Origin of the sequence: Halocalculus aciditolerans (assembly GCF_014647475.1) — an archaeon.
Classification (GTDB): Archaea; Halobacteriota; Halobacteria; order Halobacteriales; family Halobacteriaceae; genus Halocalculus; species Halocalculus aciditolerans.
In genome coordinates, this window is sequence record NZ_BMPG01000006.1 from 56084 (window position 1) to 110217 (window position 54134).

Annotated in this window: 65 protein-coding genes (2 of these 65 running past the window's edge); 36 read left to right on the forward strand and 29 right to left on the reverse strand. The window is 59.0% G+C overall.

Features of this window, described 5'->3' with window-relative positions:
• The 3 genes from IEY26_RS15885 to IEY26_RS15895 form a co-directional block, all read left to right on the forward strand.
• Window positions 1-1120, forward strand: partial view of an AAA family ATPase gene (locus IEY26_RS15885; protein ID WP_188980677.1) — the 3' portion only. It extends 881 nt beyond the left edge of the window; only the last 1120 of its 2001 coding nucleotides appear in the window; its start codon lies beyond the left edge, outside the window; it ends in the stop codon at window positions 1118-1120.
• Entirely contained in the window at window positions 1117-1575 is a 459-nt protein-coding gene (locus IEY26_RS15890) for a hypothetical protein (RefSeq protein WP_121513343.1), read from the forward strand. The genes IEY26_RS15885 and IEY26_RS15890 overlap by 4 nt, the downstream gene beginning before the upstream one ends.
• A gap of 96 nt (window positions 1576-1671) precedes the next feature.
• On the forward strand, window positions 1672-3036 hold the full coding sequence (locus IEY26_RS15895; protein WP_188980679.1) for a DNA-methyltransferase: 1365 nt from the start codon (window positions 1672-1674) through the stop codon (window positions 3034-3036).
• Window positions 3037-3083: 47 nt separating this feature from the next.
• Here the strand turns inward: IEY26_RS15895 and IEY26_RS17540 are convergent, their stop codons facing one another.
• Window positions 3084-3257 (reverse strand): hypothetical protein, encoded by a 174-nt coding sequence (locus IEY26_RS17540; protein ID WP_229774176.1) that lies wholly within the window; start codon window positions 3255-3257, stop codon window positions 3084-3086.
• Window positions 3258-3347: 90 nt separating this feature from the next.
• Between IEY26_RS17540 and IEY26_RS17545 the strand changes: the two genes are divergently transcribed.
• The 4 genes from IEY26_RS17545 to IEY26_RS17550 all read left to right on the forward strand — a co-directional run bounded on the left by IEY26_RS17545 (window position 3348) and on the right by IEY26_RS17550 (window position 5240).
• Window positions 3348-3641, forward strand: a complete 294-nt coding sequence (locus IEY26_RS17545; RefSeq protein ID WP_229774177.1) for a hypothetical protein — start codon at window positions 3348-3350, stop codon at window positions 3639-3641.
• Window positions 3634-4095 (forward strand): hypothetical protein, encoded by a 462-nt coding sequence (locus IEY26_RS15905; protein WP_188980683.1) that lies wholly within the window; start codon window positions 3634-3636, stop codon window positions 4093-4095. Before IEY26_RS17545 ends, IEY26_RS15905 begins: the two co-directional genes overlap by 8 nt.
• A 76-nt stretch (window positions 4096-4171) precedes the next feature.
• Window positions 4172-4606, forward strand: a complete 435-nt coding sequence (locus tag IEY26_RS15910; protein WP_188980685.1) for a TRAM domain-containing protein — start codon at window positions 4172-4174, stop codon at window positions 4604-4606.
• 292 nt (window positions 4607-4898) lie between these two features.
• The gene (locus IEY26_RS17550) at window positions 4899-5240 is read left to right on the forward strand and encodes a cytidine/deoxycytidylate deaminase family protein (RefSeq protein ID WP_229774178.1); all 342 of its coding nucleotides are present in this window, start codon (window positions 4899-4901) and stop codon (window positions 5238-5240) included.
• A 17-nt stretch (window positions 5241-5257) separates the two neighbouring features.
• On the opposite strand, the gene IEY26_RS15920 is transcribed toward IEY26_RS17550, so the two are convergent.
• Window positions 5258-6628: a hypothetical protein gene (locus tag IEY26_RS15920; protein WP_188980687.1), complete on the reverse strand. Its 1371-nt coding sequence runs from the start codon at window positions 6626-6628 to the stop codon at window positions 5258-5260.
• Complete coding sequence (locus IEY26_RS15925; RefSeq protein ID WP_188980689.1) at window positions 6615-7160, reverse strand: hypothetical protein; 546 nt, start codon at window positions 7158-7160, stop codon at window positions 6615-6617. The genes IEY26_RS15920 and IEY26_RS15925 overlap by 14 nt, the downstream gene beginning before the upstream one ends.
• 126 nt (window positions 7161-7286) lie before the next feature.
• On the opposite strand from IEY26_RS15925, the gene IEY26_RS15930 reads away from it, so the two are divergent.
• Window positions 7287-8471, forward strand: a complete 1185-nt coding sequence (locus IEY26_RS15930; RefSeq protein WP_188980692.1) for a restriction endonuclease — start codon at window positions 7287-7289, stop codon at window positions 8469-8471.
• 65 nt (window positions 8472-8536) lie between these two features.
• On the opposite strand, the gene IEY26_RS15935 is transcribed toward IEY26_RS15930, so the two are convergent.
• Entirely contained in the window at window positions 8537-9211 is a 675-nt protein-coding gene (locus tag IEY26_RS15935; protein WP_188980694.1) for a helix-turn-helix domain-containing protein, read from the reverse strand.
• Between the two features lie 406 nt (window positions 9212-9617).
• On the opposite strand from IEY26_RS15935, the gene IEY26_RS15940 reads away from it, so the two are divergent.
• Complete coding sequence (locus IEY26_RS15940) at window positions 9618-10436, forward strand: ParA family protein (RefSeq protein ID WP_188980696.1); 819 nt, start codon at window positions 9618-9620, stop codon at window positions 10434-10436.
• Window positions 10433-10831: a hypothetical protein gene (locus IEY26_RS15945; RefSeq protein WP_188980698.1), complete on the forward strand. Its 399-nt coding sequence runs from the start codon at window positions 10433-10435 to the stop codon at window positions 10829-10831. Before IEY26_RS15940 ends, IEY26_RS15945 begins: the two co-directional genes overlap by 4 nt.
• Window positions 10832-11235: 404 nt before the next feature.
• Here IEY26_RS15945 and IEY26_RS15950 read toward each other — a convergent pair whose 3' ends face one another.
• Window positions 11236-11523 (reverse strand): type II toxin-antitoxin system RelE family toxin, encoded by a 288-nt coding sequence (locus IEY26_RS15950; protein WP_394354836.1) that lies wholly within the window; start codon window positions 11521-11523, stop codon window positions 11236-11238.
• Window positions 11513-11809, reverse strand: coding sequence for a ribbon-helix-helix domain-containing protein (locus IEY26_RS15955; RefSeq protein ID WP_188980702.1), 297 nt, complete (start codon window positions 11807-11809; stop codon window positions 11513-11515). The genes IEY26_RS15950 and IEY26_RS15955 overlap by 11 nt, the downstream gene beginning before the upstream one ends.
• A 135-nt stretch (window positions 11810-11944) precedes the next feature.
• Here IEY26_RS15955 and IEY26_RS15960 point away from each other — a divergent pair, with 135 nt between their 5' ends.
• The gene (locus IEY26_RS15960; RefSeq protein ID WP_188980704.1) at window positions 11945-13558 is read left to right on the forward strand and encodes a transposase; all 1614 of its coding nucleotides are present in this window, start codon (window positions 11945-11947) and stop codon (window positions 13556-13558) included.
• Between the two features lie 264 nt (window positions 13559-13822).
• Here the strand turns inward: IEY26_RS15960 and IEY26_RS17850 are convergent, their stop codons facing one another.
• Window positions 13823-14035 (reverse strand): hypothetical protein, encoded by a 213-nt coding sequence (locus tag IEY26_RS17850; protein WP_449405271.1) that lies wholly within the window; start codon window positions 14033-14035, stop codon window positions 13823-13825.
• Between the two features lie 203 nt (window positions 14036-14238).
• Here IEY26_RS17850 and IEY26_RS15965 point away from each other — a divergent pair, with 203 nt between their 5' ends.
• The gene (locus tag IEY26_RS15965) at window positions 14239-15147 is read left to right on the forward strand and encodes a bile acid:sodium symporter family protein (protein WP_188980706.1); all 909 of its coding nucleotides are present in this window, start codon (window positions 14239-14241) and stop codon (window positions 15145-15147) included.
• 39 nt (window positions 15148-15186) lie between these two features.
• Here the strand turns inward: IEY26_RS15965 and IEY26_RS15970 are convergent, their stop codons facing one another.
• From IEY26_RS15970 to IEY26_RS15985, 4 genes are all read right to left on the reverse strand, one after another.
• Window positions 15187-15465, reverse strand: a complete 279-nt coding sequence (locus tag IEY26_RS15970) for a hypothetical protein (RefSeq protein WP_188980708.1) — start codon at window positions 15463-15465, stop codon at window positions 15187-15189.
• 127 nt (window positions 15466-15592) lie between these two features.
• A complete protein-coding gene (locus IEY26_RS15975) occupies window positions 15593-17833 on the reverse strand; it encodes a heavy metal translocating P-type ATPase (protein ID WP_188980709.1) in 2241 nt (746 codons plus the stop codon).
• A gap of 198 nt (window positions 17834-18031) precedes the next feature.
• Window positions 18032-18940, reverse strand: a complete 909-nt coding sequence (locus IEY26_RS15980) for a cation diffusion facilitator family transporter (RefSeq protein WP_188980710.1) — start codon at window positions 18938-18940, stop codon at window positions 18032-18034.
• Between the two features lie 270 nt (window positions 18941-19210).
• Window positions 19211-21826 (reverse strand): heavy metal translocating P-type ATPase, encoded by a 2616-nt coding sequence (locus tag IEY26_RS15985; RefSeq protein ID WP_188980711.1) that lies wholly within the window; start codon window positions 21824-21826, stop codon window positions 19211-19213.
• Window positions 21827-21985: 159 nt separating this feature from the next.
• On the opposite strand from IEY26_RS15985, the gene IEY26_RS15990 reads away from it, so the two are divergent.
• The 3 genes from IEY26_RS15990 (at window position 21986) to IEY26_RS16000 (ending at window position 23121) form a co-directional block, all read left to right on the forward strand.
• Complete coding sequence (locus IEY26_RS15990) at window positions 21986-22375, forward strand: DUF7541 family protein (protein ID WP_188980712.1); 390 nt, start codon at window positions 21986-21988, stop codon at window positions 22373-22375.
• Between the two features lie 180 nt (window positions 22376-22555).
• Window positions 22556-22861, forward strand: coding sequence for a DUF7520 family protein (locus IEY26_RS15995; protein WP_188980713.1), 306 nt, complete (start codon window positions 22556-22558; stop codon window positions 22859-22861).
• The gene (locus IEY26_RS16000; RefSeq protein WP_229774179.1) at window positions 22858-23121 is read left to right on the forward strand and encodes a hypothetical protein; all 264 of its coding nucleotides are present in this window, start codon (window positions 22858-22860) and stop codon (window positions 23119-23121) included. Before IEY26_RS15995 ends, IEY26_RS16000 begins: the two co-directional genes overlap by 4 nt.
• 124 nt (window positions 23122-23245) lie before the next feature.
• Here IEY26_RS16000 and IEY26_RS16005 read toward each other — a convergent pair whose 3' ends face one another.
• Complete coding sequence (locus IEY26_RS16005) at window positions 23246-24010, reverse strand: hypothetical protein (RefSeq protein WP_188980714.1); 765 nt, start codon at window positions 24008-24010, stop codon at window positions 23246-23248.
• Between the two features lie 98 nt (window positions 24011-24108).
• Between IEY26_RS16005 and IEY26_RS16010 the strand changes: the two genes are divergently transcribed.
• Window positions 24109-24498, forward strand: a complete 390-nt coding sequence (locus IEY26_RS16010; RefSeq protein WP_188980715.1) for a CopG family ribbon-helix-helix protein — start codon at window positions 24109-24111, stop codon at window positions 24496-24498.
• A 4-nt stretch (window positions 24499-24502) separates the two neighbouring features.
• Here the strand turns inward: IEY26_RS16010 and IEY26_RS16015 are convergent, their stop codons facing one another.
• On the reverse strand, window positions 24503-25489 hold the full coding sequence (locus IEY26_RS16015) for a sodium:calcium antiporter (protein WP_188980716.1): 987 nt from the start codon (window positions 25487-25489) through the stop codon (window positions 24503-24505).
• 57 nt (window positions 25490-25546) lie between these two features.
• Window positions 25547-25846, reverse strand: a complete 300-nt coding sequence (locus IEY26_RS16020; RefSeq protein ID WP_188980717.1) for an amphi-Trp domain-containing protein — start codon at window positions 25844-25846, stop codon at window positions 25547-25549.
• Between the two features lie 58 nt (window positions 25847-25904).
• On the opposite strand from IEY26_RS16020, the gene IEY26_RS16025 reads away from it, so the two are divergent.
• Both IEY26_RS16025 and IEY26_RS16030 read left to right on the forward strand, forming a co-directional pair.
• On the forward strand, window positions 25905-26204 hold the full coding sequence (locus IEY26_RS16025; protein ID WP_188980718.1) for an ArsR/SmtB family transcription factor: 300 nt from the start codon (window positions 25905-25907) through the stop codon (window positions 26202-26204).
• Between the two features lie 364 nt (window positions 26205-26568).
• On the forward strand, window positions 26569-27336 hold the full coding sequence (locus IEY26_RS16030; RefSeq protein ID WP_188980719.1) for a ZIP family metal transporter: 768 nt from the start codon (window positions 26569-26571) through the stop codon (window positions 27334-27336).
• A gap of 141 nt (window positions 27337-27477) precedes the next feature.
• On the opposite strand, the gene IEY26_RS16035 is transcribed toward IEY26_RS16030, so the two are convergent.
• The 3 genes from IEY26_RS16035 to IEY26_RS16045 all read right to left on the reverse strand — a co-directional run bounded on the left by IEY26_RS16035 (window position 27478) and on the right by IEY26_RS16045 (window position 29573).
• Window positions 27478-28434 (reverse strand): DedA family protein, encoded by a 957-nt coding sequence (locus tag IEY26_RS16035; protein WP_188980720.1) that lies wholly within the window; start codon window positions 28432-28434, stop codon window positions 27478-27480.
• Window positions 28427-29083 (reverse strand): phosphatase PAP2 family protein, encoded by a 657-nt coding sequence (locus IEY26_RS16040; protein ID WP_188980721.1) that lies wholly within the window; start codon window positions 29081-29083, stop codon window positions 28427-28429. Before IEY26_RS16040 ends, IEY26_RS16035 begins: the two co-directional genes overlap by 8 nt.
• A gap of 271 nt (window positions 29084-29354) precedes the next feature.
• Window positions 29355-29573 (reverse strand): hypothetical protein, encoded by a 219-nt coding sequence (locus IEY26_RS16045; protein ID WP_188980723.1) that lies wholly within the window; start codon window positions 29571-29573, stop codon window positions 29355-29357.
• A 92-nt stretch (window positions 29574-29665) separates the two neighbouring features.
• Here IEY26_RS16045 and IEY26_RS16050 point away from each other — a divergent pair, with 92 nt between their 5' ends.
• The 7 genes from IEY26_RS16050 (at window position 29666) to IEY26_RS16080 (ending at window position 35400) form a co-directional block, all read left to right on the forward strand.
• Window positions 29666-30214 carry a winged helix-turn-helix transcriptional regulator gene (locus IEY26_RS16050; RefSeq protein WP_188980725.1) on the forward strand — a complete coding sequence of 183 codons (549 nt, stop codon included), beginning with the start codon at window positions 29666-29668 and terminating at the stop codon, window positions 30212-30214.
• Window positions 30215-30260: 46 nt separating this feature from the next.
• Window positions 30261-30554, forward strand: a complete 294-nt coding sequence (locus tag IEY26_RS16055) for a hypothetical protein (protein ID WP_188980727.1) — start codon at window positions 30261-30263, stop codon at window positions 30552-30554.
• Window positions 30555-31145: 591 nt separating this feature from the next.
• Complete coding sequence (locus tag IEY26_RS16060) at window positions 31146-32144, forward strand: glycosyltransferase family 39 protein (protein WP_188980729.1); 999 nt, start codon at window positions 31146-31148, stop codon at window positions 32142-32144.
• Between the two features lie 358 nt (window positions 32145-32502).
• Entirely contained in the window at window positions 32503-33468 is a 966-nt protein-coding gene (locus tag IEY26_RS16065) for an ABC transporter ATP-binding protein (protein ID WP_188980731.1), read from the forward strand.
• 2 nt (window positions 33469-33470) lie between these two features.
• Window positions 33471-34304, forward strand: a complete 834-nt coding sequence (locus IEY26_RS16070; protein ID WP_188980733.1) for an ABC transporter permease — start codon at window positions 33471-33473, stop codon at window positions 34302-34304.
• Window positions 34301-34978 (forward strand): hypothetical protein, encoded by a 678-nt coding sequence (locus IEY26_RS16075; RefSeq protein ID WP_188980735.1) that lies wholly within the window; start codon window positions 34301-34303, stop codon window positions 34976-34978. Before IEY26_RS16070 ends, IEY26_RS16075 begins: the two co-directional genes overlap by 4 nt.
• Window positions 34975-35400 (forward strand): hypothetical protein, encoded by a 426-nt coding sequence (locus IEY26_RS16080; RefSeq protein ID WP_188980736.1) that lies wholly within the window; start codon window positions 34975-34977, stop codon window positions 35398-35400. The genes IEY26_RS16075 and IEY26_RS16080 overlap by 4 nt, the downstream gene beginning before the upstream one ends.
• Before the next feature lie 170 nt (window positions 35401-35570).
• On the opposite strand, the gene IEY26_RS16085 is transcribed toward IEY26_RS16080, so the two are convergent.
• The 5 genes from IEY26_RS16085 to IEY26_RS16105 form a co-directional block, all read right to left on the reverse strand.
• Complete coding sequence (locus tag IEY26_RS16085) at window positions 35571-36104, reverse strand: winged helix-turn-helix transcriptional regulator (RefSeq protein ID WP_188980738.1); 534 nt, start codon at window positions 36102-36104, stop codon at window positions 35571-35573.
• Between the two features lie 51 nt (window positions 36105-36155).
• Window positions 36156-36422, reverse strand: a complete 267-nt coding sequence (locus IEY26_RS16090) for a hypothetical protein (RefSeq protein WP_229774181.1) — start codon at window positions 36420-36422, stop codon at window positions 36156-36158.
• Between the two features lie 82 nt (window positions 36423-36504).
• Window positions 36505-36996 (reverse strand): PepSY domain-containing protein, encoded by a 492-nt coding sequence (locus IEY26_RS16095; RefSeq protein ID WP_188980743.1) that lies wholly within the window; start codon window positions 36994-36996, stop codon window positions 36505-36507.
• A gap of 192 nt (window positions 36997-37188) precedes the next feature.
• Window positions 37189-37476 (reverse strand): type II toxin-antitoxin system RelE family toxin, encoded by a 288-nt coding sequence (locus IEY26_RS16100; protein ID WP_188980745.1) that lies wholly within the window; start codon window positions 37474-37476, stop codon window positions 37189-37191.
• On the reverse strand, window positions 37466-37762 hold the full coding sequence (locus IEY26_RS16105) for a ribbon-helix-helix domain-containing protein (RefSeq protein WP_188980747.1): 297 nt from the start codon (window positions 37760-37762) through the stop codon (window positions 37466-37468). Before IEY26_RS16105 ends, IEY26_RS16100 begins: the two co-directional genes overlap by 11 nt.
• A gap of 135 nt (window positions 37763-37897) precedes the next feature.
• Here IEY26_RS16105 and IEY26_RS16110 point away from each other — a divergent pair, with 135 nt between their 5' ends.
• The 4 genes from IEY26_RS16110 to IEY26_RS16125 all read left to right on the forward strand — a co-directional run bounded on the left by IEY26_RS16110 (window position 37898) and on the right by IEY26_RS16125 (window position 43966).
• Complete coding sequence (locus IEY26_RS16110; RefSeq protein ID WP_188980749.1) at window positions 37898-39511, forward strand: transposase; 1614 nt, start codon at window positions 37898-37900, stop codon at window positions 39509-39511.
• A 457-nt stretch (window positions 39512-39968) separates the two neighbouring features.
• Window positions 39969-41195 (forward strand): tyrosine-type recombinase/integrase, encoded by a 1227-nt coding sequence (locus IEY26_RS16115; RefSeq protein WP_188980751.1) that lies wholly within the window; start codon window positions 39969-39971, stop codon window positions 41193-41195.
• Window positions 41196-41263: 68 nt separating this feature from the next.
• The gene (locus tag IEY26_RS16120) at window positions 41264-41692 is read left to right on the forward strand and encodes a universal stress protein (protein WP_188980754.1); all 429 of its coding nucleotides are present in this window, start codon (window positions 41264-41266) and stop codon (window positions 41690-41692) included.
• Window positions 41693-41785: 93 nt separating this feature from the next.
• Entirely contained in the window at window positions 41786-43966 is a 2181-nt protein-coding gene (locus IEY26_RS16125) for a heavy metal translocating P-type ATPase (protein WP_188980756.1), read from the forward strand.
• 28 nt (window positions 43967-43994) lie between these two features.
• Here IEY26_RS16125 and IEY26_RS16130 read toward each other — a convergent pair whose 3' ends face one another.
• The 3 genes from IEY26_RS16130 to IEY26_RS16140 form a co-directional block, all read right to left on the reverse strand.
• A complete protein-coding gene (locus tag IEY26_RS16130; RefSeq protein ID WP_137711720.1) occupies window positions 43995-44216 on the reverse strand; it encodes a hypothetical protein in 222 nt (73 codons plus the stop codon).
• 126 nt (window positions 44217-44342) lie between these two features.
• Window positions 44343-44984 carry a hypothetical protein gene (locus tag IEY26_RS16135; RefSeq protein WP_188980758.1) on the reverse strand — a complete coding sequence of 214 codons (642 nt, stop codon included), beginning with the start codon at window positions 44982-44984 and terminating at the stop codon, window positions 44343-44345.
• Between the two features lie 23 nt (window positions 44985-45007).
• On the reverse strand, window positions 45008-45379 hold the full coding sequence (locus IEY26_RS16140; RefSeq protein ID WP_188980760.1) for an SHOCT domain-containing protein: 372 nt from the start codon (window positions 45377-45379) through the stop codon (window positions 45008-45010).
• A 181-nt stretch (window positions 45380-45560) separates the two neighbouring features.
• Here IEY26_RS16140 and IEY26_RS16145 point away from each other — a divergent pair, with 181 nt between their 5' ends.
• Together IEY26_RS16145 and IEY26_RS16150 are read left to right on the forward strand one after the other, a co-directional pair.
• The gene (locus IEY26_RS16145; protein WP_059058845.1) at window positions 45561-46946 is read left to right on the forward strand and encodes a permease; all 1386 of its coding nucleotides are present in this window, start codon (window positions 45561-45563) and stop codon (window positions 46944-46946) included.
• A 155-nt stretch (window positions 46947-47101) separates the two neighbouring features.
• Window positions 47102-47551 carry a universal stress protein gene (locus IEY26_RS16150; RefSeq protein WP_188980762.1) on the forward strand — a complete coding sequence of 150 codons (450 nt, stop codon included), beginning with the start codon at window positions 47102-47104 and terminating at the stop codon, window positions 47549-47551.
• Window positions 47552-47565: 14 nt separating this feature from the next.
• Here the strand turns inward: IEY26_RS16150 and IEY26_RS16155 are convergent, their stop codons facing one another.
• Both IEY26_RS16155 and IEY26_RS16160 read right to left on the reverse strand, forming a co-directional pair.
• Entirely contained in the window at window positions 47566-47877 is a 312-nt protein-coding gene (locus IEY26_RS16155) for an SHOCT domain-containing protein (protein ID WP_229774182.1), read from the reverse strand.
• Window positions 47878-47989: 112 nt separating this feature from the next.
• Complete coding sequence (locus IEY26_RS16160; protein WP_058365957.1) at window positions 47990-48550, reverse strand: DoxX family protein; 561 nt, start codon at window positions 48548-48550, stop codon at window positions 47990-47992.
• A gap of 114 nt (window positions 48551-48664) precedes the next feature.
• Here IEY26_RS16160 and IEY26_RS16165 point away from each other — a divergent pair, with 114 nt between their 5' ends.
• The 5 genes from IEY26_RS16165 (at window position 48665) to IEY26_RS16185 (ending at window position 52586) form a co-directional block, all read left to right on the forward strand.
• Window positions 48665-49015, forward strand: coding sequence for an ArsR/SmtB family transcription factor (locus IEY26_RS16165; RefSeq protein WP_188980764.1), 351 nt, complete (start codon window positions 48665-48667; stop codon window positions 49013-49015).
• 3 nt (window positions 49016-49018) lie between these two features.
• Window positions 49019-49294, forward strand: a complete 276-nt coding sequence (locus IEY26_RS16170; protein ID WP_004515576.1) for a DUF7521 family protein — start codon at window positions 49019-49021, stop codon at window positions 49292-49294.
• A 137-nt stretch (window positions 49295-49431) separates the two neighbouring features.
• On the forward strand, window positions 49432-49827 hold the full coding sequence (locus tag IEY26_RS16175) for a hypothetical protein (protein ID WP_092664124.1): 396 nt from the start codon (window positions 49432-49434) through the stop codon (window positions 49825-49827).
• A gap of 146 nt (window positions 49828-49973) precedes the next feature.
• Entirely contained in the window at window positions 49974-50171 is a 198-nt protein-coding gene (locus IEY26_RS16180) for a heavy-metal-associated domain-containing protein (protein ID WP_092664122.1), read from the forward strand.
• Between the two features lie 132 nt (window positions 50172-50303).
• Window positions 50304-52586 carry a copper-translocating P-type ATPase gene (locus IEY26_RS16185; protein ID WP_188980796.1) on the forward strand — a complete coding sequence of 761 codons (2283 nt, stop codon included), beginning with the start codon at window positions 50304-50306 and terminating at the stop codon, window positions 52584-52586.
• Between the two features lie 320 nt (window positions 52587-52906).
• Here IEY26_RS16185 and IEY26_RS16190 read toward each other — a convergent pair whose 3' ends face one another.
• Together IEY26_RS16190 and IEY26_RS16195 are read right to left on the reverse strand one after the other, a co-directional pair.
• Entirely contained in the window at window positions 52907-53794 is an 888-nt protein-coding gene (locus IEY26_RS16190) for a hypothetical protein (RefSeq protein WP_188980766.1), read from the reverse strand.
• A gap of 53 nt (window positions 53795-53847) precedes the next feature.
• A protein-coding gene (locus tag IEY26_RS16195; RefSeq protein WP_188980768.1) for a PadR family transcriptional regulator crosses the window boundary here: on the reverse strand, window positions 53848-54134 show its 3' portion. It continues 10 nt past the right edge of the window; only the last 287 of its 297 coding nucleotides appear in the window; the start codon falls outside the window, past its right edge — the gene reads right to left on this strand; the stop codon is at window positions 53848-53850.

Below are 54134 nucleotides of genomic sequence, written 5' to 3' on the forward strand. Positions count from 1 at the left end.
AGAGGAGCTTGTAGAGGCGAAAGAGGCTGTAGGGGCATCACTCGCCCGAGCGGGCGGGATTGCATACAACGCTGATGCCCTCCGATATGCTGTTTCTGAATTGGAAGAGTACGAATCGTCACAAAATGGTGTCCCTGGGCTAACAGAGGAATTACTTCGAGGGATTCTTTCTCGGGATACGTGTGTTTGTGGGACTGACTTGGCCGAATGTGACTCTTCACGAGAACACATTGAGGACCTGTTGGAAGAGCAAACTAGTGAAAGTCAAGATGCAATTGAGGGGCGGCTCCGGATGGAGCGAGCACTCCGTGATGGCGAATCGCTTATTGAAGATCTCCTGGCTGACCTCAGCGAGCTAGAGGATACACGGACAGCTATCGACGAGAACGAGACAGAACTGGCCAACATCTCTGCTCAGCTTGAAGACGAAGATATCATCGATAATGAACGCGCCCAGGAACTAGAGCAACGCCGTCGGGATATCCAAGGTAGAATCAGTAAGATGGAACGTGAAGTTGGGGAACTGAACGGGAAAATTGAACAACAGGAAGATGTCGTTGATGAGCGTCGGGAGGAGTGGAAACAGGCAATGCGCGAGCAGGACGAACATGACCTCCTTGTGAGACAGAGTGAGTTCATCGACAGTGCGACTGACAAACTCACTGAGATTAAACGAGAGATTCTGGAGCAGGTTCGAACGGAAACTGAACAACGGCTCGAACGGTACTATAACGATCTAATTTGGAAAGATGAAGATTATGAGGTCGTCCTCACTGAAGAGTATGAGGTCCGTCTCTACGGTCCGGACGGTCGAAAGAATCTAGGTTCACTATCTGCTGGCGAACGACAAGTGCTTGCTCTCTCGTTTATGGCTGCACTTTCCAAAATCAGCGGATTCTCCGCCCCTGTTGTCATCGATACACCCTTGGGACGGATATCTAGCGAGCCGAAACAGCTTATCGCGCAGAACGTACCTGACTACCTGAATGATACCCAGGTCACGTTCCTCATGACTGACGTCGAGTATAGTGAAGACGTCAGGGCGTACATTTCCAACGAGGTTGCGAATGAGTACCATCTTGAATTCCAAAACGGTGTAACACAGGTGACCGACCGATGAGTCAAGATACCGAAGACAGCTACGAGGAACGTGAACCCCGGCGTGACGTCCATATAGATAGCGAACGGCGAGAAATGTTTGAGGCGTTGCAGGAATCTGAGGATTCTCCCTTCTATCAGGCTGAGAATCACGATCTGTTCATGTTCGCCCTTGGATATGGGAGAGAGAACACAATGCCTGAAACGATAAAGAATGAAAAAGGCGCGTTTTTCGGGCGTGCGAGTCTCTCGGAACGCCAGCAGGCTGTTATCGAGGCTGTGGCAGTGAGTGAAGAGAGAGATGTTCGCGTTCTTCGTGACCAGCGGATGGTCTATGAAATCGCAGAAGAGTACGCTAATGCGGGAATCGAATTGCTACACGGTCGAGTATTTGGTCCGGCAGATGACGAACCACGGCGGGAACTGGCTCTCGAGGTCAAAGAACAGTATCAGCCAGAGGAGGACGACGAACCGTGAGTCGTCGTCGAATATTATTGCGAAGTCCACTAGTAGTACCCCGAGAAACAAACGTAACAACGATGGAACCCCCACTCTGTCGGAGGGATCTGATTCATGGATGAGAATCTATCTGAGGTTGATGAGGAAGTTCGAGGTGTCATAGAAATTATAGCTCAGCACATCAGTCATCAAAACAATTCTACCTCTCTTACGGATTTCGTGGACGAAGTCGGGGAGGCTAGTAGTGTTGATGATCTGTATGATTATCTCCTTGACAACCCGAAAGCTGCGGTCAATCTAGTCGGTGATTTAGAGGAGTACTTCGATCACCCTGCTCCTGACTTGGAGAAACTGAAAGAAGGACAAGGCGAATTCCCTGCTGATACTGAGCCTTGGTGGAATGTCGTAGAGGCCGACGCAGCGAAAATCCATCCCAAAGATGGAGGAAGTGAAAACCAAGAGAATGCGATCGATCTCGGCAAGAATTCCGTCGATCTTATCGTCACTTCTCCCCCTTATTGGCAAAAGCGAGACTATGGGACCGAAGACCAGCTGGGACAGGAGCCTGACCCGGATACCTATATCGAGAACTTAATCGATGCACTAGAGCACTGGAAAGTGTTTCTTCGGCCTACTGGGTCTGTGTTCCTTAACATCGGCGACACATACCATAATAAAAGCCTTCAGGGAATCCCTGGTCGGTTTGCAAGGGCGGCTCAAGAGGCGGGATGGACTATTCGGAACGAAATTCAGTGGGCTAAGGATAATGGAATCCCGTCTTCAGCCCAGGATCGGCTTGTCCCACGGCATGAGCCAATATTCCATTTAGTCCAAGACAAAGATAATTATTTCTACGACTTGCACGGCTATTCAGAGCTATACGGAAATGGATCTAACCCGGGAGACGTATGGCGCATCTCTCATGATCGAAATACTGGAGATCACCTTGCTCCTTTCCCACGGGACCTAGTGCGGAGGGCAATCACGCTTGCATGTCCCCCTTCAATCTGTTCCGAGTGTAATGAGCCTCGACGTCGGGATACGAAGCGAGGATTAACAGAGCTCAATACGGATCGTCCGCAGGCAGAGCGGGCATTGGAAATTTACCATAATCACGACGAATTGACAGAGGACCATATCCGAGCCATTCAGGCCGTCGGGATTTCTGACGTGGGGAAAGCAGAGGAATTCCAAGTTGGTGCGGGAGCAAACGATGAAGATGTTCAGCGTCGTGCTAAGAAGGCAAAAGAAATTCTAGGTGGTTACTTCCGTGAGTTCACTTTCCCTGAGTGGACTACTGTCGGATGGACGAGCTGTGAGTGTGAGGATCCTGGTTGGACTAGGGGAACTGTCTTTGACCCATTTGCTGGCTCTGGAACCACCATCCAAGTTGCGAACAGTCTCGGATATAATGGATTTGGGACAGACTTAGATACTTCCAACTTCCAACAGGACCAAGCACTGTCCACATACAAATGACGAGATACGTCCTGAAACCTGAAGTCGTACGAGATTGTCTCCACCGGTTAATCGATGCCCCTATCCACCGGATGTTTCCTGGATATCTTTGTCTCCAGCAACAATCCGGGCTCGATAACCGGAACACTGGACTCTCCTTTCCCTATAACGAATTTTTCGACGATTACCTCCGTGTCGGGGAGGATGATTCGGATAAGCCCTATTTTGTCCCCTTCAATCAATCAACAAACCCGTCGATGAGTTCTCTCTGGTATAATAAGAACGTCGCCGGTACATATGCACCTTCCTCCCTTCGATCAACTGCCCCACTTATGCAAATCGCCGAAGTTGAGGAAGGAGGACATAATTCGAAATGGGGTATTGAAGATCGTCATTGGCAGCTTGCCCGCCACCACCTTTGTGATGACAATCAAATCCCCGCAGAATCTCTGTCTGCGTATCTGTTCCGCGACTATGGATTTGAGGTGGACGACCCTTCTGCTTATACTCTTGTTGAGACATTTATTGAGGAATTTGGCTACGAATTTGGTGGAGAAGCTTTCTCCCACTTGTACAGAACTAGTGATTCAGAAATAACGGAGGAGTCATTTGTCACCAATGACTGAGCACACCCAAACACAGCTGGGAATTAGAAACACCCACCGTACACCGACTAAAATACGACGACTAACCCCTGATCAGCTCGGTATTCCTTCAAGTGGGGATGAACAAGATGAAGAAACACGCTGGGAGTCTCTGCGGGAAAAAGCGTTTGAGGCCAAAGATGAGTCAGGTGTTGGGGTAGCAGTCCGAACTGAGGATGGCTCTGTCTGGGCTGGAACTCGACTAACGAAAGGGATGTCTCATGATGTACATCCTCTCGAACTTGCAGTCTGGAAAGGGTTTGACAGCACTAAGCAACCAATTGTAGGTGTTGCAGTCGCGGATGAAGAGATGTCATCCCCTTGTGGACGCTGTCTTCAGGTTCTCAAAGATTATTCGTCTGAAGACGAAGTGATCATCCACATTACTAACGGTGAGCAGGTCGAAGAGACCGCTCTCGCCGATTTACTTCCCTAATGTCTCCCGATCTGGACCAGGAGTCGGTGGTCATCACAGACACTAATTATCACCGTGGAGGCTCATATAAATAGAAATGGTCGAAATCCCCAGCTCCCTTTGTTCTCTGTTTAGTACTCAGATCGAAGAAGAGGATGGAACGTACTTAGTAGAAGTCCCCTCGAGTGAAGTGGATAATGAAGCGTTGTCAGCAAACGAAACGTATCGAGTGGCCATTCTAGAGTCCCAAGTCTCGACAGCGTCGTCGATGCAACCGGAGTCACAACAGCCTCCTTCTCGCGAGATTAAGAACCAATCCCCCTCGAAACCTCCTGTCGATGAGGGCGAGGTGCGCGACGTGACAATCGAAACCGTCGGGGATCAGGGAGACGGTATTGCGAAAGTCGAACGTGGGTACGTCGTGATCGTTCCCGGCGCTCAACCCGGCGACGAGCCAACAGTCGAAATAGAACAAGTTCAGGAGAACGTCGCGTTTGCGAGGATCGTCGATAGCGACCCGCGAGCGCTCTAACCCGCTGTACTTCTCTGGCTCGGTCTTCTCCTCGGTAAATCATCGGTGTGAGAAAGATCCATTCGAGTTGATCTGATGGAGGTGGTTCTGAAAGACAATTCACGGCTTTCTCCACCCGTTCGCGATGGCACAACCTTCCAAGGCCGAACTTCAATCTATGACAAAGGAACCGATCGAGGTGCTTGACGACCTGGCCGACCAGGTCGCCGATGAGTTTTAGGCGTACAGACAGCCGGACAAGTTCAAAGATGTCTCCCTCGTCATTGAAAATAGCGACGCGGAGCATCCGACATTGATCGTTCACGTCGATAGAGAGGATGCGGATTCCCTTACTGATCGTATTGATGAGTTCCTCCGCGAGCACGGTACCCGTACTGAACGGGAACGAAATTCAGCAACGGACGTCCGCGTGTTAGCGACGGTCGACTTGGTCGCGTTCATGGCGTTGTCGGACGGTGTGGACCAGGTCGTAGCCGCGACCGTGCACGCCGAAGAAGGAGAGATATCGGTGTGCGGCGCATACCGACAGTTACTGGCCGAGTACGGATCTGACGGCCTCGTGGTGCGCGGACCCGTCGACGATGAGCAAGCGTTCGAGGAGTCAATCACCGATCTCCTGCCGAACGAACTCTAGACCAGCGCTTTTCGTCGTCAGTCACTTTTCAGATACTCGACTTCCATGTACTCTGTGACATCGAACGTGTCCAGCTCCGCTTTCACCGACTCTCTGGTTTCTCCGTCGATCAATGCGTCACCCAGCGGAAGTCCTTGGTCAAGCAGTGACGTGTAGGTGTCGAGCCAGTAGAAGACGTATATCGCGGCGCGGAGAATCGCCCACAACCACGCCTCCAGTTCGCTTGGTTCACGGTCGGGCTTCCCGCCGTGAGCCCACTGGTTCCGGAGTTCGTAACCGCTGCTGATGTAGTCGGCGACGGTGATCGGGTCGAACATGTCTACGGCGTTCCCGATGAGAAAACCGGCGTACCGTGGTACGTCTCTGCTCGGGGTTTCGCCAGCGGTGAGCTGAATGAACAGTGATTCTAGGCCGAGAATCGTGAACGTGACCGTGTTATCCGGGATGCTCCACGTGTTGATCGCCCTGCCGTAGTGGCTGATAGCGAGGTTTCCTGGACCACTGAAATTGTAGAAGGCTGCGTACGGCGTCTCGTACGGTTCCGAGGATAATTCGAAGTACGGTTCCAGCAGGTCCAAGGTGGCCTGTATCTGCGGACCGTTCTTCTCGGTGATTTCAACTCCGAACCCGGTGGGCTGGCCGGATGACATCTTCCGCCCCCACTTGTGCATGCTGTACGTTACAGGACTGATGTAGGTACGAAGGTCGCGCACCAACCCGCCGAGCGATAGGCTGATCGCTAACGTGTATAGGTTGATCGCCTGCATCGGCACCTTTGCCAGTAAGTCATTCTCTGTGAACTCAATGCGGAGGTAGGAGTCGTTGTACACACGGTGCCGGCCGCCGAACGTATCGGACATAAGTGGGAGGGAGTCCTCGCCCAGGACCACGCCGTCCTCGTAGTCGCGGACCTCGACCCCGTCCCGGATGCGCACCCGGTCGGTTTCGATGTCCAATCCTTCCAAGGGGGCGATCAGCTCAGCCTTCCCCTGGCCGTGGACGTCTGCGATGATGTTCTTGGTTATCCGGTCTTCTTGTTCCTGGTACGAATCTATGTGCTGCCCGGCTCGGCCGAACGAGTCTTTGAAAAGGTTAGTCAGGTAGTGCTGGTCGATGGAATAGTCGTACTCCTCGCTAAGATGGTCCGCAAAGTCGATGGCTTCATCAACGTCGTCTAACCACTCAACGTCTCGAACAACCGGGCCGAGGCTGGGGCGTTCGATCCGGACGTGCTTGGCTTCGCCGCCCGTTCCCTGTAGTTCGGAAACCTGCGTGCGCGGCAGGTCGACGTCGACGAGGATGTCCGCAGCCGCGTCGAGCAGGTCGTGCACCAGTTCCTCAAGCTGGTCGTCAGAATCCGCCACATCGGCGAAGTCAGAGATATCCATTCAGTCCCTCATCGCCGTTCCCGATCACACTGAACATGGCCTTCAAAGCTGTCTGGGCCTCTTCCTTCATCAAGTCGAATGGCGCGGTATCTTGGTTGATTGCGCGAGCCTCCAGTGAATCATCGTCCACGCCCAGACGGAAATGGGCAGTCGGGTTCCGGACCTTCCGCACCCGATGTAGGACCTGTTTCTCTTCCGGTGTTATGAGGTGGCGCGATGCGGCTTCGTCGATCGCTGCGGCAGCACCCTTCTCCTTGATCTCGTCATCTCCCGCCCCATATAGGATGCCGATCAGTTCCTGTTCGACCACTGAGAGAGCGCTGATCATACTGGTTTGGAACAGGCCGAAGAGGTAGGCCTGCTGTGCTTCTTCGTAGAGATTGGAGGATGAGAAGCCGCCGTGAAAGGCCCGGTACCCATCCGTGTTTGGGTGGTGTTTATCGATCCACTCCATCCGCTCAATCTGATGTTCTCGGTCCTTCTCGTGGAACTCGTCAATCCACTCCGTGAACTTGTCGTCTTCCCCGGTCATCCGTTGAATGACCGAACCTCGGACCTCCTGCTAGTTAAGTGATAGCGAAGAATACAATCATCTTCCTCTAAAACAGCGGTGCTGGTTGAGCAAACGGTTATTTATCAACCGCAGTGAAAACAGGGCATGGATAAACTCGAGTGGGCCGTCGACACCGTCGACGGAACAACCTTCGAGAAGATCGCCGGCGAGGTACTGCGGAACGAAGGTTACGACGTTCACGAAAGCGGTGTGATCGGAACCGACGGCGGCTGGGATGCTCGCATCGAGATCAACGGCCGAAAGGGAATCGGCCATGCCAGCGTCGACAACAACTGGAGAGGGAAGCTCCGCGACGACGCCGAAAGCGTGGAGGAACTCGAGGAGGAGCAGAGCGAGTCCTTCGACCTCCTGGTGTTCGTGACGAACCAGCGCGTCACCGGACAGCAGGAACTGGATATGGAGGCAGAGATCGAAGAAGAGTATGGATGGGATCTGAAAATCCTGCACCGGCGGCATATCATCGGGATTACCGGTCATGAACGACCGGACCTCGCGGAGCGGCACTTCGGATTCAACCCGAAGCGGAACGACGACCATCTGGACCAGATCATCGATCTACGGGACGAACGCCTTGACCTGATTTCCAACCGGGAAGGCGTGGCCAGCGACTTGGAGGAAGGCCCGACAGCGGTCGTCCACCTGATTCCGAACGGCGTTTTCAGCGGGAACTACCTCCAACAATCCGACGATCTCCCCGGACTTCCCCGGATGGGCAAGCTGAACGTCCATCCCGGCACCGAGACCGTGGGGAAGGGGAAGCTGAACGCGGGCGGACGGATGGGACAGCCGTACAAGTCCTACACGTACCTGCAGAAAGACGGGTTGTACGAGGCGGTGGATACGTGGGTGTTCCGTGAGGACGAGCAGGACGGCCTCCTGTTGAATAACGCCCGGGACACCGACAAGTCGCTGGACTGCAAGGCGGGCATCGCGGTGCAGGACGGGATCCGCGCATTGAAGGAGATGGGTGTGACCGGAACCGTGTTCTGCTTTATCAGCCTGCTGGACGCCAAGGGCGTGACCATCGCATACGAAACCCGGATATCGGGACCGGCGGTGCAGCAGCCGTTGCGGACGGACCGGTACACGACCGACCTGGCTGAAATCCCGCTGGCCGAGGCCGACGTCACCGACTCGCTACGCAACCCGCTCACGGAGATCTGGCAGGAACTCGGCTGGAACGTCAACCTCCATTACGACGAAGACGGGAACTGGATGGGACCGACAGTCCGGTTCGGGGATATTGGTCAGTTCCCTTCTGGGGGCTGAACGGCCGACTTAGAAATCACTGTGAACCGTAGGAGTTCGATGGGTGCCACTCCGATTGCCGAAACTTATGACTGCACTCGCTCAGTCTTACTGTCGGTGATACCGAGATCGAGGTCTTCGTACATCCGGTTGAGCATTGCCAGCGCCGACTGGAATTGGGCGTAGTTCTCGCACATATACTCGATCGTCTCTGCTCTCGGTATCACCGGGTAGCCCTCGACGTGCTCGATGTCGAGGGACGGCCCTGGCTCGAGGACGATCTGTAGCGCTCCGTCCAGCTCGTGACGGGGCTGTCGTTCGAATGCGGTCGGGAGGTCGAACGACTCGAAAAACGCCTCCCAAGCGTCGACGTCCTCCTCACGGACGGCCAGAAACAGTGGATAGTCGTTGGGCTCGCGACCGACCTGATAGCCGCCCTGGGTCCACACGTAGACGGCGTCGATCCGTGTGAATGCGAACGGCCAGTCACCGAACTGCGGGATGACGTAGGCCTCCTCGATGGATGGTGGACTGACGCCGGCGCTGGCAGCGACGAGCTCGAGCGCTGCGTCGCGTACGCGCTCGTCGACGACAGTGAGGCCGTCGTCATAGCGGACGTAGCCTGCGTCTTCGAGTCGGTTGACGGCCTGTCTCACCGTCTCGTACGGCGTGTGGAGGTGTTGGGCGACACGACGGATGGAGTCACCACTCTCGATAGCAAGGATGACCTGCGCCGCGGTGTCGTCGAGAACCTCGTACATCTGGTGGTTACCAATAATCCGGTAACAGTTAAAAGTCTTACTCGAATGGCCATGAAGCCACTATCTTTCCATACTCTCGGAGGTAGTCCTGATTCCCGCTGATAACACGTGGAACGACTATAACGAATTCAACGAACAAAACGACCTGAACGAGAAAAACGAATGTATTGAACGCATTCTGAGGAACGAACTGGCACCCTCTACTCTATGAACAAAACGAGGGAAATGAACGTAACGAACAGAACGAATGAGTTGATGGCAACGAGTGCGTTTGCTTCAACGAGTGGAACGAACAGTTGGTTTTAACATCGTAGTAATCCTCTCACCGAGTGAAACACCCTCACCGAGCGCACCGAACTAAACGAGAAAAACGAACGAAACGAACACAACGAGAGAAACGAAGATAATGACCGGCACCAACACCGCACGAATCACGGTGGCGAATCAGAAGGGAGGCGCGGGGAAGACAACCGACGTCATTCATACTGGCGGCGCACTCGCTGCCCGAGGCCACGACGTCCTCCTGGTCGACATCGACTACCACGGAGGGCTCACCTGCTCGCTTGGCTACAACGATCTGTACTACGATACCGACCGTACGACGTTGTTCGACGTCCTCGACTTCGACCAGATGGAGTCGGTGAACGACATCATCGTCGAGCACGAGGAATTCGACATCCTTCCCGCCAGCGAGAAACTCGCGAACAACAAGAACATCCAGACGCTGCTTGAGGCGCCGAAGAGTCGCGAGCGGTTGGAGATGACTCTCGACGAGCTCGATAAGGACTACGACTACATCATTGTCGACACGCCGCCTTCCCTGAACGTCCTCACCGACAACGCCCTGGTCGCGACCGGCAACGTCGTCATCCCCGTCATTCCCGAGAAGCTCAACGCCAACAGCCTCCAGATTTTCGCGAAGCAGCTGAGTTCCCTTGAACAGGCGTACGGAGACATCAATCGGCTCGCCATCGTCTGTAACCGTGTCGAGCAGAACGCCGAACACCGCGACACCATCGAGGAGATCAAGTCGGCGTACTCCCTCCCGGTGTTCGAGATCCCGAAGCGGACCGACCTCTCCCAGTCGATCGGCGAGGGGGTGTCCGTCTTCGGCTTCGGCAAGGAGAACCAGCGCGTCGAGGATGCACGCGACTTGTTCAACGAGATCGCCGACCTGTTCGACGAGACGTTCGAGAAGACCGCGCCTGAGGAGGTGAAAGCATGAGCGACGGCTGGGGTGATGCTTCCGGCATCGAGGGCAACTACGAAGAGGAGGACGATGAGGTCGATTCCAGCGAAACGAGTGAAGTGAGTGAAACGGTGGAAACCAGTTCATCGACCGAATCGACTTCAACGAGTGAAACGAACGAAACGAGCAAAACGAAGACGAACATCAAGGACGAGTGGAACGGGCGAACGATCTACATTCCCGACGATGTCCTCGACGAGATGGAGGACACCTACCTCGAGTCCCAGCTGAAGCTCCGCAAGGCGGGGCAGGACGAGTTCAAGAAGAACCGCCACTTCTACCCGCTACTCGTCCAGTTCGGTATTGAGGCGCTCTCTGAGGCGGATGCCGAAGAAATCCAGACTCGGCTTTCGGAACTCGGCGACGAATGACCTCGCGCAGAACACAACCTCGGAGGATAGTTTTGTTGCGTGTCTTAGTTTCTCCGATTTCTCCGATGAAACCGCCGTTGGGTTGGTCTGCGAACAGACCGATCCGACACCTATCGGTGGATTAAAATGCCTTCATTTAGCAGAAGTATGTGGTTTCACAATGCCCTTCATCAACAATGCAAAAACCAGAAGAGACGTGTACTTGGTCGTCGCTTTCTTTTGTATTATTTCGGTGATCGCTCTCCCAGTAGGTGCATTTTTAGCCTATCGGGCATGGAAAATTCATCGAAGCGATCTCCAGTCGGAATAACGATGCTACCTGAGATTGCAGGACTTACCATTAATCCGTAGTATCACTGTATCTCTCATCTTTCGGCCCTTGGTGCGAAGACTAGGAGACAGATTCAGTCGTCTGCCGTGTAGGCTCCGCTACGATGTTCGATGCGGTGAACTTCGAGTACGAGCGCATCGTGATCGAGGACACATGCGAGCCGGTATTGCCCGACGCGGAGTTTCTCGAATGGGCCACCGGTAAGTGGTTCGAGATAATCGCCGGGGTCACGCCAGGGGTCATCGATGATCTCGTCGAGCTTCGAGACGATTCGATCCTGAACATGGTGTTCGAGATTCTCGAACTGTTTGGCAGCACGAGGAGCGAACTTCCACGTCCACTCGTCGTCCTCACTCACCATCCGTGTCGTCGTCCATTATCGCCATAACTTCCTCCCGGGAGACGAGTTCCTCCTCGCCGGTCCGAAGTCCGTGCTCGCTGGCGGCGATCTGCTTCCAACCTTCACGAGAGAACTCGGGATGCTTGACCGCGTCACGGGCTGCGTAGCGGAGGAACTCGCTGCGCGAGTTGAAGCCTTGCTCTTCCCAGGTTGCGTCGATGTCGTCAAGGAACGCCTGCGTGAGCCGAAGGTTGATCTGGACGGTCTCCGGCCCGTCGTCCTCGGTCGAGGTTTCGGCGTCGGACATAATATACGAGTGCTTTACGCACGCATAGCAGATAAGAATTCTCCCGCGGGCGGTGTGGCCCTATTCTCTGTCGTAGCAGGAGCGCCCCGTCCAGCGCGTGGTAACCATCAACAGCGTCGATATCGAAGGGTCGCTATGCCCGAGTCTCGCCGGAAGCCCCTCGAACGCGAACGACGGAAGACTGACGCCTATCGCGGCGGCATCGAGGTTGCAGACACGTATCGCCACGGAACGCCCCTCGTTACGGCGATTGGAGAGGCATCGATTAGGACGGAGACCCTGGAGGACCCCTACCCCGCGTGGCATCCTGCTCCCTACGACTTCGAGGGTATGCTCCGCATCCTCATCTATCACGAGATCACCGCCGAGAGCTACCAAAGCATCGCTCAGTATCCCGAGCTCGCAGACGAGTTCGATCTCGAAAAGACGCCTGGCCCGTCTGTCCTCTCACGAACGTGGCGTGAGCGATTCGATGACGACGCACGGAAATTCGTCGAGATAGCGGCGCACTTCGTCGTCAAACACAGCCATGACTTCGATTTCGCTGGCCCACAGATCAGACCGAAATCCGACGTCACCACCGAGAAAACACCTGAAGGCGATTCTGATGAGGATTCCGAGACGGAGTTCAGCGATGAGGAGATCGTTCGAACGACACGGTTGGCTCGTAATCACGCGTTCGGGTCGTTCGACTCTGGACGAGCACAGAACGCGACCTACGAGGACGTGCGGTTTTTCGAGTTACAGACGTTCATGGGGATGGTCGGCTGTGGAACGGCACAGGGTGCGGCTCGCTTCCAGTACCGACGTGGGACGGAGTACGGCCCACACGGCGATACGCATCTCCGAGCTGTCAAACAATTCACTCCCGAAAACGTCCTCGAGGGCTTCGATAGTGCCACGAACCAAGTGCTCTCGAGGATCGCATCTGAAGTGTCGTTCCGCCGGCCCGTAACGGTCGCAATCGACATCACGACCGTCCCCTACTACGGGGAGACGGCTGGGATGCCGATGGTAAGTGGGACAAAAGACGGTGAGGGCCGAGCGTTCAAGTTCGCGACCCTCTCGATCGTCGGGCGGAATATTCCGTTCATCCTCGCCGTTGAACCAGTACGTGAAAGTTCAGCCTGGGATGAAAACCCGCCAAATCGAATCCATCGCGTCGTCCGTCGGCTTCTCCTACGGGCGAAAGAACACGTCCCTATCGAGACGGTCCTCTGCGACCGCGAGTTCGACTCGATGCGCGTATTTCAGACCCTCTCAAACCTCGACGTGAACTACCTCATTCCAAAGCGCATCACCAGCTCCGAACGGAGCGTACTCGAGCGGATGGAAGAGGACGAGCAGGAGGTGGCTGTTGAATCGGCGTCCGTACACGTTGAGTCGGGATCGCACCCGCTGCGGTTTCTGTATGTGCCGTCGACGAGCGGCGAAGGGACGACGGTGTTCGCGACGGACCTCTGGGTCGGGCCGGATGAAGCCGAAACGTTCTGTCGCCGCTACAGTAGGCGCTGGCAGATCGAGAACGAGTACAAGAGCATCAAGGGAGACTTTCTCGCGAAGACCTCCTCAAAGGACTACCGCGTTCGCTTGTTCTACTTCGTGTTCGCGGTGTTGCTCTACAATATCTGGCGGCTCACGGATTTCCTGCTGAAAGCGGGTATCGATGGTGAGATGGACTACGCGCCTGTGTTAACCGCGGGTGAATGCGTCGAGATTGTCGTCTCGGCGTTGATCCCACCCGACTAACCGGCTGAGCCCTCGCTGAGTCCGCTGCTCGGGAGTGGCGACACTGCTCGGCAGCGTCAGAACCCACGCAATTTCTCACGTTCATCCGATAAGTTCCCCGAGAGAGTTCGAATTTGGTGCTCAACCGGAGAGAAGAACCACGAGTAGACGGTGAGACGGTCCAAAACTGGCCCATCCTCCGAACCTCTGGAACTCCACAACCTCGGAGGATGGAATTGTTGCGTGCCTTTATTTCACCCCTCCAGAACCATCCGAGCAATAGATCTACAGACTTCTCGATGGAGAGCGGGCTGGTTCGATATTTGACCGTCTGCACCGCTTTGAATGGGCCCCGGTCGCGTAGTCGACGCGCCAGAGGTGGTCGGGCGTGACGTGGCACGAGAGGAACCGAATCGTGGTGTCAGGGTGGACCGCGAGGACGTCGGCGACCGCACTGGTCCCGAGGACGTATCCGAGGGTGGAGACGAGTTCGCGCATACGAACCAGTACGAGTGACACCGCAAAGGGTGCCGTGGTGGACGGAACACAATCGAATCGGTAGATCTTCAACGGCAACGACTCGCTTTCGAGTGCTAATCCCAGAACGATATGAGAAGTCGAGGAACGTATGCTTCCAAACTCCCGCCCGGCAGGAAGTCGAGACCGGCGCGCTCAATGCGGTGGATTTCAATTCACCGCTCGTGAGTCTCTCACGGCTGATCGACGACTATCTCCTCGGGTGGGTCGTCCTCGCCGTCCTCCTCGGCGTATTCGTACCATCACTACGCGTGGTGACGCAGGCATCAACACCGATCCTCGTGGTGATGGTCGCCAGCACCTCACTCCTCCTCTCTGTCAAGGACATCCGCGCGGTCGACCGGCGCATCCTCGCTGGCGTCCTCCTCGCGCATCTCGCGATGCCCCTACTCGCGTTCGCTATCGCCACCTTCCTCGGCGTCTCGTCTGCACTCACGGCCGGGTTCGTCCTGCTCGGCGCGGTCACGCCAGAACTCGTCTCGCCGACGATGACCGCGCTCGCCGGTGGGGACGTCGCGCTCTCCTCGGTCTCGCTCGTCGCCATCGGTCTCCTGAGTGTCGTCTATACGCCTGTGTCTGTCACCGCACTCATCGGCAGCACGGTCCACGTCGACGTCTGGAGACTCGTCTCCGAACTCCTCGTCGCCGTCGTCCTCCCGATGGCTATCGCGATTCTCGCACGCTCCCGCTACGAACGAGTCGTCACCCGCTACGACGACTACTACACGAGCGTCGCGTCCGTGATGGTCGTCCTGATCATCGGTGGCGTCGCCGCCGCGAACGCCGCTCGCCTCCGTGACGTCAGCGTCCTCCTCCTCACCGTCGCGGCCGGCGCGCTCGCCTTGAATCTCCTCGGCTACGGTCTCGGGTGGAGCGCCGCACGCCTCACGGACGCGACGCCCGGTGAACGCCTCGCCGGGACGTTCGCGGTCGGGATGCGTGACTTCGCCGTCGCGGCCGCGCTCGTCGTCGCCGCCGGCTTCCCCGCGGCTGCCGCGCTCCCCGCGGTCTGCTTCGGCGTCGTCGAGATGGCGACGAGCGCGACCCTCGCCCGGCTGACCCGCGCACGCTGAAACGATCAGCGTCCTCCGGAGTGGCCGCGACTCGGGACGTCAGCCGTCTGCGTCGAGGAGTCGAACGAAGAACGCGACCTCGTGAAACAGGACCACCGGGAGGACGACTGCCCCGAGTACAAGCAACCGGTTCGAGAGACCGGCAGCGTCTCCGAGTCCGAGCACGACGAGGGAGACGCCGAGCGTCCAATTGAGACCGAGGAGTGACGTGACCGCTCGCTCAAGCGTACGTGTTCGTGGCCACGCCGGTATCACGGGAATCGACGGGGCGACGCGGCTGACCACGACGACGGCACCGAGTGCGAGGACGGAGAGCACCCACTACCAGCGGACGACGGTTGGAACGCTCCACGTACGGATCGCGAATTCGGCGACGACCCCGGTCGGGCTTCCGAGGACGACTACTTCGCCGACCGCGTGACCGGCCGTTCGGAGTCGCGTTCGCTCAGGCATCGGTCGCGACGTCGTCGAGGGTGAGCGAACGGCGACTGTTCACGAGCACGAGTACGATCCCGACCGCGGTGAGGCTCGTCGCGACGAGCGGCGTCACGTACCCGGTGACGGCGAGCGGGAGGCCGACCGCGGGCATCGCGAGCGCGAGTGCGAGATTCTCCCGAAGACGCCGCCGCGTCCCGCGCGCGATCGCGAAGAGAGAGCGGACGGGCGAGAGGTCGTCCGCGGTGACGAGGGCGGCCGCGACGGTCGCCGTGAAGTCGCTCCCGGAGACCATCGCGACGCCGAGGTCGGCGGCGGCGAGCGCGGGCGCGTCGTTCGTTCCGTCCCCGACCATCGCCACCGTCCCGTACTCGTCCCGGAGTTGACGCACGAGCCCCTCCTTGGCTTCCGGGGCGACGTCCGCGTGGACGGCGTCCACTGCGGGGTGGTCCTCGAAGTGGCGCGCCGCCGCGGAGTCGTCACCCGTGATCACGACGACGCGCCGCCCGGCCTCGGCGAACGCCGACACCATCGGCTCCCAGTCCGGCCGTGGTTCGTCCTCGATGGCGACGACGCCGCGCGCGACGCCACCCCGGCCGATGACTGTCGGGATCGCCCCCTTCTCGCGGATGGACTCGATGGCGTCCTGCACGTCCACGGGTGTCTTCCAGTCGAGCGCGTCGAAGAGCCACGGGTTCCCGACGGCCGTCACCTCACCATCGACGGTCGCGGTGACGCCGTAGCGGTGCCGTTCGAACGCCTCGACCGACGGGCTATCGGACGGTGCGCGTTCGCGGATGGCAGTCGCGATCGGGTGACTGGAGCGTGACTCGACGGCGCTCGCGCGACGGAGCAGTGCGTCGGCCTCGGTCTCGGTGGTGTGGACGGCCGCGACGCGCATCTCGCCGGTCGTGAGCGTGCCGGTCTTGTCGAAGGCGACGACGTCCGCGTCGGTGACGCGTTCGAGGATAGTCTGGTCGAGTACCGGGACGTCGCGGGCGGCGGCGGTGGCGAGTCCCCGTCCGATCGCGAGCGGTGTGACGAGCGTGAGCGCGACCGGGCACGCGACCACGAGGACGATGAGCGCGGTCCGAACGACGACCTGGGGCGTCGCCCCGAGCGCGGCCCACGCGCCGAGCGTCAGGACGGCGAGGACAACGACCAACGGCGTATACGTGGCGGCGACGCGGTCGGTGAGCCGGTCGATCGCGTGCCCCTCGGTCTGGCGGTCCCAGACGAGCCCTCGGAGGCGGTCGAGCGTGCTCGTCGCGCCGTCGCTGACCGCGACCTCGAACGCGCCGTCGGCGACGACAGACCCGCCGACGACGTCGTCTCCCGGAACCTTTCGCTGCGGACGCGCTTCGCCAGTGATGAGCGCCTCGTTGACCGTTCCGCGTCCTTCGACGATCGTGCCGTCGAGCGGGATTCGTTCACCCGGTCGGACGAGTACGTGGTCGCCGCCGACGCATTCCCCAATCGACACGGTCTCCGTCGTGCCGTCCTCGTGGAGGCGGCGCGCAGTCGTCTCCGCATCGTCGACGACATCTGTGAGATCCTGGACCGCGCGGCGCTTGTACCGGGCACGAGCGTGATTTGCAATCGTAGCGAGGACGATGATAGAGGTCGCAACGTCGAAGAAGAGGTAGAGCCGATCGAGGAAGAATAGGGAGACAATCGAGTACGCATAGGCGCTGAGCGCGGTGAGCGCGATAAGGACGTCGAGGGTGAGTTGGCGTTCACGGAGGCTGATGACGGCCGAGCGCAGTATCGGGAACCCCACACCGAGGACGGTGATCGTGGTGAACATCGCGACCGGCCCGTAGAGGCCGGTGAAGACCGCGTTGTTGTCCAGCGAGTCGCTCGGGAGGAAGCCGAGGTAGACCGGATAGAAGAACGCGGCGTAGATGATGTAGATGGGACTGACGGCGATGACGGAGAATATCGTCCGGAGATGGTCGAAGTCGAAGTCGTTGCGCTCGGCGGGTGTCTCCGCCGGCGTCGGGTCCGACGCCCGGTACCCCCACGCAGAGAGCGTCTCCTCGATCGCGTCACGCCCGACTCGGTCGGGGTCGTAGGTGACGCGGATCATCTCCGCCGTGTAGCTCGCGGCGGCGTCGCTCACGCCGTCGAGTCGCGTCGCGCGCCGTTCGAGGTAGGATTCACACGCCTGCGTGTGCATCCCGTTGATCGAGAAGTACGCGGTCTCGGTCGCCGTGTCCGTGTTTCGGTGAGACGATACTGAGTCGGTCATCGAGAGGGGGTATCAGGTCCGCTCACAGCGAGGGACGGAGGTGAGTAGTCGAGGGCGTGAAGGGAGGCACGTGTCAATTCCATTCTGGTGCTAGTTCGTCGGTCGTGTATTTCCGTCGTGTCGCTTGACTCACGATCGGGGCTGTGATTCGTTCCATGCGTTGAGTGTTTGTGCGGTGAGATAACCAATCACCTCGCGTTAGTGCGCGTGGTCGGTTGCATACTGCGTTGTTCTGTTCGTCGTAAGTTCGACGGTGGCGTGGTCGACGCCAGCGTCGCGGACTATTTCATGTACGCGCTCTCGAAGTTGTTCCTTCGAATCGAGCGACTCGACCGACACCGAGAGGGTAATTGTCGAGACGGTGAGCTGACTGCAGACCTGCCAGACGTGACAGTCCGTGATACTGTCCACGCCGTCGAGCGCGCCGAGGTCGCTTCGGAGTTCGTCGATCGGAGTCGGGCTGCGTTCGAGGATGAGGTCGAGGCTGTCCCGGAGGACGGTGTACGCCGACCAGATGATGACGAGCGCGATGAGCGCGGCCGTCACCGGGTCGACCCCGCGAATGTCGAAAACCGCGACGATTACCGTCGAGATAATGACGGCGACCGATGCACCCGTGTCACCGAGGAGGTGGTAGAACGCACCGCGCTCGTTCAGGCTGAGTTCGTCCCCTTGGAGATAGACGACAGATGCAACGTTCACCACGAGCCCACCCGTCGCGAGGACGATTGTCATCACGGGGTCAAGCTCGACTGGATTGAGAAAGCGCTGGTAGGACTCGTAGAGGATGACGAGCGCCATCGGGACGAGGAGCGTCCCGTTGAGGAGCGCGGCGAGCGGTTCGAGGCGATGCAGGCCGAACGTCCACTCGCCGGGCGTCTCGTATCGCTCCGCAGTGTAGGTCGCGGCGAACGCCATCAGGTAGGAAAGCGCGTCGAAGAGCATGTGGACGGCGTCGCTCAACAACGCGAGTGACCCGAACAACAGCCCGCCCGCGAGCTCTACGACGAACCCCACCGTGTTGATTACTGCAACGACACCGAGTTTCCGCACACTTCGCGGTTGACCGTGTCCGGAATCGTGGTCGTGCGTGTCGATCTCAGACATTAGTTACTCGTAGTGGAGGTCGGGTAGGAGTTGTGCTGTTGACGGGCGCCCCAGAACGACACCTGGGACGGCACCAGGACGGCGTCGTCGCGGCAGTCGAGCGTGTCGCGAATGGTATGCTGTGGGAGGCGCGTCCGATCCGCGAGTCCCGCTGGGTCAGCATTCCGTGATGCTCTAGGGACTTTCTCGACGAGTTTCGCACTCGGCGCGAGGGCGTCCAACCATTGGGCTATGGGGTCATCGGACATATTGAGAGGGGGCGAGAGTGGGTTAGTTCTCGTCGGGACTGATCCGTGAGAGGCGCATGGCGTTGCCGGTGACGCCGAGTGTCATGCCGGCGTCACCGATGAGGACGGCTGCCCAGATGGGAACGAGGCCGAACGGGACGGCGAGCGCGAGCAGTGCCTTCGCACCGAGGCTCACCCAGATGTTCTGTCGAATGACGCTGTTCGCGTCATGCGAGAGCTCGTAGAGGTAGGGAAGCCGGGAGAGGTCATCGCTCATCAGGGCAATATCTGCCGTCTCGAGGGCGGTGTCGGTCCCGGCGGCGCCCATCGCGATACCGACAGAGGCGGTCGCGAGCGCGGGCGCGTCGTTCACGCCGTCCCCGACCATCGCGACGCCGCCGTACGTCTCGTCGAGCTCGCGAATCGACTCGACCTTCTCGTCGGGCAGGAGCTCCGCACGGAACTCGTCCACGCCCACCTCCTCGGCGATCGCACGAGCGGTCCGCTCGTTGTCGCCAGTCAGCATCACGACGCGCTCGACGCCGAGGTCGTGCAGGCGCGCGACCGCCGATTTCGCCTCAGGACGGATCTCATCGGCGACCGCGATGACGCCCTCGAGCACGTCCTCAGTGCCGACGAGGATCACCGTCTTCCCCTCGGACTGGAGGTCGGGGATGGTGTCTTCGAGGAGGTCGAGGCAGTCGTTGCGTTCGCAGAGCCCCTGGGAGGTCTGCGTGACCACACCCCCGTCAGTGACGGCGTGGACGTGCGTGAGGTCGAATCCGAGCTCCTCGAAGAATCCGGGCTTGCCCGCGTAATGCGTTTCCCCGTCGAGATCCGCGCGCACACCCTTCCCGGTAATCGACTCGAACTCCGCGATCGAGCGCTTCCCGATATCCTTCTCGGTGGCGCGTTCGACGATGGCTTCGCCGATCGGGTGCTCGGAGCGGGATTCGAGGCCTCGCGCGCACCGGAGAACGTCGTCCTCGCCGTTGCCGTTGAGCGCGACGACGTCCGTGACCGCGAGTTCGCCCTTCGTGAGCGTCCCCGTCTTGTCGACGGCGAGCGCGTCGACTTCGCCCATCGCTTCGAGGTAGCTGCCGCCCTTGATGAGGACGCCGTTCTTCGCGGCGCTCGTGATCCCGGAGACCACCGAGACGGGCGTGGAGATGACGAACGCGCAGGGACACGCGAGAACGAGGAGAGTGAGTCCGTAGACGATTGACTGCTCCCACGCGACGCCGAGCATGTACGGCGTGCTAATAGTGACGAGGACGGCGAACGCGACGACTATTGGGGTGTAATAGCCGGCGAAGCGCTCGACGAACTGCTCGCGCTCGGTCTTGTTCGCCTGTGCGTCCTCGACCATCTCGACGATCCGGGAGAGCGTGTTGTCGCCGGCCTCGGAGGTGACCTGGACTTCGAGATAGCCCTCCTCGTTGATCGTGCCGGCGTACACCTCGTCGCCCTCCATCTTGTCCACGGGGACAGACTCGCCCGTAATCGGGGCCTGGTTGACGGCGCTTTCGCCCGCCGTAACCTCGCCGTCCATTGGGATCTTCTCACCGGGCTTCACGACGACGGTGTCGCCGACGCGGACGTCGTCCACGGGGACCGTGACTTCCTCCCCACCACGCTTGACTGTGGCCTCGTCGGGGGAGAGGTCCATCAGCTCCTGAAGGGAGTTGCGGGCCTTGTCCATTGAGTAGCGCTCTAAGAGTTCGGCGACGCTGAAGAGGACGGCGAGCGTCGCGGCCTCCATGTAGAGGCCTTCGCCAAAGACGAGACTGACGAGGATTGCCCCCGAGATGGCGATGGTCATCAGGAGGTCGATGTCGAGGTTGCGGTTACGCAGCGAGTAGTAACCGTTCCGGGCGATCTCCTGGCCGCCGACTGCGACGGCGACGAGGAAGAGAACGTCCGCGAGCGTGAACGTGACCGGCGCGGCGAGGAGGGTGGGGTTGAGGTTAGCGAGCAGGAACTCGAAGAGGAGACCGAGCGCGGCGAACCCGCCGCTCACCCAGGTCTTCTTCGCACGCGTGCTCCGCCAGACGCTCTCCGTTTCGGCAACGCCGCCGGCCGACTCGGCGCTCGCAGTCGTGTCTATGACTTCGTAGCCGGCGTCCTCGATGGCGCGCGTGATCTCGTCGGCCGTGACCCGGGACTGATCGTAGGTGACGACGACCTTCCCGGTCGTGGGCTGGGTCTGGTAGGTGGCGACACCGTCGATGGTGTCGAGCGCGTTCTCGACTTTGCCCGCACACGACGGGCAGTCCATGTCGGGGACGGTGAACTTCTCGGTGGTCTCGCCGACGCCGGATTCGACAGTGTAGCCGGCTTTCTCAACACGCTCGGCGACGTCCTCCGCCGACGCGCCGTCCGGGTCGTAGGTGACGGTGAGCGTCCCCGTCGTCACCTGCGGATCGACCGATTCCACGGCATCGAGTTTCTGGACGCTGTTCTGGACCTTACCCGCGCACGACGGGCAGTCCATCTCCGGTACCGACAACTGCACCGCCGTCCCCGATTCGAAGTCGGTCGCCGGCCCATCAGACGCGTCGTGGTCGTGGTCGTGGTCGTGGTTGTGGTTGTGGTTGTGGTCGTGGTCGTGGTCGTGGTCGTGGTTGTGGTCGTCGGGGGGACGCGACCGATTCGTCATTATGTATCCCAAACGGCCCTGTAGTTATTAAATCGGCTGTTAACGTGAGGCGCTGAGATAGTATCTACTGCCAATTAAGCGCCACAGATTATTAATCCTGGCCGAATATTGGGAAAACAAGCGATAGATTTCTATGCGACCTCTGGGGATAGTCAAAGTATGAGTGAACAACCAGGCCTATCGGACCAGTACCGGGACTCAAGTCCGTGGCCGCTGTTCGTCGCGCTCGGAATCGTTCTCACGGAGTTCGGCGTGTTCTTCGGCGGGATGTTCATTCCGGTGGGCGTCGGCGGTATCATCCTCCTGGAAGGAACGGTCGTTGGCATCCTCCGAGAGGCCGGATACACCGTGACGCTCTGGAAGACCGCCCTAGGCGTTGGGGCGCTCTTCACTGCTGCGGGTATCGGAATGCTCGCGTTCAGCACTCAGTCTTCCGAGTTCAATCTCTACACGCGGGGCGTCGCGGTCGCCGCAGGGGGTGCTGTTGCGCTCCTCAGCAGTGGCGGACTCTACGCATGGGAGTTCAACGACGCCGAGCGATTCCAGTGAGGTTCAAGGCATGAACACCAGATTACGGGCGCGTTCAGGAGTGTTGGAGAACGACTGCGAAACCCGCGAACATAACCAGAAGCGCTGTCGCCCCGAGACTCACCATCAGGTAGTCCTTACTCTGCATATGAATACGTCCCCGAAACACCCTGCTAACTCTTCTGGTTCGAGGGCCGAACGGTGACCGGAGACACCGACACACCCGAGGTCTCCGGGAAGCGCGTCGTCGCCTTGCTCTACGTAGTCGCCGTGGCACTCGCTGGCGGGTACGGAGCACTCGTCGGCGTCGTCATCCGCCCGAACCTCGACGCGACAATCGGAGCGCTCGGGCCGATCATGTTCCGCCTGTCCCCGGTGAACCTCGCCATCTACGGCGTCGCGATGGTCGGACTATCGCTCGGCGTCTTCTTCGCCGTATCCGCGCTCGCAACACGGTACGAGGACCCACCTCGCCGCCGTGATGAGGCGGAGGGGACGGCCAGATGACCTGGAAACGAACCCCGACCCAGCAGTTCCTGTACGCGGTCCCCCCGCATTTCCGCCTCTTCCTCGCTGTCGCGGGTTTCGTTGTCGTTCCCGCGCTCCTGAACGGGTTTTTTGGGACACTAGGGTATTCGACACTCGGGACGGCCACGTGGATTCTCGGCTACATCGGCGGTGCCGTCTTCGTCTGGTACTACTGGCTCCGACACATCGACTTCCTCGGGAGTCACGCCCACGATACAGAAGAGACGGGCGAGGAGTGAACGAAGGTCTGATTCCGAATCGACGAACCCACCATTCCGACGAGACAACCTATACACGGTCTCAAATCACTGCGAACTGAACGGGAAACTCCCGGCGTTTATCCAACGCTGGCGGTTGCCAGCGTCAGGGGAGGACGTGGAGGAGGCCGAGGCCTTCGAGGATAAAGACAGTTCCCGTAAATCCGAGTATGAAGGCGCTGACTGCAGGAAGGTAGTCCGCGAGGCCTTCGAGGCGCTCGGCGAACCGGGCGGCCGTCGCGACCGTCAACACCACCAGCGTCGTGATGGTGAGGACGATGCAGACGCTGTAGACGAGCGCGATCGAGAGGCAGTCGAAGGTGCCCGCGCAGAACCCGACGAGCGCATACCCTTCCTCGTGCACGAGGCCAAGCAGGAACGCGAACGCCGCCACGCCCCACAGGCCGGTTCCACTCCCGATCTGGAACTGCTCTAAGGCCCCGCTGAACATCCCGTGGTCGTGTTCGTGGTCGTGTCCGTGGTCGTTGTGAGTGTGGTCGTCTTCTCCGTGTTCGTGGTTGTGCCCGTGTCCGTGTTCATGGTGGTCGTCCTCGCCGTGTTCGTGGTCGTGCGAGTGAGTGTAGAGCCGGTAGGCGAGGTAGAAGAGCGCGAGACCCGCCAGTATCCGGATCGCGGAGGTGAATCGGGCGAGTGGGAAGACAGAGGTTATCGCACTGAAGACGCCGAGGAAGAGCCCAGCGGCGAGGATGTGGCCGAGCGACAGCATCAGCCCGCTCGCGACGCCGCTGCGCCACTTATGCTCTTGATTCAGCGCCCAGATGCCCGCGACCGGCCACGCGTGCCCTGGCTCGAGGCTGTGGAACACCGCGAGGCCCGCGACCGCGAGCAGGACGCCAACGTGGATTGCCATACGGGAGTCTCTCTCTGTGGGATTCTTGAGAGTTGTTATGACGGATTCGTCGTTCCCGTAATACGGACGGCTAAGTGGCGTCACGACCACCCTCCGGTATGCGCACGAGCGTGAACGTCCCCGAGGACGTCCTCACGGAGTTCGACGAGGTCTGGCAGGCGGAGGGAATGGAGTCACGTTCCCGGGCGGTCCGGGAGGCGATGCAGGAGTACGTCGAACGGCACGCGACCATCGAGGACGTCGAGGGCGAGGTCGTCGCGACCGTCGTCTTCGACTACGAGCACACACTCGTCATCGGCGACCTCCACCAGGTCCAACACGACTTCCAGGACGTGATCGCGGCGACGAGCCACACCCACCAGGGCGAGTGGTGTCTGGAGACGGTGTTCTGCCGGGGTGACGCCGCGCGTATCCGCGAACTCGTCTATCGCCTCCGGGACTTCGACGCAGTCGGGCGCGCGAACGTGATGTTTCTTCAGGTCGACTGACGCGCTATCCGAGGTAGTTGACGACCCAGTAGAGACCATACATCACGATGAGACCGAGGCCAATCGGTCGGGAGACGACGCCGCGGTAGAGGACGAGGAGGACGACGCCGAGCGCGGCGAGGAAGAACGGATACTGGACGGTCCAGACGGTCGTCGAGATGTGGAGCGGCTGGATGAGCGCGAGCACGCCTGCGTTCGAGGTGACGAAGAAGATCATGCTCCCGACGACGTTTCCTGCGGCGACCGCGGGCTTCCCGTCGCGGACGGGTTCGACGGTGAGGAAGACCTCTTCGAGGCTCGCGATGAAGCTGAGGACGGTCGCGCCGAACGCTAATTGAGCGATTCCCGTGTAGGCGAGCAGTCCCTTCGTCCCCTGGACGGCGAGTTCGGAGCCGACCGTCATGCCGACGACGGCGAGTACGAGAATTCCGAGGCGGAAGTACGGGTGGAGTTCCTCGTCGCCCTCGGCGGCCTCTTCGAGCTCCTCCTCGAGTTCTTCCTCGGGCTCGAGGTAGTGCGTCGAGCGCGTCTGCTCCCACCGATAGAGGAGGTAGACGGCGGGCACGAACGCGACGGTGAGGATCACGCCGTCGAGTCGGGAGAGCGTGCCGTCCAGACTTAGGCCCAGGAGGAGCGCGGGCGAAACGCCGGTGAGCGCCAGATACTTCGGCGGCGTGTCGATCTCGAAAGGGACGATGACGCCGCCGAGACCGAGCGCCATGCAGAGGATAAAGACCGCCTCGCCGAAGATGGTGCCGAGGCCGACGTCCGGAAGGTGACCGAGGACGGCTGCGCCACCCAAGATTGCGTTCTCGAGGTCAGTCCCGGCGAGGACGACCGTGAGGATGAACGTGGAGACGCCGAGGCCGACCGCGGTCGCGGCGACGTGCTCGACGAACTCCTCGACGCTGAAGACAACGATTACCACGCCGATCAGAAAGACAACCGTCGAGAGGATTGGAGAGGCCGTGATCGCCCCCAGAATATTCATCGATCGCTCCGTGAGGGGGGACAGGCGGGCCTCCTGTACGAGTGGGCGTAAAACATGCTATGAGACGTGCGGGGCAGGTTCATCTCGCGCCCCGCGGAGTTCGAGTTCGATCTCAAGTTCCTTGTCTCCATAGCCGAGGAATTCGATCTCGAGTTCGACTGGTTCCTCGAACGTGAAGGGAAGCTCCCATTCCGCACTCGAGATCGTGATCTCGTTCCCGGATTGGAGTTGCTCACCGAGTTCGACGAGGAACGCGCCGGCCTGTTCTCCGTCGAGGTAGAACTCTTGCTCGAAGACGCCGTCAGTGATGACGTCGGGTCCACTCTCGGGTTCGTCCGGATCTGGGATTTCTGCCATCATATCACCGTTTCCAGACGATACTAATAATAGTTCTTAGGAATAATATCTCTAGTAGATGGACCCGCTGGAATTGCTCGGTTCGAAAGCCCGGTTATCGATACTCCGCGCGCTTTCTCGGCGAGACATGTATGTCTCTGAGCTCATGGAAGAGGTCGGAATGGACGGCAAAACCGCGACCCACCACCTTGATCTGCTTGAGGATACGGGGCTTGTTTCCACACGACGAGAGGGGCGTCGGAAATACTACTCGCTGATTCGTGATATTGAACTCTACGTCTCGCGGTCACCGAATCGCGAGTTTCGAATTCAGTTCCCGCCAGCTGATGCCGGGTCGAATGACGGGCGATCCAAGTAATCAGCTAGTAACCTTGTCGGCAGGGTAGTTGGACACTGAGCGTTAGTGTACACCGGCTTGATCGCTGTGTTCTGTGTATTCATTGACGTACTCCAGTATCACTGCCGTCTACTATTCTCCCTGAACTGTAGTAACGACGGAACCGGAGGGGGTTTCCCCCAGACCATACAGAACCATTACGATTTGTAGGAATCCACCCTCCGAACCTCTGGGAGCCCACAACTTCGGAGGATGGTTTTGTTGCGTGCCTTAATCACGTCCCACAACCGCTCCGAACAAATATTTCGTAGCTGTGCGTATTCGACGTATTAGGCCAGCCTAAAAACCGGAAGGGTTTTTGGCTAGCCTAAATATTGATGGATGCATGGCGCTCACCACGATCGAAACGGTTGCACTTGGCACTGTAGCCGGGGGGACAGTCTACCTTGGATTGCCAGTGGCACGATTCTCCGTCTCGAAACGCACCACTAACCTGCTTAATGGGGGAGCTATCGGAGTTCTCCTCTTTCTCCTCGTTGATATCCTTCACGGAGCTCTCGCACCAGTGGAGAAGGCAATCGAAACGACGACCAAGACCGGCGCCGTTCACCTCGCCCTCCCGCTCGCACTCGTCCTCGGATTCACCGTGAGTCTCGTGGGACTCGCGTGGTTCAGCGACCACTACGTCAGTTCACAGCCCGGTGCACAGATGACTGCGCTGATGGTAGCCATCGGTATCGGACTCCACAACTTCAGTGAAGGACTCGCTATCGGCCAATCCGCCGCGACTGGTGCAATCTCGCTCGCGGTAGTCCTCCTTATTGGCTTCGCCCTCCACAACATCACGGAAGGCTTCGGAATCGCCGCTCCGTTGACGAACACGCAGACTTCAACACGCCGGCTGGCGGGGCTTGGATTAATCGCTGGGGGCCCGACTTTTCTTGGCACCATCGTCGGTGAAAGCTGGACCTCGCCCGTCGCTTCAGTCCTCTTTCTCGCGCTCGCCGGCGGCGCACTCATCTACGTCATTCAGGAACTGTTCGCCATCGACCACTCTGCGGTCACTCGCAGCGCACTATTCTCATCAGTCGCAGCCGGATTCCTCATCGGCTTCACCACAGAACTCGCCGTCCATCTTTCCATGACGGCCTGAACCCCTATTCAGTACGAACCGTCGTTCAGTTCAGAACCGTCAGATCGAAACAATGCCCCGGTAGATGTGCCCACACTTACAAACGGAGTTGTCTGCAAAAGGGAGTGGAGACGGAGATATCGGTGCACACCTCATGGACGATCACTCTCGAAAACGAGACGAGAGTCGTTCAAACAGGGAGCGGACGTGGGAAAGTCGGAGTAGCTGTCCAAGTTCGTAGATCCCCAGTCCGCCGAATCCGAACAAGAGACCGGTCAACAGCAGCGCAAGTTGGTCGGAGAACCCGAGTCGAACCCAGACTCGTGGATCGTTCCACACCGAGGTAATCACCGTGAAGGAGTGCTGTGGCGACAACAAGGCACCGATAATAAAAATCCCACCGATGAGGAGTCCGACGAGACGAATCACGTGGAGGACGACGAGTTTCGCTGCGTTCGGGTTCACTCGAATCCAATCGCGTGCCATCCACACTACCGCAGCGAGTAACCCGGTCAATCCCAGCAGAATGATGACGAACCGAGCGTGCAGTTGGACGTACACGATGTCGCCTGCAATCTCGGCGCGAATCAGGTTGAGCACCACGCCTAGTGGCGAGGTTGTTCCCGACCCGGTGTAGACGAGGTAGGTCAGCCCGGTGTTGAACAGGGCTGCACCGCCGGCCGAGTAAAGCACAAACCGTCGCATCTCCATTTCCGCGAGTCCCGCGGGAATCGAAATGAGCGCCCGGAGGAGGGGGAACATCCGCGCCCAGAACACCGACGACTCCCCGTACCTAAGGAAGACAGCTTGACTCCGTTCGATGTCGCGTTCGGAGACGTGAATGAGGTACCCGTACCGTTCAAGCACCCGTTCACCATACCGTCCGAACAGCATGTACGCAACGTAGCTCCCGACGGTCGCACCTGCCGTCGCATCGACGTCGAACAGCACAAACGACACCGGATCGTGGACCAGCTGACTCGCTGCGAAGGGCACGACGATCTCACTTGGGACGAAGTGGAGAATAAACGATGTCTCAAGCACCATGTACACGAAGACGGCGACGTAGCCGTACTGATTGACGAATCCGAGGACGGTGTGGACGAGGCTATCAAACATCGGTATGCCCTCGCTCTGCCTGGCGTTCCTTCCACACCCAACCGAGGAGCGCACTGCCTACCCCGCCGAACAGAACCAGACTCTCCAGGTCGCCGTGCGTAACCACGATGCCCAGGACTGCCACGACCATCGCACTGATGAGTATATACAACACGTTGCGATCAAAGACGTACGAAACAACGATGAGCGTCCCGAGTCCGAGGGCGATGCCCACGATAACATCGATTGGGTAATGCACACCGAGGACAACTCGTGATAGTGCAACGAGACCGATGAGTAGACTCGCCGCGACGGAACGTTGCCACCTCTTTCCCGCTCGGACGACCATTGCGAGCGATCCGTAGGTCACCGTCGCATCGACGGAGTGGCCGCTTGGAAATCCGTAGCCGGCCGCGTACATCAAGTGGAGGGATGCGGGTGGTCGAGGGAGTGCGAACAAATTCTTGAGTGTAAGCGTGAGCGCAAACCCGGTTAGGACGACACTCCCAACGAACGCAGTTCGATCTGCGTCCCACAGCCAATAGAGGAATACCAGTCCCGGAAGAATGACCCAGACACTGCCAAGGTACGTGATGACAATGAAGAGTGGGATCAACGCTTGCGGAATCAGTTGTTGGATCGTCTGAATCAGACCAATTCCACGGATCACGAAGCCACACCTCCTCTATATCGGGAGTGACGAAATCCTTCGGGGGAGAGGCACCAGATTCTACTCGCCAACGCGCTGGTGTCGTCTGTGATCAGCCGTGTCGATTCGTCGTTTGGAATCTGTCTGGCAGAGGGGGATCTATTCATTACGAGCTAAGGGAGATTCGAGGCGGTACAGCCGATCCGTCCGCTTCGTCTTGTAGCCGCAAGAGAGTTCGCTGTTCTCCGTCGTCAGGAACAAGCGAATTACCGAACCTACTCGGAGGACATCATCACCGAGTGGGTGACTGCGTGGACGAGTCTGCCTGCTGATTTTGCCAGCCCAGGTATCCTACACCAGCACCGACGAGGATCAGGAGGAGCGTGAAGACGGGGCTCTCGAAGAGGATGGCGGGGTCCTGGTCGATGAAGAACATCGCTATTCCGACGATGGCGATAATGGCACCGATGCCGTAGAATACCCACGGGGGTTGGTCACTGGCGAAGTCCATGTAGGGACGGTTCTGCGGTGTCTGAATAACGATTCTGGTACAATCGTTTTAATGCCAATACCTATCTCGATCATCCAGCAATCACCAGTTGAGTGGCACCAACAGAGTCCGAGAACGAGGAGGCAACCGACTCTCCCCGGGAGAGCCTCCTGGAGTACATTCAGGACCATCCTGGTGTATACTTCAGCGATCTCCTTCGGGAGACCGACCTTGCTCGCGGACAACTCTCGTATCACCTCCGCGTTCTCCAGGAGGACGACCAGATACTCTCGGTGTCGAGAGGTGGCCACAAACACTTCTTCCCGTTCAACGAGTTCTCCCAACCTGCGCAAGTGGTTCTCAGCGTGCTCACGCTGGATACGCCACGGGAGATTCTCCTCCTCATCTACGAGGAACCCGGTGCAACGCGTGGGCACATCGCGGGAGCGGTCGGGACGACGCGACAGAACGTCGCGTGGCATCTTGACCGACTCGTGGACGCTGGGCTCGTACACGCGGACAAAGACGGCCGCGCCTACCACTACTACCCAGACGTCGATCCCGAGTTGGTTCGGAGGTTACTCGAAACGTATCACCCGTCGCTGTGGCGGACGTGGAGCGAGCGGCTCGCCGACACCTTCGATCGGATGGGAACAAACTAGAGACACTCATGAGTACACACCACACAACACAGACGGACGGTGGACGATGAGCGCATTGAACGTTCAAGACATCCTGAACCTCGGGGAGTTCCTTCTGGTAGTCATCCTGATGGGGTTGGCGTTCACCGCGTATCGAACAGGACGCCATCAACGACTGCTCTTCGTCGCAGTGGCCTTCTTGTTATGGGGTGTGCGTCTCGGACTGGGCGTTCTGTCCTCGTTCGTCGCCCCTGGAATCGAGGGTGCGAACTGGGTCGAGCTGACGACGACGCTCCTCGACCTGCTCACGGCGGTTCTGATCGCTATTGCGATCCTCGGGGTGGGACAGCGAAATCGGTAATGTTTCAGTAAAACTGAACACCCAATCGACGAACTTTTGACCGATAGTGGATACTCCTTGTCCGGTGTCGGTGGTTGTGACTGTACAATCCCATCGTCCGTGACTGACGGGTTCCGGAGAACGGGTCCTTCGTACACAGTTTCCGCCTTGAAAACTATCTCGACTATTTCGACCGAGCCACATCGAGAAATGGTTCCACACCTCAAAATACAGCTTGACCGCTTCATCATAGTTGGACGGGCAGTTGGCTGAGCGTATACGAGTGAATTGAACAATCTGCACACTACTACAACCACCAGAGACCGCTCCAAGCTCTCAATGGAGAGACGCCAGCCAAAGAGCCCCAGAACGAGACTGCGTCTCCTAGTGAATGTACCAAACGGAACATCGCTTTTCCGGCCATACGATTGATTGATGAGTTCTTTCCAACGGACCACCTCTGAGTGGATAATTGTGGCTCACCGAAGGTTCCCCCTTGCGGTCATACTCAGTGTCGGATTTGCCGTTCGTCTATTTCACTATTCAACTCGCTCCATTCTCATTCATGAGTTCATCACAGACGAACGAATTGCGACAATGAGATATAGCGCGATGGGAGTGGTCCACCTCTTTGTGACGTTGCCGCAGATAGACACACATCCTCCATTATATTATTTTTTGATGCATTACTGGCGGGCCATATTTGGGGCCTCGCTAGCAAGCTTACGATTCCCCTCAGTTGTGTTCGGAACTGCGACTCTGCTTGGCGTCTATCTTGTCGGCGACGAGCTACGAGACGAGCAGACCGGATTGATCGCCGCAGTCCTCCTTACTCTTTCTCCGTTTTTCATCTCGGTATCGCAGTATGCACGGGGATACGCTCTATTCGCACTGTCAATTACGTTCTCCTGGTTTTTCCTGCTGCGATTCCGTAACGCGAGTAGTCGGTTATTCTCTGTCGGATACGTCGTTAGTACTGCGATTATGGCGTCAATCCACGTCTACGGTGGCTTTCTCGTTATTGGTCAGTGGCTATACATCGCGGCGTCTGAGAGATTTTGTTCAGGAGAGTACCCATCCCGAAAGATAATTGGGTTGCAGATACTCTCTGCCGTACTGGCTGCTCCAGTTCTCATTGATATTGGTCGAATGGTGTATTCTCACCCGAATTCCCAGTCTGTCCCACACCTTGCACTTCCGACACCGGCCGTTCTATTCACCACGTTGGTCTCTTACATGGGTGGGGAGTATTCGACCGGACCTACCGCCGTCGTTCTCCTTGGAATAACTGTGGTAGTGTGTATCATGTACCTATTGAAGAGTCCCCAATTCCTTGGTGATGTACGGTTTCTTCCGTTCGAGACGCCATTATCCAGGACCGATTCGATATTTATCGCTAGTTGGGGTCTCCCTGTGTTCATCCTCCCAATCACGATCTCATATACGATCCTACATATGTGGGATAATGTGGCGGCTATCGGAGGCGCTCTTGCACTCTATCTACTGATGGCTCTCTCAATCCGGGAGGTGACAGTCCTGTGGTTAAAATGTGGGACAATTGTAGTGTTCGTCGGGCTCAACTTCTTAATACTCACCCAGTATTATCCGTGAGTCGGCACTGCTAGTTAAGTCGGGTTGAGATGTGAACCGGTGAGTAACTCGTCCAGAGATGCTCGCACACCTGATAAACGACAGCTAGATCGAGTGAAACCTGATCGAACAGTAGTTTCACACCCCGAAATCCGCATTGACCGCTGCCATCATTCATCGGTGACCTGTCGGTTGGGCACACGCGAATGGCTTGAACAATTCATGCACGTCTACAACCATGAGATATCTGACTAAAATTCGGCGGGCAGATGCCGGTTGAAGGAGGGCAGAACCAGATAGCGCGGTCGTACTACCACTCCAGTACCCGAAAACGAATGTACCAGATTTGTTTTCATAACCCGCACGAAAGCCACATTCGATGTCGTCAACCGTACTGAAAGCATCGGATCTAACGCGTTCGTTCGAGGGCCAAGAAGTCCTCAGCGACGTGTCCTTCGAGCTCGACGAAGGGAGCCTAACAGCGCTGTTAGGACCGAACGGGGCTGGAAAGACCACGCTGCTACGGATGCTCAGCACGCTCCTCACTCCGACTCAGGGGTGGTTCGAAGTCTGTGGCATTCCGTATACGAACCCGTCGAAGATTCGGGAACAGATCGGCGTCCTGCCCGAGAGTAACGGGTACTATTCGGGGTGGACTGCTCAAGAGTACCTCGTCTACTTCGCCCGGCTCTCCGGCCATCCACCGGACGCGGCAAAATCCCTATCCCGGGACCTACTCACCGACTTCGGATTGGGAGACGCGACGAACGTCCCCCTCCGGGCATTTAGCCGAGGAATGCGACAACGCCTCGGACTCGCAAAAACGCTCGTAAACGACCCCGCCGTCGTTCTCCTCGACGAACCGACGCTTGGGTTAGATCCCTCGGGTCAGGTGACACTCGAAGAGTACATCCAGTCGATGGCCGAAGATCGCGGAGCCGCGGTATTACTGAGCACACACGACCTCCAAGAGGCAGAGGCGACCTGCGACGATATCCTCATTCTCAACGACGGACAGCTGGTGAGCGACGAACACGCACCAACTGTGGAGGACTCCGACGTCGAGCGGACGCTCCTGTTCCGCGTGCCGCGTGAGGCAGCGTCAACCGCTCGGGACGTTCTCTCCGAATCGGAGTTCGTCGAGGAGATCTCCGTCGAGGAGACAGTTCAATCCAGTGAACTCCGTGTCACAATCGTCGATTCGGCTGAGTCCACCGACGGGCGACGGGGGTCGGCTTCGAATCGGGTCATCCGTCGCCTCGTCGATGCGGACGTTCCACTTCTGAACTTCGAGGTCGAAACGACACAGTTGCGAGATACGTTCTTCGAGCTGACGGAGCAGTAGCCATGTCCGAAGAAACTACGACGACATCAGTTTCGACCCGTACCCAGATCCGTGGAGACGGCGGCGGGAACCCCCTGCGAACGATCACAGTCCAAGAACTCCAGGACCTCTGGCGGCGCGGGAGAGGGTTTGCACTGCTCGTCATATTCAGCCTCCTGCTTAGTGGGCTCACGTACCTCCTGGCCACGGGAAAGGAACTCAGCCTCCTCGCCCAGAAAGATATGCTGAACATGACCGTCCAGATGACGGTCCTCGTTGTCTCGCTGGGAGCGCTCATCCTCGCTGCGGACGGCTTCAGTGGCGAACGAGAACGCTCCACCCTAGAGGGATTGCTCCTCGCTCCCGTTCCGCGGTGGAATTTCGCCGTTGGGAAACTCGTCTCGGCGCTCTCGATCTGGGTCGGAGCGTACCTCGTCTCGCTCCCGTATCTGTTGACGCTCTCGAACGGCACTCACATGTTCTGGACAGCCATCGAGTTGGAACTGATCGCTGGAACTGTCCTCTCGATCTTCTTCGCGTCGTTCGGCCTCGCAGTGAGCGCAGTCGCATCCAGCAATCGGACGAGCCTCGCGTCCTGTATTCTCGTCCTGTTGGCTCTCGTCGCGCCGACCCAGTTGGCAGGCAGTGTCTACACCGGACTCATCGGTGGCCTGTTCGAGCGCGCGAATCCAGTGACGGCGATGGTCCACTTCGTGGATAAAATCCTCGTGAGCAACCACACGTGGGGAGAGATGGTCTCCTGGTTAGCGAGCCCCGTCTTTTTCGCTGTTCTCGCGTTCATCGCGCTCGTTCTTGTGAGCAAACGGCTGAACTATCAGGGAGGGCTTCGGGCATGAGTCTCTTGCCGTCGACGCGACGGATGCGCAGCCTCATCCTTCTGGCCGTCCTCCTCTCCATGCTCGTCGTCCCGATGGGAACAGTCCTCGGCCAAGGTACTGCAACGGCACAGACTAGCGTCGTCGAGTCGGTCAATGGGTCTCAGATAGCGTCGTCTTCGACCCCACTGACGGTCACGGTGAACCGCTCGACAGTCCACGCGCGAACCGGGGACGTCGTCAATATCACGTCTACGGTCCACAACACCGGGAACGCGTCCACCGGCCCAGTAACTGTGTATCTCACGCTCATGGACGTGAAGAAGCAGGCCCCACTAGACCTGGAGGACTGGGCTGCCACTCGATCCCACCAAATCACTTCGCTCGGCTCCGGTCACGCGACCGCGCAGAGCTGGAGCGTGAAAGCGATCAAAGGTGGGACGTATCGCGTGTACATCGTCGCCGTCCCCTCGAACGCCTCGTCGCAAAGCCAGCGACCGACAGCAGTAAGCGACCCAGTAGACCTCATGTTCACGCAGAGTAATAACCTCAATCCAGGAAACGTCCTGCCAACCATCCTCGGCGTTCCCGTTGGACTGCTCGTCCTCGCGGGCGCAGTCATCACGGTTCGCCGCCGACAACTCCGACCGGCCGACGAACCGGACAGTGACCGTTCGGGAGGTGATGACCGATGAGTCTGAACCTAACTGGTCGGAAACTCGTACTCCTGCTCGTCGCGGGTCTCGTCGTGATGAGCGCCGGCTGTACGAGCGGGTCCGGGACGCAAACGTACACGGGAAGTAGCTCCTCGGGTGGTGATGTTCATCTCCATTCGGCGAAGGTCGTGAACGGGGCGCTCCGACAGCTCACGATTTCGAACAACGGCAGTGCATCGGTTTCCAGCGGGACGTGGAGGATCAAGCTCAACGGCACCTCCAACAAGAAGCCGGCCTCGTTCAACACGACTGTGAACGTGGGCTCGATTGCTGCGAATTCGACGAAATCCGTGTCAATCAGAAAGGGCAGCCAACCGGACTGGCAGGACGGAGCAAAACTGACGATTCAGGCAACATCGCCTGGGGGGACAACCACTTCGATAACCATCAAACCAAAATGAATCGCTTCACAATCGAGTGATTCCGCCGACACCCTGAGGTCACCAGGGGTACGATAGCCATCCGTGTCTGCCTGCTTTTTCTTTGGATCCGGCCAAGTCTGTAGACGCCCCCGTAGGCGTACAATTTCACTCTGCAATAGGGCAGGACATAAGACTCTAGAAAGTCACGACTAGCCCCAGAAGTCGATAATGCGGTCAACAGCCCTATCAACGAAGCTCTCCCGATATCGGATGAGTAATTGGACTGTTTGCTCTTCATCTGCGACTTGATATCGTGTCGTTCGCCCTTCCCTAACACCCTCTACGACGCCCTCGTCGAGGAGGTTCGACAGGTGCCACGAGATGGTTGCCGACGTGACACCGATCTCCTCGGCGATCTCAGTATTTCGCGCCGGACCACGTTCGAGCAAGAACAAGAGGATCCGTCGAGTCGTCTCGTAGCGGAGCGTGGCCAGGATCTGACGTTCGTCTGCGTCGAGTTCACGGGCGACGAACACTCGTCGTTTCCCGTGGTAATCTTCGCTCTCCAGCACGTCGTACTCCTCTAATTCATTGAGGTGGTACTGGAGGAGTCCAGTCTCCATCCCGAGATCGCGTTTGAGTTGACTGAAGTGGATGCCCGGATTCGCTTTCACGTACTCGAATATCTGCTTGCGCGTCTCCAACGACAGCCCGTCGTCCTCGTCGCCACCCTCACCACTCATGACGTGCGGGGGCGTCTGTTACGGTATCTGGCGGGCGTTCTCTCATATGGGTTAGTCGAAGCGGCGGACGACGGTCACGAGGAGGAGGATGGCGATGCCGAGTCCGAGGAGGCTCGTGAGCAGCCCAAAATACGGAACGCCGTTGTCGAAGAAGTCTTCTCCGACCGTAGCGAGGACGTTCAGTCCCAGAAGAGCGTCAAGCAGTAAGAGGACGAGAAGACGCCGGAAACGCGTCCGGTAGTAGGCGATGGCGACGAAGACGAAAACGACGAAGACGACGAGTAACGTCACCCACCGGATGACAGTTACGGGCTCCATCTCGATCATAGATTATCGGGTCTGGCGGTTGGAGAGAGTGGGTGATAGGAGTGCCGGTTAGCTGAGTGCGACTGTGCTCGTGTCAGTCCTCGCTCGCGGATTCGGTCTTGACGACCGTCCCCGTGTTCGCGTTCACGGTCACCTGCTTGGCTGTGCCGCTAGCTGGCGTAACGATGACCTGGTAGACCGGTGAGCCGTCGTGGTTTTCGAGTGAGACGCTGGAAACGTTCCCAGAGACCGTACTCGTGGCAGCCTGCTTTGCGTCCGCGGGAGCGAGCTTCACGTCGGCCTGCGTGAAGGATTTCTCGCCCGTCTCGGATTTGGAGTCCGACTCACCGTCGTTGTTTTCACCGTCGCTCTGATTGTCAGGCGCATTCTGATCACCGTGCTGTGCACCATGTTGGCCGGTTTCGTTGTCGTTATTACCTGTGTCGTTTCCAGAATCCTTCTCGGACTCGTGCTGTGCCTCTGAGGATGTGGTCGTCGTACTGTTCGACCCGGTTGCCGCTGCTAAGCCGACGCTTCCGAGGCCCGCACCGAGGGCACCGATGAGCGTTCGACGGCTGATGTCCATGTTGGAATGCCTCCATCACCACATCTCTTGTGTAATGTAATAGACTGTTTGGTAGGGCAGACTAACAGTGGTACATGCCTCTAACTGTAATCTTCCTTGTATCGAACGCTGAAACCTAGCCGGTCGCGTGACCAATATGTACCCGCCACCTCTCAATCCCTGAATCGGAAGTTCAGAGGCTCTGAAGATAGATTAATCATCAGCCGTGTAGGCGCCGCTGCGGTGTTCGATTCGGTGGACTTCGAGTATGAGTGCGTCGTGATCGAGGACGCACGCGAGTCGGTACTGCCCGACGCGTAACTTCTCGAACGGGCCACCAGTGAGCGGTTCGAGATAATCCCCGGGATCACGCCAGGGATCGTCGATGATCTCGTCGAGTTTGGAGACGATGCGGTCCTGAACGTGGTGTTCGAGGTTGTCGAACTGCTTGGCCGCCCTCGGAGCAAACTTCCACGTCCACTCGTCGTCCTCACTCGCCATCCGTGTCGTCGTCCATCATCGCGATAACTTCCTCGCGGGACACGAGTTCCTCCTCGCCGGTCCGAAGCCCATGCTCGCTGGCGGCAATCTGCTTCCAGCCCTCACGTGAGAATTCGGGGTGCTTGACGGCGTCCCGTGCCGCATAGCGGAGGAACTCGCTGCGCGAGTTGAATCCCTGCTCTTCCCAGGTCGCGTCGATGTCGTCGAGGAAAGCCTGCGTGAGTCGGAGGTTGATCTGGACGGTGTCCGGTCCGTCGTCCCCGGTCGAGGTTTCGGCATCGGACATGATATACGAGTGCTTTACGCACGCATATCAGATAAGCATTCTCCCGCGGAGGTGTGGCCCTATTCTCTGTCGTGACGCGACACCCTCCGTCCAGAGCTTGGTAACCATCAACAGCGTCGATATCGAAGGGTCACTATGCCCGAGTTTCGCCGAAAGACTCTCGAACGGGAACGACGGAAGACCGATGCCTATCGCGTCGGTATCGAGGTCACAGACACGTATCGCCACGGAGCGCCCCTCGTCACGGCAATCGGAGGGGCATCGATCAGGACGAAAACCCTGGAAGACGCCTACCCTGCGTGGCACCCTGCACCCTACGACTTCGAGGGAATGCTCCGTATCTTCATCTATCACGAGATCACCGCCGAGAGCTACCAACGCATCGCCGAGTATCCCGAGCTCGCAGACGAATTCGGCCTCGAAAAGACGCCGGGCCCGTCTGTCCTCTCACGAACGTGGCGGGAGCGATTCGATGACGACGCTCGTGAATTCGTCGAGACCGCAGCCCGCTTTGTCGTCAAACACAGCCATGACTTCGATTTCGCTGGCCCACAGATCAGACCGAAATCCGACGTCACCACCGAGGAAACACCTGAAGGCGATTCTGATGAGGACTCCGAGACGGAGTTCAGCGATGAGGAGATTGTGCGAACGACGCGCTTGGCTCGCAATCACGCGTTTGGCTCGTTCGACTCCGGACGAGCACGAAACGCGACCTACGAAGACGTTCGGTTCTTCGAATTACAGACGTTCATGGGAATGGTCGGCTGTGGAACGGCACAGGGTGCGGCTCGCTTCCAATACCGACGCGGAACGGATTACGGTCCACACGGAGATACGCATCTCCGAGCGGTCAAACAATTCACTCCCGAGGAATTCTTAGAGGGGTTCGATCGTGCCACGGACCGAGTACTCTCGAGGATTGCATCCGAGGTATCGTTCCGTCGGCCCGTGACGGTTGCGATCGACATCACGACCGTCCCCTACTACGGGGAGACGGCTGAGATGCCGATGGTGAGCGGCACCAAAGACGGCGAGGGTCGAGCGTTCAAGTTCGCGACCCTCTCGATTGTCGGTCGGAATATTCCGCTCATCCTCGCCGTTGAGCCCGTGCGCGAGAGTTCAGCCTGGGATGAAAACCCGCCAAATCGAATCCATCGCGTCGTCCGTCGCCTCCTTCTCCGTGCGAAAGAACACGTCCTGATCGAGACGGTGCTCTGCGATCGAGAATTCGACTCGATGCGCGTCTTTCAGACCCTCTCGAACCTCGACGTGAACTACCTCATCCCCAAGCGCACCACCAGCTCCGAACGCGAAGTAATCGAGCGGATGGAAGAGGATGACCAGGAGGTGGCTGTTGAGACGGCCTCCGTCCATGTTGAATCGGGATCGCACCCGCTGCGGTTCTTGTACGTGCCGTCGACGAGCGGTGAAGGGACAACCGTGTTCGCGACGAACCTCCGAGTCGGACCCGATGAAGCCGAGACGTTCTGTCGCCGGTACAGTCGCCGGTGGCAGATCGAAAACGAATACAAGAGCATCAAAGGAGACTTCCTCGCGAAGACCTCCTCGAAAGACTACCGCGTCCGGTTGTTCTACTTCGTGTTCGCGGTACTCTTGTACAATATCTGGCGGCTCACCGACTTCCTGCTAAAAGCAGGCGTCGACGGTGAGATGGACTACGCGCCTGTGTTAACCGCGGGCGAATGCGTCGAGATCGTCGTGTCGGCGTTAATCCCGCCCGACTAACCGGCTGAATCCCCGCTGAGTCCGCTGCTTGGGAGTGGTAACACTATTCCGCAGTGCCAGAACCCGCGCAATTTCCCACATCCATCCGATAGGTTCGCCTGAGAGGGTTCGAATCGGCTCTTGATTGGAGTGAATCACTACAAGCCGACGGAAATTCGCCCCGAAATTTGCCCATCCTCCGAAACTGTGGGCAGAAAGAGGCCCGAGAATTTGTATAGCGATATACGATATACATTCTACTGTAATGCGGAGTTCCGACGCTAAGAGACTCTAGACCCCCGAATTCTCCCGATGGCTCGAAAACAACAAGTGGTCCTGATTATGCCAATAATCACGACCACTTTGAAGTACCCCGCCGCCGTCGGTGAAGCACGAATGCTGCAACCGCCTCACGACGGCGCTTCCCCCGGGGTAGAGGCACCGAGACCGGGCCCGCAGGACGGTGGAGGGCCGGTTGATGCCTGATCGAGCGCTTTCGACACCGCTCGACGACAGCTTCGAGCGCTACCTCCAGGACAAGGGGAAAGGCCGCGGTGGCGACGGCGGGAACTACCGACGTAACGCTGCACGCGAGCTCGAGCGGTTCGTCGAGTGGGCCGCCGGCGACCGCGGTGCCGACGACTGGACCGGGATCGTCCCCAACGACGCCGACCGAGAGCCGACCTTCGACGATCTCGATGAACGTGTCTTCCGGGAGTACGCTCGGCATCTCGGTGGAGATCGGGGACTCAAGCAGAACACGGTACAAACCTATTACCGCTATATCTCTGCGTGGTGTGGCTGGTGCGTCAACGAAGGGTATCTCGAAGCACATTACGCGCAGCGAGCGAGTGCGATGGCGCCGCTGCCGGAGGATGACGGCCGCAAGCCCGGTGACCAGCAGGCCTGGACGTCGGAACAGCGCCACGCCCTCACCCGCCATGTCGACGAACGGGCCCGCGACGCCGTCGAGGCGTACACGACACTCCCGGAGGATACTGACTCCCTCGACAAGCAGCGAAGACGCTACGCGGCGCTGAAGGCGGCTCGTGACCGGGCGCTGGTGTTCGTCCTCGCGTACACAGCTGTCCGCGTTGGGGAACTCCTCCGAGATCCAAACGACCCGCGCCGGCGCGGCATCCGCTGGGAGGACCTCTCCCTCGACGACGGGAGTATGGACGTCTACCGGAAGAAACAGCAGTGGGACGCCGCCAGTCTCCCCGATCCGGTGATCTCGCCGCTGCGGAGCTACCACCAGCTGATGAATCCACCGACGGAGCGCTGGCCGGTGTTTCCGACGTTCGACCAACGGACGCTCGCGGAGCTCGTTCGGGAAGAGCTAGTCGAACGAGGGGTACGCTCAGAAGTGATAACTAAGCGCCGTGACGAATACGCCCGCGACCTACTGCTAGTGCTCGATGAGGACATTAGGCCGCCGTCGATCACGACGGACGGTGCACGGTCGATTCTCCAGCGGCTCTCTGAGACCGCAGAGATCGATATCGACCATCCAAAGCACGATTATCTTGCTCCGCACGGTGGTCGACGTGGGATGGGGGAGGTACTTGTTCGCGCGTTTGGGTACACGGTGGCGGCCCGGTATCTCGATAACTCCGAAGAGATGGTCCGAGAGCGCTACTCGCACATCGAGGCCGGAGAACTCGGTGACGTTGCAACAGAGGCGCTCTCAGAAATTGATGGGTAATTAACGGTACTCCCAGGTGCCGAGTTTTCGGCACTACACTCTTCTCAACATCTCTCGAACTCTATCGTATGCCTGACAACGTTCTCGTCGCCTTGGACGGCTCCCCGCTTGCCGAGCGTGCACTCATGTACGCACTCGAGACCTTTCCGAAAGCCACGATTACCACCATTTACGTCATCAACCCGATCGATTCGGTAATCGATGTAGAGGCCGGTGGCTTGCCAGTCGCAGAGGACTGGTACGATACCGCCCAAGAGCGGGCGACCGCGATTCACACGACTGCGACGGATCTCGCGGCGGACCACGATATTGTGCTCGATACTGTCACTGAAGTCGGGAAACCAGCGCGTGAGATTCTCGACTACGCTGCCGACAACGGCATCGACCAGATCGTAATGGGGAGCCACGGTCGGTCAGGCCTAGACCGGACGTTCCTCGGAAGTGTTGCCGAGACAGTCACTCGCCGAGCACAGATCCCGGTAACCATCATTGGATGAAACCCTCGACTCGTGTGCCGGGATTAGGATCGGATGAATGCTCGTGGGCCCACCTCAAACGTGAAATCAAACCAACTCATAGGTACCGAGAACGTGGCTGTTACTGAATCTCCATCTCTCTCGACGTGTACGATCCATATTGAACGACGAGGTGGTCGTGGCGACGCGGGAGCACGGGCACTTGAACGACATCTCAGGCGTCTCTCCGGCGTCCACGATGTTGACGTCTCGTTTCGAACAGGGGACGCCCGGATCACCTACGACGGGAGCGTCATCTCAGAAGAAACGATTCGAGACGCTGTCCGCGACCGCCACGTGTCGATTCAGGACGAATCTGAGACAGCAACGGATGAGGTGAGTACCCGCTCGGAACTCAGGCGGGAGGTCGTGTTCGTCGGCTTGACCCTCCTCGGGATGGCCGTCGGCCTGGTGACGGGGTGGCTCGAAGGACCTCAGCTTCTCATGTGGGCCGGGTACGGCGTCGCATACGTCTTCGGTGGCTGGTACGGGCTCAAAGGCGCGGTCGAGACGCTGCGCCACCGTGCGGTCGACATCGACCTCTTGATGATCGTCGCGGCACTCGGTGCCCTCTCGATTGGCGCCCCGTTCGAGGGCGCGATGCTCCTCTTCCTGTTCTCGCTCTCGAATACGCTCCAGCACTACGCGATCGGCCGCTCACGCCGAGCGATCAAGTCCCTCGTCGAGATGCGACCGGACGAAGCGCAGGTGCTACGCGACGGGGAGGAAGTCACCGTTCCCATCGACGATGTCGCCGTCGGTGACGTGTTCGTCGTTCGTCCCGGCGACAGAATCCCGCTCGACGGCGTCGTCACGTCCGGCGAGGGGACGGTAGATCAGGCGTCACTCACCGGCGAGTCAGTGCCCGTGCCGAAGGAACCCAAGGACGAGGTGTTCGGGGGGACGATCAACGAGAGTGGTAGCCTCGAAATCGAAGTCACGCGGCAGGCCCACGAATCGGCGATAAGCCGTCTCATCCACATGGTCGAGCGGGCCCAGAGCGAGAAGGCGCCGACACAGCGGCTCATCGACCGCCTCGAGCAACCGTACGTCCTCGGCGTGTTCGGGCTCACGATCGCGGCGATCGCCATCCCGCTCGCGCTCGGAAGCGAGTTCACCAGCACATTCTACCGCGCGATGACACTGATGGTCGCTGCGTCGCCGTGTGCGGTCATCATTTCCACGCCGGCGGCGGTGCTGTCGGCGATCGCCTCCGGCGGCCGGCAGGGCGTCTTGTTCAAGGGCGGCGAACACGTCGAGGCGGCGGCGAACATCGACGCGGTCGCATTCGACAAAACGGGCACCCTCACGCGGGGCGAGACACAGCTGACGGACGTGTTCGTCCGGGATGGCCTCGCGGACGAGTCACTGACGCCCGACGAGCTGCTCTCGCTCGTAGCCTCCGTCCAGGCCCGCTCGGAGCATCACTTGGCTCGTGCGACCGTCTCGGAAGCCGAAGCCCGCGCCCTCGACGTCCCCGACGCGCGACGGTTTCAGTCGGAGGCCGGGAAAGGCGTGCGCGCCGACGTCGACGACGGAACCATCCACATCGGGAATCGGAGTTACGTCGAGACGGTTCTCGAAGACGCTGCGATCGAGGGACTCGAACCCGGTCTCGACAGGCTTCGGACCCTGGAGGCGGAGGGGAAGACCAGTGTCCTTGTCGCCCGCGAGCACGCTGGCAACGCCACGGTACTGGGATGGCTTGCGTTCACCGACACGGTCCGGCCGGGGGCTGCAGAGATGATCGAGGATCTCCGGTCGCTCGGTGTGGAGCACATCGTTATGCTGACCGGCGACAACGAACGTGTCGCCCAGCAGATCGCCGACGAAGTCGGTATCGACGAGGTACAGGCGGAACTGCTGCCGGAAGAGAAGGTGGCTACCATCGAGGATCTGGTTGAGCGATACGAGAACGTCGCGATGGTGGGTGACGGCGTGAACGACGCACCGGCACTGGCGACGGCGACGCTCGGGATCGCGATGGGTGGCGCCGGGACCGACGTTGCCCTCGAAACGGCTGACGTCGTCTTGATGGGCGACGACATCGGGAAGATCCCCTACGTGCTCGGACTCGGTCGCAGGACGCGCCGGACGTTGACGGTCAATCTCACAATCGCCTTCGGTGCGATCGCCCTGATGGTTGGGACGATTCTGTTGCGAGGCATCCCCCTGCCGCTGGCCGTGGTCGGCCACGAGGGGTCCACCGTCCTCGTTTCACTGAACGGGCTTCGGTTACTCGGATTCCGTGAATAACGGTCGCTGAGGGCTTCGAACGGACCGATCAGCAACAGCTGGTGTCGTCGGGAGTCCACTCACACGCATTGCCGGTAGTAAGATTGTGTTCGTCGATATATGCGGAGAGACAGGCGTAGTTACAGAAGTACTTGGGCGAGCCACAGTCATCATCGCAGTCGCGGACGCAGATGGGGTCGTGGTCGAAGATTTGGGATTCACAGTACGCACACGTCTCGTCTGTTTCGGGTGTTGAGACGGTCGTCGACATACTCGTGTCGAGGAGGCTCTCACGGATAACGTTTCCTCGGGCTGTACTGAGTGATGCCAATTACCAGTCCGCATTATCACCCACAGATGTCCCCCGCAGAGCTGTAAAGCCGCCCGTCACAGTTCCTCAGCTCCTGGTTCGCGTCACCCGTCGATATCCTTCGTACAGGGCCGGTAATCCGAGCGGAAGTGCGAGGAACCCGAACCCGAGAAGGGCATATCGGTCTGTATCCTGGTGTCGCATGACGAGGAGCGTCGTGACTATGCCGAATAGCGCAATTGTGTATGCCGTGTTGCTCCAGAGCACGTCGTAGGTCGAACAGTACAGCCAGCAAACGAACGTGTAGGCTGGGGCGTTCCAAGTCGGAGGATGGAGTTTCGGCCAGAAGAACCGGCAGTACGTGGTCCAGCCCAGCATCGCCAGGGTCGGCAACCCGACGAGCCACACCGCTGCTCCACGGCTCCTGTCGCCGTATCGCCGGTATCCGGCGAGGAAGAGTGCGGGGAAGCAGAAAACCCACAGCCAGATGCCGATAGTGTAGGTCACTGGCCAGTGCTCGATGCGGGGCTGTGTAATCGGTAATCGTAGAGACTCGGGCAGCGTCGCCCACGGGAACGAGGGGTCGGGAACGGGATTCGTGAGGAACGCGACCAGACAGAGTCCCGTCCCGACGAGGAGTCCGTACAGTCCCAGCGTCGTGTATCGGTCAAGCCACGCTGGAAGATGCGGACGCGTCGAATGCTGACGACTGTCGGCGATTCCGGTCATCGTTCAAGTTTCGCGGGTGGAAATCAGGTATCTCGTTCGAGTGCTTCGCGTCGCTGTTCGTATTCCTCGTCGGTCAGCTCTCCGCGGGCGTAGGCGAGCCGGAGCTCTTCGAGGGCTTGGTCTGAGCTACTCTCACTTCCCGTAATCGCACGGTAGATGAGGTAGCCACCGCCGAGGAGGGCAGCGAGGAACAGTAACTGCATCACGATGCCGACGATGAACATCCAGCCAGGCATCGTCCCGTCACCCCACATGTGACCGCCCCACATCCCGCCCATCATTGGGCCGAACCCCATCATCCCGAAGCCCATGAAGAACAGTGGGACGATGAATACGGCGCCGATGATAACGAGGAGGAGCGTAACAAGTCGCGTGTCGTCTGAATTTGTCGGCATATTGTAATCCCTCCGTGAGTTTGGGTCTCAAGTAATACTACGTCCTAACTATTCAATGCGGTTGTGCCTTCGACCTGCGTGTTCTACCCGCCGCTAATCTTTTGAATTCATACTTACCGCGGCTCTAACCCGAACTATCTGAAGGAAAACTGCAAAAGATGATCCGCACGATGATACATCTATGCAGGTGACGATGGTCGAGGGCATCTTCGAAGCCCTCCGAATCGGTGTCGGGTTCCTCTGGACGGCGGCGTGGGCGATCATTATGGGTCTCACGATCACGAGTCTCGTCCAGGTCTACGTCTCCAAGGAGCGAATGGCACAGGTGCTGGGCGACGGTGATCTGAGTGGGCTCACCAAGGCGACCGCGTTCGGCGCGGCGAGCAGCGGCTGCAGTTTCGGCGCTGTCGCTATCGGGAAGGGCCTGTTCAAGAAGGGAGCGCACGCGGTCAACTTTCTCGCGTTCATGTTCGCGTCGACGAATCTCATCGTCGAACTCGGGCTGATGATTCTGATTCTGCTCGGCTGGGAGTTCCTCCTGGCGGAACTGCTGGGCGGCCTCATCCTCATCGCCGTGATGGCGGTGATCGTCCACCTCACGCTCCCCGAGAATCTCTTCGACGAGGTCCGGGAGACGCTCAACGAGCGCGACCGTGAGGCGGGCGTCACCGAAGACCCCACCTGCGGGATGGAAGGCAAAGACGAGTACACGCTCACGACCGACGGTGGGGAGACGCTCAAATTCTGCTCGGAGGGCTGTATGGAGACCTACCGCCAGGAGACGTCGAGTCGCGGCGGGTGGCGTGACGAGTTGCTGTCGTGGGGTGGCTGGTACAAAATCGGGAATCAGTACCGCAAGGAGTGGTCGATGATCTGGAAGGACATCGTCGCTGGCTTCCTCATCTCGGGGTTCGTCATCGTCTTCGTCCCCCAGTGGGTGTGGAACACGCTGTTCATTCAGGGCGACGGCCTGCTCGTGACCGCCGAGAACGCAATTATGGGTGTCACCATAGCCGTCCTCAGTTTCGTTGGCAGTATGGGCAACGTCCCGTTCGCCGTCGCGCTGTGGGGCGGTGGCGTCAGCTTCGCCGGGATCATCGCGTTCGTCTACGCCGACCTCATCACGATCCCCGTGCTGAACGTCTACCGGAAGTACTACGGCTGGAAGATCATGCTGTACATCCTCGGCGTCTTTTTCGTGACGATGGCGTTCACCGGCTTCCTCATGGAGCTGCTGTTCGACGCGCTGGGAATCGTTCCGGATCTGGCGGGCGGCGAGACGGCGACGGAGCAGACGTACTTCAAACTCAACTACACGTTCTATCTCAACCTCATCGCGTTCGCGCTCTCCGGGTTCCTGCTGTATGTTTATCGTCGCGGTCTCGGTGCTCCCGGCCAGTACCGCGATCCCGTCTGTGGGATGCGGACTGACGACAGCGAGCCATCGGCGACGCACGACGGCGAGACGTACTACTTCTGCTCGCAGACCTGCAAGGAGACCTTCGGAGAAAACCCGGACGAATACGCCACCGGGCATCCGATGGTGATGGAGGGGCACGACCACTGACGGACAGCTCGTTGATGGTTCACAGTCTCGATTGAGTACGTCAGTCGTGCTTGGACACATCCGCTGACGCGGCCATACTGAACACGCTACCGTGACTCTTGAGCAGAGAGAATTGGAAGCCGAATTTATGATACCCGCCTTTGAATTCTGACTGAATGTACGACCGAATTCTCCTGTCGACCGATGGAACTGTTGCGTCTGAAGATGCTGAAACGCATGCACTCGAGCTCACAGCCGCTCACAACGCAGTCCTCCATGTGCTCTACGTCGTTGACGAGGATGTCGTAACTGCGTACAGCGGGGACGAGTACGTCGACGAAGCCGAAGGTCCCGAACACGGTCTCGAAGAACACGGCGAGGAGACGCTTTCCGAACTCCGACGTCGAGCCGCAGAAACCGATGTCGATGTCGAGACGGCAATGCAACATGGCCGCCCCGCTGAGACCATCGTGGACCACGCAGACGACTGTGACGCCGATCTCCTCGTGCTCGGTACCAAACGCCGGCCGGACGAATATCGTGCGTTGCTCGGAAGTGTCACCGACCGCGTCCTTCGGCTGACGACGCGTCCGGCAACCGTCGTGAAAACCGAAGTCAGCGAGTAGGGAACGACCGTCCGTTACCGTCCATCATCTGGTGTGAGACGGGCGCGACGGCGGTCAAACTCCTCGTCGTCGATCTCGCCACGGGCGTACCGCTCTTGGAGGACGGCGAGTGCGCTATCCTCAGCGGGGCCGTTCGATTGCGACCGCGTTCCCAGCCAGTAGATGAAACCGAGGGGGACGGCGACGAGGAGTGCCATCCACAGGAGCCCGAACAGCATCATCCCCCAGCCCCAGCTACCCCATCCGGCCATGTGGCCGTCGTTCCACATCCCGTCGTGCCAGCCCCACATCATTGCATCTGGGACAGTCGCGTGTGTTAGCGCCATTCCGGCGACGACGGCCAGAGCCAGCGCTCCGACGACGATGAGTCCCAGAGAACGAATCCCGCGTGCTTGAATTGGATTTTGCATTGTTGTACTCCCAAAGGTCTCGGCGTGGTTAGCCGAGGATGTATTCGAGGGCGGGGTAGCGCTCGACGAGCGTCTCGCCGCCGACGTCGTAGTTCTCGATGTACTGGTCGAGGCCCAGGATGCGGCCCGCGGCGAACGCGGCGACCGCGAGGAACACGAGCATGTACGCGAAGTCCCCGTTGATGAACCCGTGACCCATGTCCCAGTTCCCGAAGTAGAACATGAGCATCATGAGCGCGCCGAAGAACGCCGCGAGGCGGACGAACGCGCCGACGAGCAGGCCGAGGCCGATGAACAGCTCGCCCCACGGCACGGCGACGTTCGCGAACTCGACGAACCACGGCGTGCTCCCCATCCACGCGAACATGCCCGCGAGCGGGTTGCCGTTGGTCGCCGCGACGTTCGACAGGTAGCCGCCGGCGGCGAACTCGCCGGTGATCTTCGTGAACCCGGAGTACGCGAACGCGTACCCCATCATGAGCCGGAGCGCGAGCACGAACCACGCGCTGAGGCTGTGGACTTTCCCGCCGACGGTCAGGCCGCCGACTCTGCTCTCGAGCTGGTTCATGCCGGAGTCGAGTGTGGACATAATTATTGCACCTTCAACTATCAGTAGGCGGAGTAAGACGATATAATAGCGAGCCGGCGTTCTGAGTCAGAAAACCGGGGGACTATATTACCCTCCTGTCGCGAGTACGGACGTGTGACTGAGGAGTCCGACCCGTCGGAAATCTTCGCTACACTCGACGACGAGTACGCTCGCGACATCCTCGTGGCGACGAAGACCGACCGACTGTCTGCGAAGGAACTCAGCGAGGAATGTGACATGTCACGCCCGACCGTCTCGCGCCGTGTCACCCGCCTCGTCGAGCAGGGCCTCCTCGAAGAGTATACGCACGTCGACCCCGGAGGACGGCACTACAGCGAGTACGAGGCTCGTCTCGAACGTATTGAAGTCCTCCTCCAGGCAGAGGGCTTCGATGTCCAGATCGATGTCCGGGCGGACCCCGCCGACCGGATTACGACCATCTTCGAGGAGATGCGGGGAGACTGACTTATGGAACACACGCTATTCGTCATCGGCAAACTGTTCACGACCGCGTTAGCACTGGTCATCGCATATCAGGCCTATCGCGGGTACCAACGACATCACACGCAGTTACTCCTGTACGTCGCCGCCGGCTTCGCATTGGTCGGGCTTGGCGGCCTCCTTGAAGGCGTCCTCTTCGAACTCCTCCAGGTGTCGATCTTCGAAGCAGGATTCGTCGCAGCACTCGTCACCGCAGCCGGGATGCTGTCTATCCTCTACGCCCTGTATGCCCCGAATCCATAAGGATTCAGGACGCCCATTCGACAAGCGGCCTCTGCGCGTCGTGCCCGGTTCGAAGCCGCTACTGTTCGGACTCCCCTCGTTCTCGATAGTGTAGCGTCGCAGTGGGAGTTATATCCATATCGGTCGTACCATATCGTATGATTCGAACAATCGTCGGTGTCCTCGGCGCTATCTCAGCGCTGTTCCCGGACGAAATCGTCGAGCTCTTCGAGAAACTCGCGATTTCGAATCCAGACGAGGGAACAGTGAGAGGGTGGATACGTCCAGCAGTCCGGTCGGAGGGTGTTCTGATAGCTGCGCTTTCACTCTTTAACGGGCGAGCATACGCGTTGCTGATGAATCTTACCGGCGTGTTCGGCGCGATAGTCCTCTTATTTCCCGACCTGTATCAGAGATTTGCCACCGCGTTCCTGTACGAGCGTCCAGAGTCGATAGAATGGAACGAGCGATTCCGCTTGGGCATTCGGGCTATCGGCGCACTCTATGTCTTTTTAGCGGCGAAGACGTACAGGGAGCGTCACAACGATACTTGAGCCTTCTCGCTATTGACACCTGGCGCATCCGATGTCTAGTTCGTTACGGCCGCAGGTATCACTTTGAATCTAAAGTTTGAGCCCCACGATATCAGTATGTTCGAAGGGGAAATCCGCTAAAGAGAGGAGGCCGTGTGTATCCCTGTATGACGACGACGATCATCGTGGAAGGCATGACGTGCGGTCACTGTGAGCAGACGGTCGAAGAGGCCCTCGAAGAGGTATCCGGCGTGACTGACGTGACCGTCGACAGGGAGAGCGAACAGGCAAGCGTCGATGGTGAGGCAAATGTCACAACTCTCGTGGAGGCCGTCGAAGACGCCGGGTACACCGCTTACGCCTGAGAATCGCGCGGACCACTCCGAGACAACGGCCAACCGTTGTCTTTGAAGCTTCGCTACGCTGGTCCTGCTGTACAGTTTCAGTGGGAAAGATTCAGGGGGCCGGCGGATCCACCTCTACAGAGAATATGGGCAATGGACGACCACAAAGATACAAATGAGAATCCCCCTGGAGGGGAACACCAGCAGGACGACAGCAGTCACCAGCACGAACACGGCGAGCAGGATGAATCGGACGCCGAGTCGGACGAGCAGCGGGTAGAACAGGACCTACTGGAAGAAGAGGCACACCCTGCTGCGGAGAGTGAGACGGTGCTCGACGAGCAGCACGAGCACGCTGGACACGAGGGCGAAGGACACGACCACAGCACTCACGAGGGGCACGGTGAGGGTCATGGCGGGATGCACGAGGGCCACGAGCAGATGTTCCGCCGGCGCTTCTTCGTCTCGACGCTCCTGTCGATCCCCGTCCTCCTGTACAGCGAAATGTTACAGGAGTGGCTCGGGTTCTCCGTCCCAGCGTTCCCGGGCAGCGAGTGGATCAATCCCGTCTTCGCGGTCATCGTCTTTGCATACGGTGGGGTGCCGTTCCTCCAGATGGCGGTCCCGGAGCTGAAAGACCGGTCGCCGGGGATGATGACGCTGATCTCGATGGCGATCACCGTCGCATTCGTCTATAGTCTCGCGAGCGTGGTCTTCCCCACACAGTCGGCGTTCTTCTGGGAGCTCGTCACCCTGATCGACATCATGCTCCTGGGGCACTGGATCGAGATGCGGTCGGTGCGACGGGCCTCGAGCGCGGTGGACGAACTGGCGAAGCTGATGCCGGACACCGCCGAGCGGATCACCGACGGCGGCGACACCGAGGAAGTCCCAGTGAGCGAGCTCTCCGAGGGCGACCTCGTACTCGTCCGGCCGGGTGCGAGTGTCCCTGCTGACGGCGTCGTCGAAGAGGGAGACTCCGACGTCAACGAGTCCATGATCACGGGCGAGTCAAAACCGGTCTCGAAAGACCCCGGCGACGAGGTCATCGGCGGGACCATCAACGGCGACGGGAGTCTTCGCGTGCGCGTCGGTGCGACGGGCGAGGAGACGACGCTCGCGGGAATCATGCGCCTCGTCGAGGAAGCCCAGCAGAGCAAATCCAAGACACAGGTACTGGCCGACAGAGCGGCAGGCTGGCTGTTCTACGTCGCCCTCGCGGCGGCAGTCGTGACAGCAATCGCGTGGACGCTCGCGGTCTCATTCGACGCAACGGTCATCGAGCGCGTCGTCACAGTGCTCGTCATCGCCTGCCCGCACGCACTCGGGCTCGCCATCCCCCTAGTGGTCGCAATCAACACGTCATTGGCGGCTCGCAACGGGATGCTGGTCCGGGACCGTATCGCGATGGAGGAGGCGCGGAACCTGGACGCCATCATCTTCGACAAGACGGGGACGCTCACCGAAGGCGAACACGGCGTCGTCGACATGGCGACCGTCGAGGGCGTGGAAGAGGACGACGCTCTCGCGCTAGCAGCAGCCGTCGAAAGCGACTCCGAACACATGATCGCGCGAGCCATCCGCGAGGCCGCCGACGAGCAGGACCTCACCGCACCTGACGCGACCGACTTCGAGGCGATCAAAGGCCGGGGCGTCCGTGCGAACGTCGACGGAAAAGAGGTGTACGTCGGTGGACCGAACCTGTTGACCCAGCTCGATAGCGAGATCCCCGACCATCTCCAGCGCTTCGCTGACGAGGCCGGACAGAACGCCCAGACAGTGGTGTATCTCGTTCGTGACGGAGAGCTAATCGCCGCCTTCGCGATGGCCGACGTGATCCGCGAGGAGAGTTTCCGCGTCGTCGACGCGCTCCACGATCTGGGTATCGAGGTGGCGATGCTGACAGGGGACTCCCAGGACGTCGCCAACGCCGTCGCCGACGAACTGGGCATCGACACGGTGTTCGCGGAAGTCCTCCCCGAAGACAAGGACGAGAAAGTCCAGGAACTCCAAGACCAGGGCAAGCTCGTGGGGATGGTCGGCGACGGTGTGAACGACGCGCCGGCGCTGACCCGGGCCGACGTCGGTATCGCGATCGGGAGCGGCACCGACGTCGCCGTCCAGTCGGCCGACGTCATCCTCGTCCAGAACAACCCGATGGACGTCGTTCGGCTCGTGAAACTCAGTAAGGCGAGCTACCGGAAGATGCAGGAGAACATCGTCTGGGCGGCCGGCTACAACGTGTTCGCGATTCCGCTCGCAGCGGGCGTCTTGGCACCGATCGGGATTCTGCTGTCGCCCGCTGTGGGTGCGCTCTTGATGTCGTTGAGTACAGTCATCGTTGCCATCAACGCTCAGCTGCTCCGCCGCGTGGACCTGTCCATCCCCGAGCTTCCAAGCGGGACACCAGCGACTGACGCACAACCTGCAGACTGAAACGCTCCCGATCGCTTCGGAGCTTCTTCCAATTGAGTTCGGTTAATGGACAGCAAATGGCGACACTGCGTGATTTCGGTGGGTATCGCTACGCGGTCACCGGTTCCACAGTTTTCCCGAAGGGTGCATAGTTCGGTATACACAGACGCTCGTCTGATGGGCTACATTGCTGCGCCAGCACTAGGTTTATACCGTTAGACGGACTTCTTTCCAACATGAGCCTCGAAGAGACGGTTGACTACCTCGCCGAGGAACTCGACCTCGAGCGGAGTGAACACGTTCGCGAGGTCGGACAGTCGGTCGCCGAGCTTCGCGACTGATCAGAACATTTCTCTGAAGTCCCGTTCGACCAGTCCGTCCTCCAGATACGTGATGAACTCTTGTTTCGTTGGTCCTTGACGGTCAAGCAGATCGTCCCGCTCTGCTCGTTCGAGAACTGACTGTGCAAAGTCCGTACAGTGGGATTCGTGCTGTTCAGCGTACTCTGAGAGGGCTTCTCGCCAGTGCATATCCAGCTCGAACTGGGCTAATCGGATTTGGATTCCGTCTTTCCGTTCGACGAGATCAACGTCCAGCTCTTCGAGTTGCTTGAAACGGAGGTTGTTCCGGCGGACCGTGATGAGCCGCTTAGAACCAACAATATAGGGATCAACCCACTCTCGCCAGGTATCGTCGTCGACGTGCGTTCGTGGCATCTCAAAATCCGGCTCCACACTCTCAATACAGAACTGGAGCATCGCGATGCCAGTTCGATGATTCGCATTTGGGAGGGAATGTCGGAGGATCAAATTCGACATCACCTCTCCAGCGACGGTCGACAGTGGTGCTCCCCAGGAGACGTGATCGAGTGCCTGCTGGATCTTTTGCGGTTCGAACTCCTTGTAGAGCCGGAACTCATCCTCATCTCGAACATCGACCGCGGCTTCGAGCAACTCTACTAATCGGAATGCGACAACCTGCCCAGCACGGGGGAGGTCACGAATACGGTCGCTCAGCCATTCCTGATCGAAGTCGACCTCTTGGGCAGATTCGATCTCTGACTCGCCTTCGTAGAGCACATAGACCGGTGTTTCAAAGGGGTACCCGATGAGCTTTGTCGACTCGTCGGATTGCTCTCGCTGAGACAGGATTTCTGCCACCGATGCCGAGCTAAATTTGAGGGAGAAATTCTCGGCCTGTGGGTGGTGATAGAAGACGAGCTGAGCCATCTTACTGTGGATTCGTGGGAAGTGGGTAAAGCAGTCCCGCTTGTATGTTGATTCTACGACGGAGTGGGTGCGTTCACATCTTCTAAATACTGACTTTCCCACTCACGTCGCGCCTCGATTTCCCGTAATCCCCGTTGCGTGACCGTATACACGTTCGTCCGCTTGTCGAGTTCACCCTTCTCCAGCAGTCCTTTATTGACGAGATCGTCGAGATTCGGATAGAGGCGGCCATGATTGATCTCCTGTTCGTAGTAGTCGTCGAGTTCGGCCTTTACTGCGAGCCCGTGTGGTTCCTCGAGCCCGGTGGTTACGTACAAGATGTCCCGCTGGAACCCAGTTA

Coding starts and splice junctions, on each gene's coding strand:
- IEY26_RS15890 (WP_121513343.1), top strand. CDS start 1,117: ATGAGTCAAGATACCGAAGACAGCTACGAGGAACGTGAACCCCGGCGT.
- IEY26_RS15895 (WP_188980679.1), top strand. CDS start 1,672: ATGGATGAGAATCTATCTGAGGTTGATGAGGAAGTTCGAGGTGTCATA.
- IEY26_RS17545 (WP_229774177.1), top strand. CDS start 3,348: ATGCAAATCGCCGAAGTTGAGGAAGGAGGACATAATTCGAAATGGGGT.
- IEY26_RS15905 (WP_188980683.1), top strand. CDS start 3,634: ATGACTGAGCACACCCAAACACAGCTGGGAATTAGAAACACCCACCGT.
- IEY26_RS15910 (WP_188980685.1), top strand. CDS start 4,172: ATGGTCGAAATCCCCAGCTCCCTTTGTTCTCTGTTTAGTACTCAGATC.
- IEY26_RS15920 (WP_188980687.1), bottom strand. CDS start 6,628: ATGGATATCTCTGACTTCGCCGATGTGGCGGATTCTGACGACCAGCTT.
- IEY26_RS15925 (WP_188980689.1), bottom strand. CDS start 7,160: ATGACCGGGGAAGACGACAAGTTCACGGAGTGGATTGACGAGTTCCAC.
- IEY26_RS15930 (WP_188980692.1), top strand. CDS start 7,287: ATGGATAAACTCGAGTGGGCCGTCGACACCGTCGACGGAACAACCTTC.
- IEY26_RS15935 (WP_188980694.1), bottom strand. CDS start 9,211: ATGTACGAGGTTCTCGACGACACCGCGGCGCAGGTCATCCTTGCTATC.
- IEY26_RS15940 (WP_188980696.1), top strand. CDS start 9,618: ATGACCGGCACCAACACCGCACGAATCACGGTGGCGAATCAGAAGGGA.
- IEY26_RS15945 (WP_188980698.1), top strand. CDS start 10,433: ATGAGCGACGGCTGGGGTGATGCTTCCGGCATCGAGGGCAACTACGAA.
- IEY26_RS15950 (WP_394354836.1), bottom strand. CDS start 11,523: ATGGTGAGTGAGGACGACGAGTGGACGTGGAAGTTCGCTCCTCGTGCT.
- IEY26_RS15955 (WP_188980702.1), bottom strand. CDS start 11,809: ATGTCCGACGCCGAAACCTCGACCGAGGACGACGGGCCGGAGACCGTC.
- IEY26_RS15960 (WP_188980704.1), top strand. CDS start 11,945: ATGCCCGAGTCTCGCCGGAAGCCCCTCGAACGCGAACGACGGAAGACT.
- IEY26_RS17850 (WP_449405271.1), bottom strand. CDS start 14,035: ATGCGCGAACTCGTCTCCACCCTCGGATACGTCCTCGGGACCAGTGCG.
- IEY26_RS15975 (WP_188980709.1), bottom strand. CDS start 17,833: ATGACCGACTCAGTATCGTCTCACCGAAACACGGACACGGCGACCGAG.
- IEY26_RS15980 (WP_188980710.1), bottom strand. CDS start 18,940: ATGTCTGAGATCGACACGCACGACCACGATTCCGGACACGGTCAACCG.
- IEY26_RS15985 (WP_188980711.1), bottom strand. CDS start 21,826: ATGACGAATCGGTCGCGTCCCCCCGACGACCACAACCACGACCACGAC.
- IEY26_RS15990 (WP_188980712.1), top strand. CDS start 21,986: ATGAGTGAACAACCAGGCCTATCGGACCAGTACCGGGACTCAAGTCCG.
- IEY26_RS16000 (WP_229774179.1), top strand. CDS start 22,858: ATGACCTGGAAACGAACCCCGACCCAGCAGTTCCTGTACGCGGTCCCC.
- IEY26_RS16005 (WP_188980714.1), bottom strand. CDS start 24,010: ATGGCAATCCACGTTGGCGTCCTGCTCGCGGTCGCGGGCCTCGCGGTG.
- IEY26_RS16010 (WP_188980715.1), top strand. CDS start 24,109: ATGCGCACGAGCGTGAACGTCCCCGAGGACGTCCTCACGGAGTTCGAC.
- IEY26_RS16015 (WP_188980716.1), bottom strand. CDS start 25,489: ATGAATATTCTGGGGGCGATCACGGCCTCTCCAATCCTCTCGACGGTT.
- IEY26_RS16020 (WP_188980717.1), bottom strand. CDS start 25,846: ATGGCAGAAATCCCAGATCCGGACGAACCCGAGAGTGGACCCGACGTC.
- IEY26_RS16025 (WP_188980718.1), top strand. CDS start 25,905: ATGGACCCGCTGGAATTGCTCGGTTCGAAAGCCCGGTTATCGATACTC.
- IEY26_RS16030 (WP_188980719.1), top strand. CDS start 26,569: ATGGCGCTCACCACGATCGAAACGGTTGCACTTGGCACTGTAGCCGGG.
- IEY26_RS16035 (WP_188980720.1), bottom strand. CDS start 28,434: ATGTTTGATAGCCTCGTCCACACCGTCCTCGGATTCGTCAATCAGTAC.
- IEY26_RS16045 (WP_188980723.1), bottom strand. CDS start 29,573: ATGGACTTCGCCAGTGACCAACCCCCGTGGGTATTCTACGGCATCGGT.
- IEY26_RS16055 (WP_188980727.1), top strand. CDS start 30,261: ATGAGCGCATTGAACGTTCAAGACATCCTGAACCTCGGGGAGTTCCTT.
- IEY26_RS16060 (WP_188980729.1), top strand. CDS start 31,146: ATGGGAGTGGTCCACCTCTTTGTGACGTTGCCGCAGATAGACACACAT.
- IEY26_RS16065 (WP_188980731.1), top strand. CDS start 32,503: ATGTCGTCAACCGTACTGAAAGCATCGGATCTAACGCGTTCGTTCGAG.
- IEY26_RS16070 (WP_188980733.1), top strand. CDS start 33,471: ATGTCCGAAGAAACTACGACGACATCAGTTTCGACCCGTACCCAGATC.
- IEY26_RS16075 (WP_188980735.1), top strand. CDS start 34,301: ATGAGTCTCTTGCCGTCGACGCGACGGATGCGCAGCCTCATCCTTCTG.
- IEY26_RS16080 (WP_188980736.1), top strand. CDS start 34,975: ATGAGTCTGAACCTAACTGGTCGGAAACTCGTACTCCTGCTCGTCGCG.
- IEY26_RS16085 (WP_188980738.1), bottom strand. CDS start 36,104: ATGAGTGGTGAGGGTGGCGACGAGGACGACGGGCTGTCGTTGGAGACG.
- IEY26_RS16090 (WP_229774181.1), bottom strand. CDS start 36,422: ATGGAGCCCGTAACTGTCATCCGGTGGGTGACGTTACTCGTCGTCTTC.
- IEY26_RS16095 (WP_188980743.1), bottom strand. CDS start 36,996: ATGGACATCAGCCGTCGAACGCTCATCGGTGCCCTCGGTGCGGGCCTC.
- IEY26_RS16100 (WP_188980745.1), bottom strand. CDS start 37,476: ATGGCGAGTGAGGACGACGAGTGGACGTGGAAGTTTGCTCCGAGGGCG.
- IEY26_RS16105 (WP_188980747.1), bottom strand. CDS start 37,762: ATGTCCGATGCCGAAACCTCGACCGGGGACGACGGACCGGACACCGTC.
- IEY26_RS16110 (WP_188980749.1), top strand. CDS start 37,898: ATGCCCGAGTTTCGCCGAAAGACTCTCGAACGGGAACGACGGAAGACC.
- IEY26_RS16115 (WP_188980751.1), top strand. CDS start 39,969: ATGCCTGATCGAGCGCTTTCGACACCGCTCGACGACAGCTTCGAGCGC.
- IEY26_RS16120 (WP_188980754.1), top strand. CDS start 41,264: ATGCCTGACAACGTTCTCGTCGCCTTGGACGGCTCCCCGCTTGCCGAG.
- IEY26_RS16130 (WP_137711720.1), bottom strand. CDS start 44,216: ATGTCGACGACCGTCTCAACACCCGAAACAGACGAGACGTGTGCGTAC.
- IEY26_RS16135 (WP_188980758.1), bottom strand. CDS start 44,984: ATGACCGGAATCGCCGACAGTCGTCAGCATTCGACGCGTCCGCATCTT.
- IEY26_RS16140 (WP_188980760.1), bottom strand. CDS start 45,379: ATGCCGACAAATTCAGACGACACGCGACTTGTTACGCTCCTCCTCGTT.
- IEY26_RS16145 (WP_059058845.1), top strand. CDS start 45,561: ATGCAGGTGACGATGGTCGAGGGCATCTTCGAAGCCCTCCGAATCGGT.
- IEY26_RS16150 (WP_188980762.1), top strand. CDS start 47,102: ATGTACGACCGAATTCTCCTGTCGACCGATGGAACTGTTGCGTCTGAA.
- IEY26_RS16155 (WP_229774182.1), bottom strand. CDS start 47,877: ATGGCGCTAACACACGCGACTGTCCCAGATGCAATGATGTGGGGCTGG.
- IEY26_RS16160 (WP_058365957.1), bottom strand. CDS start 48,550: ATGTCCACACTCGACTCCGGCATGAACCAGCTCGAGAGCAGAGTCGGC.
- IEY26_RS16170 (WP_004515576.1), top strand. CDS start 49,019: ATGGAACACACGCTATTCGTCATCGGCAAACTGTTCACGACCGCGTTA.
- IEY26_RS16175 (WP_092664124.1), top strand. CDS start 49,432: ATGATTCGAACAATCGTCGGTGTCCTCGGCGCTATCTCAGCGCTGTTC.
- IEY26_RS16180 (WP_092664122.1), top strand. CDS start 49,974: ATGACGACGACGATCATCGTGGAAGGCATGACGTGCGGTCACTGTGAG.
- IEY26_RS16185 (WP_188980796.1), top strand. CDS start 50,304: ATGGACGACCACAAAGATACAAATGAGAATCCCCCTGGAGGGGAACAC.
- IEY26_RS16190 (WP_188980766.1), bottom strand. CDS start 53,794: ATGGCTCAGCTCGTCTTCTATCACCACCCACAGGCCGAGAATTTCTCC.